The organism is Actinobacillus lignieresii (genome assembly GCF_900444945.1).
Lineage (GTDB): Bacteria > Pseudomonadota > Gammaproteobacteria > Enterobacterales > Pasteurellaceae > Actinobacillus > Actinobacillus lignieresii.
Window position 1 is genome coordinate 1,885,172 of the sequence record NZ_UFRM01000001.1, and the last position, 57,671, is coordinate 1,942,842.

47 protein-coding genes, 4 tRNA genes and 3 pseudogenes (2 of these 54 running past the window's edge) are annotated in these 57,671 nt (G+C 41.0%); 35 read left to right on the plus strand and 19 right to left on the minus strand.

Features of this window, described 5'->3' with window-relative positions; genetic code table 11:
* The 4 genes from ulaG to araD all read left to right on the plus strand — a co-directional run.
* Positions 1-552 carry the 3' portion of an L-ascorbate 6-phosphate lactonase gene (gene ulaG / locus DY200_RS08835; protein WP_115587727.1) on the plus strand. 540 nt of this gene lie to the left of the window's left edge, so only the last 552 of its 1,092 coding nucleotides appear in the window; the start codon falls outside the window, past its left edge; the stop codon is at positions 550-552.
* Positions 553-653: 101 nt separating this feature from the next.
* Positions 654-1,400 carry an HTH-type transcriptional regulator UlaR gene (gene ulaR / locus DY200_RS08840; protein ID WP_115587728.1) on the plus strand — a complete coding sequence of 249 codons (747 nt, stop codon included), beginning with the start codon at positions 654-656 and terminating at the stop codon, positions 1,398-1,400.
* An 85-nt stretch (positions 1,401-1,485) separates the two neighbouring features.
* Positions 1,486-2,346 carry an L-ribulose-5-phosphate 3-epimerase gene (locus DY200_RS08845; RefSeq protein WP_115587729.1) on the plus strand — a complete coding sequence of 287 codons (861 nt, stop codon included), beginning with the start codon at positions 1,486-1,488 and terminating at the stop codon, positions 2,344-2,346.
* Entirely contained in the window at positions 2,340-3,053 is a 714-nt protein-coding gene (araD, locus tag DY200_RS08850) for an L-ribulose-5-phosphate 4-epimerase (RefSeq protein WP_115587730.1), read from the plus strand. Before DY200_RS08845 ends, araD begins: the two co-directional genes overlap by 7 nt.
* A 151-nt stretch (positions 3,054-3,204) precedes the next feature.
* Here araD and bamJ read toward each other — a convergent pair whose 3' ends face one another.
* A complete protein-coding gene (gene bamJ, locus DY200_RS08855) occupies positions 3,205-3,834 on the minus strand; it encodes a BamJ family beta-barrel-assembly machinery protein (RefSeq protein ID WP_115587731.1) in 630 nt (209 codons plus the stop codon).
* A gap of 329 nt (positions 3,835-4,163) precedes the next feature.
* Between bamJ and DY200_RS08860 the strand changes: the two genes are divergently transcribed.
* Positions 4,164-4,901, plus strand: coding sequence for an STM1630 family protein (locus DY200_RS08860; RefSeq protein WP_172539918.1), 738 nt, complete (start codon positions 4,164-4,166; stop codon positions 4,899-4,901).
* 118 nt (positions 4,902-5,019) lie between these two features.
* On the opposite strand, the pseudogene DY200_RS08865 reads toward DY200_RS08860, so the two are convergent.
* A pseudogene (locus DY200_RS08865) lies at positions 5,020-6,353 on the minus strand (IS3 family transposase).
* Positions 6,354-6,465: 112 nt separating this feature from the next.
* Positions 6,466-6,879, minus strand: a complete 414-nt coding sequence (locus DY200_RS08870; protein ID WP_115587732.1) for a helix-turn-helix domain-containing protein — start codon at positions 6,877-6,879, stop codon at positions 6,466-6,468.
* Positions 6,880-8,595: 1,716 nt separating this feature from the next.
* Between DY200_RS08870 and DY200_RS10865 the strand changes: the two genes are divergently transcribed.
* On the plus strand, positions 8,596-9,126 hold the full coding sequence (locus tag DY200_RS10865; protein ID WP_338418680.1) for a factor H binding protein domain-containing protein: 531 nt from the start codon (positions 8,596-8,598) through the stop codon (positions 9,124-9,126).
* 146 nt (positions 9,127-9,272) lie between these two features.
* Complete coding sequence (locus DY200_RS08880; protein ID WP_425320815.1) at positions 9,273-10,679, plus strand: surface lipoprotein assembly modifier; 1,407 nt, start codon at positions 9,273-9,275, stop codon at positions 10,677-10,679.
* A gap of 60 nt (positions 10,680-10,739) precedes the next feature.
* Here DY200_RS08880 and rfaD read toward each other — a convergent pair whose 3' ends face one another.
* The 3 genes from rfaD to def form a co-directional block, all read right to left on the minus strand.
* Positions 10,740-11,666, minus strand: coding sequence for an ADP-glyceromanno-heptose 6-epimerase (gene rfaD, locus DY200_RS08885; RefSeq protein ID WP_115587733.1), 927 nt, complete (start codon positions 11,664-11,666; stop codon positions 10,740-10,742).
* Between the two features lie 64 nt (positions 11,667-11,730).
* On the minus strand, positions 11,731-13,176 hold the full coding sequence (locus DY200_RS08890) for an ATP-binding protein (protein ID WP_115587734.1): 1,446 nt from the start codon (positions 13,174-13,176) through the stop codon (positions 11,731-11,733).
* Positions 13,177-13,198: 22 nt separating this feature from the next.
* Positions 13,199-13,711 (minus strand): peptide deformylase, encoded by a 513-nt coding sequence (gene def, locus DY200_RS08895; RefSeq protein WP_039195517.1) that lies wholly within the window; start codon positions 13,709-13,711, stop codon positions 13,199-13,201.
* A gap of 187 nt (positions 13,712-13,898) precedes the next feature.
* Between def and dprA the strand changes: the two genes are divergently transcribed.
* A complete protein-coding gene (gene dprA / locus DY200_RS08900) occupies positions 13,899-15,053 on the plus strand; it encodes a DNA-processing protein DprA (protein ID WP_115587735.1) in 1,155 nt (384 codons plus the stop codon).
* A gap of 43 nt (positions 15,054-15,096) precedes the next feature.
* Here the strand turns inward: dprA and DY200_RS08905 are convergent.
* The 3 genes and pseudogenes from DY200_RS08905 to DY200_RS08915 form a co-directional block, all read right to left on the minus strand.
* Positions 15,097-17,103: pseudogene (locus DY200_RS08905) on the minus strand (OPT family oligopeptide transporter).
* A gap of 220 nt (positions 17,104-17,323) precedes the next feature.
* Positions 17,324-18,679 (minus strand): annotated as a pseudogene (locus tag DY200_RS08910) (PTS ascorbate transporter subunit IIC).
* Positions 18,680-18,687: 8 nt separating this feature from the next.
* Complete coding sequence (locus tag DY200_RS08915) at positions 18,688-18,960, minus strand: PTS sugar transporter subunit IIB (protein WP_115587736.1); 273 nt, start codon at positions 18,958-18,960, stop codon at positions 18,688-18,690.
* Positions 18,961-19,262: 302 nt separating this feature from the next.
* Between DY200_RS08915 and secE the strand changes: the two genes are divergently transcribed.
* The 12 genes from secE (at position 19,263) to DY200_RS08970 (ending at position 34,618) form a co-directional block, all read left to right on the plus strand.
* Positions 19,263-19,676, plus strand: coding sequence for a preprotein translocase subunit SecE (secE, locus tag DY200_RS08920; RefSeq protein ID WP_005602526.1), 414 nt, complete (start codon positions 19,263-19,265; stop codon positions 19,674-19,676).
* A gap of 1 nt (position 19,677) precedes the next feature.
* On the plus strand, positions 19,678-20,241 hold the full coding sequence (gene nusG, locus DY200_RS08925) for a transcription termination/antitermination protein NusG (protein ID WP_005599210.1): 564 nt from the start codon (positions 19,678-19,680) through the stop codon (positions 20,239-20,241).
* A gap of 286 nt (positions 20,242-20,527) precedes the next feature.
* Entirely contained in the window at positions 20,528-20,956 is a 429-nt protein-coding gene (rplK, locus tag DY200_RS08930; RefSeq protein ID WP_005599211.1) for a 50S ribosomal protein L11, read from the plus strand.
* A 4-nt stretch (positions 20,957-20,960) separates the two neighbouring features.
* On the plus strand, positions 20,961-21,650 hold the full coding sequence (rplA, locus tag DY200_RS08935) for a 50S ribosomal protein L1 (RefSeq protein WP_005599212.1): 690 nt from the start codon (positions 20,961-20,963) through the stop codon (positions 21,648-21,650).
* Between the two features lie 289 nt (positions 21,651-21,939).
* On the plus strand, positions 21,940-22,431 hold the full coding sequence (rplJ, locus tag DY200_RS08940; protein ID WP_115587737.1) for a 50S ribosomal protein L10: 492 nt from the start codon (positions 21,940-21,942) through the stop codon (positions 22,429-22,431).
* 60 nt (positions 22,432-22,491) lie between these two features.
* Entirely contained in the window at positions 22,492-22,860 is a 369-nt protein-coding gene (rplL, locus tag DY200_RS08945; RefSeq protein WP_005599214.1) for a 50S ribosomal protein L7/L12, read from the plus strand.
* Positions 22,861-23,023: 163 nt separating this feature from the next.
* Entirely contained in the window at positions 23,024-23,296 is a 273-nt protein-coding gene (locus DY200_RS08950; protein WP_005599215.1) for a helix-turn-helix domain-containing protein, read from the plus strand.
* 4 nt (positions 23,297-23,300) lie between these two features.
* The gene (locus DY200_RS08955) at positions 23,301-24,557 is read left to right on the plus strand and encodes a type II toxin-antitoxin system HipA family toxin (RefSeq protein WP_115587995.1); all 1,257 of its coding nucleotides are present in this window, start codon (positions 23,301-23,303) and stop codon (positions 24,555-24,557) included.
* A 391-nt stretch (positions 24,558-24,948) separates the two neighbouring features.
* A complete protein-coding gene (gene rpoB, locus DY200_RS08960) occupies positions 24,949-28,977 on the plus strand; it encodes a DNA-directed RNA polymerase subunit beta (RefSeq protein ID WP_115587738.1) in 4,029 nt (1,342 codons plus the stop codon).
* A gap of 127 nt (positions 28,978-29,104) precedes the next feature.
* Positions 29,105-33,376 (plus strand): DNA-directed RNA polymerase subunit beta', encoded by a 4,272-nt coding sequence (gene rpoC, locus DY200_RS08965; RefSeq protein ID WP_115587739.1) that lies wholly within the window; start codon positions 29,105-29,107, stop codon positions 33,374-33,376.
* 352 nt (positions 33,377-33,728) lie between these two features.
* Positions 33,729-33,806: an IS1/IS1595 family N-terminal zinc-binding domain-containing protein gene (locus DY200_RS10915; RefSeq protein ID WP_422386348.1), complete on the plus strand. Its 78-nt coding sequence runs from the start codon at positions 33,729-33,731 to the stop codon at positions 33,804-33,806.
* 17 nt (positions 33,807-33,823) lie between these two features.
* Entirely contained in the window at positions 33,824-34,618 is a 795-nt protein-coding gene (locus DY200_RS08970) for an IS256 family transposase, variant Zn-binding type (RefSeq protein WP_115587740.1), read from the plus strand.
* A gap of 135 nt (positions 34,619-34,753) precedes the next feature.
* On the opposite strand, the gene DY200_RS08975 is transcribed toward DY200_RS08970, so the two are convergent.
* The gene (locus DY200_RS08975) at positions 34,754-35,170 is read right to left on the minus strand and encodes a DUF417 family protein (protein WP_115587741.1); all 417 of its coding nucleotides are present in this window, start codon (positions 35,168-35,170) and stop codon (positions 34,754-34,756) included.
* A gap of 246 nt (positions 35,171-35,416) precedes the next feature.
* Here DY200_RS08975 and DY200_RS08980 point away from each other — a divergent pair, with 246 nt between their 5' ends.
* Positions 35,417-36,067: a DUF2202 domain-containing protein gene (locus tag DY200_RS08980; RefSeq protein WP_115587742.1), complete on the plus strand. Its 651-nt coding sequence runs from the start codon at positions 35,417-35,419 to the stop codon at positions 36,065-36,067.
* A 179-nt stretch (positions 36,068-36,246) separates the two neighbouring features.
* Here the strand turns inward: DY200_RS08980 and DY200_RS08985 are convergent, their stop codons facing one another.
* The 5 genes from DY200_RS08985 to gloA2 all read right to left on the minus strand — a co-directional run bounded on the left by DY200_RS08985 (position 36,247) and on the right by gloA2 (position 40,703).
* Positions 36,247-37,026: a hypothetical protein gene (locus tag DY200_RS08985; RefSeq protein WP_115587743.1), complete on the minus strand. Its 780-nt coding sequence runs from the start codon at positions 37,024-37,026 to the stop codon at positions 36,247-36,249.
* 72 nt (positions 37,027-37,098) lie between these two features.
* The gene (gene hslU / locus DY200_RS08990) at positions 37,099-38,421 is read right to left on the minus strand and encodes an ATP-dependent protease ATPase subunit HslU (protein WP_115587744.1); all 1,323 of its coding nucleotides are present in this window, start codon (positions 38,419-38,421) and stop codon (positions 37,099-37,101) included.
* A gap of 270 nt (positions 38,422-38,691) precedes the next feature.
* Positions 38,692-39,213, minus strand: coding sequence for an ATP-dependent protease subunit HslV (hslV, locus tag DY200_RS08995; protein WP_115587745.1), 522 nt, complete (start codon positions 39,211-39,213; stop codon positions 38,692-38,694).
* A gap of 78 nt (positions 39,214-39,291) precedes the next feature.
* Positions 39,292-40,005, minus strand: coding sequence for a DNA/RNA nuclease SfsA (gene sfsA, locus DY200_RS09000; RefSeq protein ID WP_115587746.1), 714 nt, complete (start codon positions 40,003-40,005; stop codon positions 39,292-39,294).
* Positions 40,006-40,310: 305 nt separating this feature from the next.
* A complete protein-coding gene (gene gloA2, locus DY200_RS09005) occupies positions 40,311-40,703 on the minus strand; it encodes an SMU1112c/YaeR family gloxylase I-like metalloprotein (protein WP_115587747.1) in 393 nt (130 codons plus the stop codon).
* Positions 40,704-40,802: 99 nt separating this feature from the next.
* Between gloA2 and mutY the strand changes: the two genes are divergently transcribed.
* The 8 genes from mutY (at position 40,803) to ffh (ending at position 45,726) form a co-directional block, all read left to right on the plus strand.
* Positions 40,803-41,948, plus strand: coding sequence for an A/G-specific adenine glycosylase (gene mutY, locus DY200_RS09010; protein ID WP_115587748.1), 1,146 nt, complete (start codon positions 40,803-40,805; stop codon positions 41,946-41,948).
* Positions 41,949-41,951: 3 nt separating this feature from the next.
* Positions 41,952-42,227: an oxidative damage protection protein gene (locus DY200_RS09015; protein WP_005599252.1), complete on the plus strand. Its 276-nt coding sequence runs from the start codon at positions 41,952-41,954 to the stop codon at positions 42,225-42,227.
* Positions 42,228-42,244: 17 nt separating this feature from the next.
* Positions 42,245-43,342: a membrane-bound lytic murein transglycosylase MltC gene (gene mltC / locus DY200_RS09020; protein ID WP_115587749.1), complete on the plus strand. Its 1,098-nt coding sequence runs from the start codon at positions 42,245-42,247 to the stop codon at positions 43,340-43,342.
* Between the two features lie 124 nt (positions 43,343-43,466).
* Positions 43,467-43,542: transfer RNA gene (locus tag DY200_RS09025), tRNA-Phe, on the plus strand.
* A gap of 5 nt (positions 43,543-43,547) precedes the next feature.
* Positions 43,548-43,623 (plus strand) — tRNA-Asn (locus DY200_RS09030).
* Between the two features lie 132 nt (positions 43,624-43,755).
* Positions 43,756-43,831: transfer RNA gene (locus tag DY200_RS09035), tRNA-Phe, on the plus strand.
* Between the two features lie 5 nt (positions 43,832-43,836).
* Positions 43,837-43,912, plus strand: a tRNA-Asn gene (locus tag DY200_RS09040).
* A 422-nt stretch (positions 43,913-44,334) separates the two neighbouring features.
* Positions 44,335-45,726 carry a signal recognition particle protein gene (gene ffh, locus DY200_RS09045; RefSeq protein WP_115587750.1) on the plus strand — a complete coding sequence of 464 codons (1,392 nt, stop codon included), beginning with the start codon at positions 44,335-44,337 and terminating at the stop codon, positions 45,724-45,726.
* A gap of 154 nt (positions 45,727-45,880) precedes the next feature.
* On the opposite strand, the gene DY200_RS09050 is transcribed toward ffh, so the two are convergent.
* Positions 45,881-47,545: a bifunctional metallophosphatase/5'-nucleotidase gene (locus DY200_RS09050; RefSeq protein WP_115587751.1), complete on the minus strand. Its 1,665-nt coding sequence runs from the start codon at positions 47,543-47,545 to the stop codon at positions 45,881-45,883.
* A gap of 190 nt (positions 47,546-47,735) precedes the next feature.
* Entirely contained in the window at positions 47,736-48,902 is a 1,167-nt protein-coding gene (locus DY200_RS09055; protein WP_115587752.1) for an FAD-dependent oxidoreductase, read from the minus strand.
* 208 nt (positions 48,903-49,110) lie between these two features.
* Here DY200_RS09055 and DY200_RS09060 point away from each other — a divergent pair, with 208 nt between their 5' ends.
* Together DY200_RS09060 and DY200_RS09065 are read left to right on the plus strand one after the other, a co-directional pair.
* A complete protein-coding gene (locus tag DY200_RS09060; protein ID WP_115587753.1) occupies positions 49,111-50,637 on the plus strand; it encodes a YifB family Mg chelatase-like AAA ATPase in 1,527 nt (508 codons plus the stop codon).
* A gap of 124 nt (positions 50,638-50,761) precedes the next feature.
* Positions 50,762-52,033 (plus strand): transferrin-binding protein-like solute binding protein, encoded by a 1,272-nt coding sequence (locus tag DY200_RS09065; protein ID WP_115587754.1) that lies wholly within the window; start codon positions 50,762-50,764, stop codon positions 52,031-52,033.
* Between the two features lie 49 nt (positions 52,034-52,082).
* Here DY200_RS09065 and menH read toward each other — a convergent pair whose 3' ends face one another.
* Together menH and menD are read right to left on the minus strand one after the other, a co-directional pair.
* Positions 52,083-52,847, minus strand: coding sequence for a 2-succinyl-6-hydroxy-2,4-cyclohexadiene-1-carboxylate synthase (menH, locus tag DY200_RS09070; RefSeq protein ID WP_115587755.1), 765 nt, complete (start codon positions 52,845-52,847; stop codon positions 52,083-52,085).
* Positions 52,847-54,553 (minus strand): 2-succinyl-5-enolpyruvyl-6-hydroxy-3-cyclohexene-1-carboxylic-acid synthase, encoded by a 1,707-nt coding sequence (menD, locus tag DY200_RS09075; protein ID WP_115587756.1) that lies wholly within the window; start codon positions 54,551-54,553, stop codon positions 52,847-52,849. The genes menH and menD overlap by 1 nt, the downstream gene beginning before the upstream one ends.
* Positions 54,554-54,806: 253 nt before the next feature.
* Between menD and DY200_RS09080 the strand changes: the two genes are divergently transcribed.
* The 4 genes in view from DY200_RS09080 to nanA are tightly spaced (at most 37 nt apart) and all read left to right on the plus strand, a layout consistent with a single transcriptional unit that may run on beyond the window.
* Positions 54,807-55,400 carry an SGNH/GDSL hydrolase family protein gene (locus DY200_RS09080; protein ID WP_115587757.1) on the plus strand — a complete coding sequence of 198 codons (594 nt, stop codon included), beginning with the start codon at positions 54,807-54,809 and terminating at the stop codon, positions 55,398-55,400.
* 37 nt (positions 55,401-55,437) lie between these two features.
* The gene (locus DY200_RS09085) at positions 55,438-56,127 is read left to right on the plus strand and encodes an N-acetylmannosamine-6-phosphate 2-epimerase (RefSeq protein ID WP_115587758.1); all 690 of its coding nucleotides are present in this window, start codon (positions 55,438-55,440) and stop codon (positions 56,125-56,127) included.
* 9 nt (positions 56,128-56,136) lie between these two features.
* Complete coding sequence (locus DY200_RS09090; RefSeq protein ID WP_115587759.1) at positions 56,137-57,009, plus strand: N-acetylmannosamine kinase; 873 nt, start codon at positions 56,137-56,139, stop codon at positions 57,007-57,009.
* Positions 57,010-57,031: 22 nt separating this feature from the next.
* On the plus strand, positions 57,032-57,671 hold the 5' portion of the coding sequence (gene nanA / locus DY200_RS09095) for an N-acetylneuraminate lyase (RefSeq protein ID WP_115587760.1). 239 nt of this gene lie beyond the right edge of the window; 640 of the gene's 879 nt are visible here — the first part of the coding sequence; its start codon is at positions 57,032-57,034; its stop codon lies beyond the right edge, outside the window.

Below are 57,671 nucleotides of genomic sequence, written 5' to 3' on the forward strand. Positions count from 1 at the left end.
TTAGATTCGTTCGACCGTACGTGCTTAGTTACCTTACCGGTGGAAGGTGCGGAAGAACAAAGCGGCGAATTAAAAGGTTTATGTCCGTCTGACGAAGAAATGGGTCGTAAAGCGGTAAACTACGTGTTTAAAACACCGGGCGGTAATATTTATCACGGTGCGGACTCTCACTACTCCATCCAATTTGCGAAACACGGTAAAGAATTCGATATTGATGTGGCGTTAAATAACTACGGCGAAAACCCGGTCGGTATCGCGGACAAAATGACCTCTATCGATTTACTCCGTATGGCGGAATGTTTACGTACCAATGTGATTATTCCGGTACACCACGATATTTGGACGAACTTTATGGCAAGTACGCAAGAAATTATTGATCTATGGCGTATGCGTAAAGATCGCTTACAATATAAATTCCATCCGTTTATTTGGGAAGTCGGTGGCAAATACGTTTATCCGCGCGATAAAGACTTAATTGAATATCACCACCCGCGCGGCTTTGACGATTGCTTCGAGCAAGAGCCGAATATTCAATTTAAATCAATGCTTTAATTGAATACGAGCCACTCTTAAGAATATTTTAAGAGTGGCTTATTTTTCAGTTCATTGTTCATGGTTTAAAATGGATGACTTATATAAGCAAGGACATGGTAATGAACGAAAGTTTTAGACATAAAAAGCTATTAGCTGCGTTGGAAGCGAAGCAAATGCTCTCAACGTTAGAAATTATGCATTTACTTAACGTGTCACCGGCAACGGCAAGACGCGATATTAATAAGTTAAGCGAACAGAAAAAATTACGCAAAGTGCGTAACGGTGCGGAAGCGATTCACGTACAAAAATCGCTCGAGCAAGACAAGCCGATTAATAATTTCGAGGAAAAACGCCGTATTGCCGAAGCGGCGAGCAAACTATGTCGAGAAGGGGATAGCGTTATCCTGACTTGCGGTTCGACCATGCAATTATTAGGGCAATCGCTATGCGGTCAAAAATTGCAAATTATTACCAATTTTCTACCGCTTGCCAATTATCTGATTGATCAACAACACGACGACGTAGTGATTATGGGCGGACAATATAATAAAAACAAAAAAGTTACGCTTTCGCTCAACCAACAGAATGAATTTATGTATGCGGCAAACATTATGTTTACCAGCGGTAAAGGTTTTACTCGAGAAGGTTTATTTAAAACCGATATGATCATTGCCAATTCCGAAGCGCAGATGTCATCTAAGGCGAGCAAATACGTTGTCTTACTGGACAGCACCAAACTCGGAAAGGAAATCGGTATGTTATTTAGAGATATCAACAATGTTGATCTTTTGATTACCGGTAAAGAGGCCGATCCGAAAATAGTGCAATCCATTCGAGATAAAGGTGTGGAAATCATTCTTGCCTAGCTTAGCGATATATCGGAATATATAAACAAGCGGTTAAAAAAGCGTTGTTTTTTACTAAAAGTATTATTCAAACGAGGGAATGAATATGAGAAAGCACAAGTTGGGGATTTACGAAAAAGCATTACCTAAAAATATTTCTTGGCAAGACAGACTTTCGATTGCTAAAGCGTGCGGTTTTGATTTCGTCGAAATTTCCGTGGACGAAACGGACGAGCGTTTAGCTCGTTTAGATTGGACTAAAGAACAACGAATCGAATTAGTCAAAGCGATCATCAATACCGGCGTGACTATTCCGTCAATGTGTTTATCCGGTCATCGCCGCTTCCCGTTCGGATCTCGTGATGAAGCCACTCGCCAAAAAGCCTATGAAATTATGGAAAAAGCGATTCAACTTGCGGTGGATTTAGGTATTCGTACCATCCAATTAGCCGGCTATGACGTGTATTACGAAGAGCAAGACGAAGGCACGATTGAACGTTTCCGACAAGGCTTAGAATGGGCGACCGAACTGGCGGCAAGTAATCAAGTGACCCTTGCGGTCGAAATTATGGATACCAAGTTTATGAGCTCGATTAAACGTTGGAAAAAATGGGACGAAATTATTAAATCGCCATGGTTTACCGTTTATCCGGATATTGGCAACGTTTCGGCTTGGAACGATGACATTGAAGCGGAATTTGCCCTAGGTATCGATAAAATTTCGGCTATTCACTTAAAAGATACTTACAAAGTGACCGAAACTTGTAAAGGTCAATTCCGTGACGTACCGTTCGGTGACGGTTGTGTGGACTTCAAAGGTTTCTTCGAAATCTTGGCAAAATTAAATTATCGCGGTGCATTCTTAATTGAAATGTGGACCGAAAAAGCGGAAGAACCGATTGCGGAAATTATTAATGCCCGCCGTTGGATTGAACAAAAAATGAAAGAGGGTGGTTTCCAATGCTAACAGAATTATCTCCAAAATTATTGGCGATGCGTGATCGCGTATTTAAAGCGAATCTTGAATTACCAAAATACAAATTAGTTACTTTCACTTGGGGCAACGTAAGTGAAATCGACCGTGAAACCGGTTATGTAGCGATCAAACCTTCCGGTGTGGAATATGCAACGATGAAGCCGGAAGACATTGTCTTTGTCGATTTACAAGGTAATCGCGTATTCGGCGATAAAAAACCGTCGTCCGATACCCCGACCCACTTAGAATTTTACCGCCAATTCCCGAATATCGGCGGTGTGGTGCATACTCACTCACGTCACGCGACCGCATGGGCGCAAGCCGGTGAAGATATTCTTGCGTTAGGCACAACACAAGGCGACTACTTCTACGGTTCGGTACCTTGTACACGCCGAATGACACCGGAAGAAATTGCCGGCGAATACGAATTGGAAACCGGTAAAGTAGTGGTGGAAACCTTCCGTAAACGCGGTATTGATCCGGATATGGTGCCGGGCGTATTAGTCCATTCGCACGGGCCTTTCACTTGGGGTAAAGATGCGCATGATGCGGTACATAATTCCGTAGTGCTGGAAGAAGTGGCGTATATGAACTTCGTTAGCCACCAAATTCGTCCTAATATCGGCTCAATGCAACAAGAATTACTCGATAAACACTATTTACGTAAACACGGTGCAAACGCCTATTACGGACAATAAATCTTTTTAATGTTGTGTGTGCAAGCGGTCAAAATTGCAGAATTTTTTGCAAATTCGACCGCTTTTTTATCGAACTTATTAAGCGGTATATTGTTTCCGGCGATAAAAAAGCCTCCGAATACGGAGGCTAGATAGATGGTTTGAATCAGAATTAAAGAATATCTAATAATTCCACTTCAAAAATTAAGGTGGCAAACGGAGGAATTGATGCGCCTGCACCACGTTCACCGTAAGCTAACTCTTGCGGAATGGTTAAACGCCATTTTGAACCGACGGTCATTAATTGTAACGCTTCCGTCCAACCTTTGATTACGCCGCCGATCGGGAATTCCGCCGGTGTACCACGTTTTACCGAGCTGTCGAACACCGTACCGTCAATTAAAGAACCGGTGTAATGTACGCGAACCGTGCTGTCCGCCGTCGGTTTTGCACCCGTACCTTCGGTTAATACTTCATATTGCAAACCGGATTCTGTCACCACAACGCCTTTTGCTTTCTTGTTTTCTTCTAAGAACGCTTTGTTATCCGCTTCAATCGCTTTAAACGCTTCCGCTTGCGCCGCTTCCGCGCGTGCGCCTAACTCTTGTAACGCTTTGGTCACATCGTTAAGATCAATTGCCGGCGGGTTTTGATTTAATACGTCGTTAATACCGCGAGCAACCGCTTCGGCATCCACTTCCATACCGCTACTTAATAATTGCTGACCGATTTGTAAACCGATTCCGTAACCGCCTTTTGCTTCCGTTGTTTCTAAAGCGACCGCATTGAAATCTAATGCCATGTTTTGTTTCCTTTTATGATAGTGTAAAGACGCACTCTTTTATGGGGATGAATTTAAAGAATACAACCCTTAATAACAAGAAAATAACTTCATTATGATACGGCTTGCGACACTTGTTATTTTGTGTATAAAAAACAATCAATCAGAAGCGGTTTAAATATGTATGGTTTATGTTAATTGACTAAAAACTTACATTAAAACAAAGAGATAGCATTAAGTTAAAGGCTTTTATCACAAAAATCTAATATGTGATTTACAATTGAGCTGTTTAGAAAGTTAAAATATAATCCGCAATCTCTTTTTTTGATAGATTTGAGGTTCTAAATTAGATGCTTGGGGTTATCAATAAAATTGTATCATCTTCTCTTTCTATGGCTTTCTTGGGCGTACTGAGTTGGTCTTCCGCCTATTCTTACGGATGGGGTCAGTCTTGCTTTTACGGTTTTCCTTTATGGTATGTGGATGTCGGAGCAGGCAATGTCGCTCGCAGCCTCGGTTATGTGTTTTACGTCACCGCCGTTCTTTGTATCACTTACTTAATCGGCTTATTTTTATTAACCAAAGCCAAACCGTTTCTGAGCGAATCCTGTATTAAACTTGTTCGCGCCAGTATCTTGTGTGCGCTTGCCACCTTACCTATTTTGATTATCAGTACGTTACTTAACGGTAAAATTTATCAACAAGCGGTCATCTCTTATTTATGTGCGGTGATTTTATTCGTTATCGCACTGCGTAACGTGATTAACCGCCATATCCGTAATATCAATATTTATTCGGCGATCCAGTTTTTCCAAAGTCATAAAAGTAACGTACTCATCTTTACTTATGCGTATTTTATGATCTTCGCCTTTATGGTCGGCTATTTACGCCCGCACTTCAAAACACGTTTCGATATGATCGAAATTAATGCTCAAATGTATTACGTTCTCGCTAAATACAACAAAACTTTTATCTTATCGAAAGAGTTAAAAATAGATAACGATGAGTTTTATCTGTACGAGCTAAATCCGAATCAGCTAGGACATATCCAAATCGTCGATGCGCATCATCCGTTTGGGTTACAGTGATCTTACGATGTGAATATAAAATAAACGGCAAATAAGCTCGGAAGAGAAGAAGAAAACAATCCTTATATAATTATAAAAAAGCCCTTACTTTGATCTGACCCCAAAAAGTTAGACTGTTTTAATTTAAGGACTGAATTCTGTATTGTACAGGGCTCAGTCCTTTTAATTTCACTTGAATACGCTCATTGTTGTAATAATGAATGTACTCGTGAATCACTTTCTCAAGTTGTTCGAAAGTGTCAAATCGCTTACCAAAGTAACATTCCGTTTTCAATCGCCCAAAAAAACTTTCCATTGCCCCATTATCCAAACAATTCCCTTTTCTCGACATACTTTGTTTAATATGATGTTTTCTCAGCATTTCTTGATAGTCTGCCATCTGGTATTGCCAGCCTTGGTCGGAATGTAAAATCGGTTTAGCGTCCTTAGGCAGTTTTGCGACCGCTTGCTTTAGCATCCGCATCACTTGCTCAAAGTTAGGGCTTCTTGCTAAATCATAAGCAAGAATTTCACTATTAAATAAGTCTTTAATGGGGGATAAATAGAGCTTGCCTTCCGCACATTTAAACTCAGTGATATCCGTTACGAGCTTTTCATTTGGCGCCGTTGCGTGAAAATCCTGTTGCAATACATTCTCGGCAATTTTACCCACTTCACCTTGATAAGAACGATATTTCCTCTGCTTACATTTCCCTTTTAAATCAAGCTGTTGCATTATCCTTTGAATACGCTTATGGTTAATCGCACCAAAAAAATCACGTAACTTTAACGTAATACGACGATAGCCATAATTGCCATCATTATCCTAATAAATCTCAATCACTTTCTGCCTCATCACTGCATTTTTATCGATTTTAGGCGGTAAGTGATAAAAGAACGTACTACGTTTTAAACCCGTCAAAGGGAGGAGGATTTCTAAGGGAAAATCCACTCGCAACGTTTTTACGATGGCTGCTTTTGCCGCATTTTTTGTTGGTTGAACTCCCGCAGCTTTTTTAGGTAAGCTACCTCCGCTTCCAGCTCTAAAATACGATAACGTAAGCGTTCTTCTTCAGTTTTAGGTGGAGGAGGCATTTTCGGGTATTTCGGTTTCATTGTCGGACGACCTTTTGGTTTGGGTAATAAGCCGTTTATACCTTGTTCTTCAAAGATGTGCAACCATTGGCTAATCGAACCTGAATTAGCAATACCAAAATGAAGGGAGGCGCTTTCCGCAGAAAATTGCCCTTTTTTGACCGCTTGTATGACGGTTAATTTGAATTCGGGGGAATATTTTTGCTTCTTACCCATCACCGCTAGTCCATTGATTCCGTTGTGATTAAATTGAGCAATCCACCGAGTTAAGGTTTTCTTGGATAATTGAAAATGTCGTTGAGTGAATAAACGGTTTTTGTCATTTTGAAGATAAAACTCGATGACTTGTTGTTTGAATAGCGAGTTATATTTAGTCATAAAAAATCTGCACCTTAATCCGTTGGAGGTTTAGTCCAACTTTTGGGGGGCAGATCACTTATATAACTAAGTAGAGGCTTTTATATGGCGGTAATAATTTGCAAAAAATTTGCTAATTTTGACCGCTTGTCAGCTTTCTTAATAGTGCCAGTTCACGTTCAAGGCTTTCGATTAGCTTATCTTTTTGCGCCATTAATTCTTCTTTGTGAACTAATAGCTGTTGTAAACGTTCAATTTCTTGGTTATTACCATTATTATGTCCAACTGTGAGAAAGTTATTCGAATGACTAAAACCATTTTCTGCATTGTTAAAGTATATTTGTCCTTCCTCTCCATAAGATAATAATTCACAAATATCCATATCAAACACTTCGGAAATCTGCTCTAAGCGGGGTAAATTCGAACGTACTTCGCCTCTCTCGATTTTGGCGTAGCCGGTTACCGACATACCTAATTTATCTGCCATCACCTCTTGAGAAAGCTGATGTGTTTCTCGTAAATGGCGAATTTTCTCGTTAATTTTCATAGTTGCCCTTGTAAGGTAGGTTACCTTGCTTAACAAGGTAATAGATTGTAATTAATAATTTATGGTTTATTTTTCAAGTTTAGTATAAATTAAAACGGGTTTAATTTTAACCGTTATATTATTTTATGAGGTCTATCTATGTCTATTAAACGTATTTCTATTGCAACCGCAATTTTACTGAGTTTAACCGCTTGTGGGAGTAGTGGCGGCGGTTCTAATCATGCTAAACCAAAAACGGATATGCAAATACATACGCAACCACAAATACAACAAACAGAAATTGAACAATTAAAACAACAGTTAGCTAATGCACAGCAAGCTACGCAACAAGCAGAAGAAAAATTAAAAAATTTATCATTGTTGTCCAGTAAAGAGAAAGCAGACTTACAGAAAGAATTAACAACAACAAAAAATAATCTTGAAACTGTTACTGCCCAATTAAAGCAAGCTAATTCGGCTTCCGCTAAAACGGTTGATGAGATCAAGAAAACGCTTGTTACGACACAAAATAATTTGACTAAATTTACCCAAGAATTAGCAAAAGCAAATGAAAGTTTAGTGCAAAAAGAAAAAGTAATACAAGCGGAGCAGGAAGCAAAATTAAAGGCTGAAGCCGCTTTATTAGCGGTAAATACACCACTTACTAAAGAGCAAATTCATAAACTGGCGATCAGTGCCGGTTTAAGTAATGGCTGGGCTGATGAGTTGGCAATGGATCTTGTGGGCAAAACTAAGCAAGAAGTAACAGATGAAATAATGCTTGCATCAAGAAAATCGAAAGTCAGAATTTTGGCAAGAAATTTCGGTTATTCGGATCAAGATGCAAGAGCATTTGAAAAAGCGAATAGAGATAAAAGTTATGATGATCTTGCCGATTTATTACGAAAAGAAGCAGAAGATAAACAAAATGCTCGTGAAACTTTAATTACCGAATTAAAACAATTGGCTCAAAGCAAAGGTTTACAAGAGTGGGAAGCAAATAATTTTGCTTATAACAATGTTGATCAAGGAAAAGAGGTTGCCTTAGCTGAGTTGGATAAGTTAGTTGAGCGTAATAATTTTATTAAAGAATTAACTCAATTAGCAAAAGATAAAGGGTTAGAAGATTGGGAAGCGGGTAATTTTGCTAATAATTATGCAAATGGTAGCAAAGAAAGTGCATTGGCTGAGTTAGATAAACTGGCTACTGAAAAGGAAGCCCGCCAAAAGCCGGAAAAAATGTATCAGTTAGCAAACACATATTCTCAGCAACATTTTAATTATAATCTTAATACGACAGATTTTGTTGAACAAAATAAAGGTTTAACTTTAGATGAGTTTAAGAGCAAATTAGATCAATTAGTGACTCATAAACAAAATTTAGAACAGCTTTCTAAAACTTATTTAAACGATCAGTATTATGTAGCAAATTTTGTTCGCGATAACTTATATAACACGCTAGATGAAGCGGAAAGGAATCTTAGTAATAGTATGAAAGGGCTCCCTAACGAAACGCCAACAGGCTTTAATCGTAATCAAAATTCAAGTTTAGTAAAAGAGCCTATTGTTGAAAATGATAAAGAAACAGGCAGATTTACAACAACCAATCAGCATAATGATATTTATAACCAAAAATATTCTGTAGTAACAGGGAAATATTATTCTCAAGAAAGAGAAGAGATGGAGCTTAGATATCGTGATAGTAGTGACTCAGGTTCAGGGTATTATGCACCTGTTATAAATAAAACAGAAACTTATACTGTTGGAGATGATAAAGGTTTAGCGACCAAAGAACTTCACTTTCCGACAGAAGGGAAGGCAACATATACTGGTGTTGCATTTGATTCTCACAGTCAAGGAACACTTACTTATAATGTAGATTTTGCTAAGAAAACAGGGCAAGGAAGCATTGAGGGGTTAGAGCATATAGGTCGTTTAACGCTTGATCAAGGTGAAATTTACAAATCGGCTTCAACAGGTAATATGAGAGCAAGAGGTAATATTAGTGCGGATGAATGGAAAAATGTTAGAGATATTCGTGGAGATTATCAGTTAGGATTCTATGGAAAAAATGCTGAAGAAATTGCAGGTCGTGCAACATTAAGACAATCACAATATGGTGCCTGGGATAGTGAAAATAACACTTATTTGGCACCAGTTAAATCTATTAGTGATAAAGTGCTTTCTCCAGATAGACACGATATGAATTCAGGTAAAGATTCATTTGATGTCGGCTTTGGCGGTACACGTGGTGAAATCAAAAAATAGTTTTTAACTATTTCATATAATGGTAGGGACACACGGCGTGTGTCCGTATTTGACGGTTGAATTTGCAAAATTTTTTACAAATTAGACCGCTTGCGGACGCACGAGGTGCGTCCCTACGCTAATAAAAACCTTTCCGATAAAATCTAATGAAATCAATACCTTTTATTCTGTCTGTGCTTCCCACAACGCTTTTAGCGGAAACTATTTCTACACCAAAACCAGTCTTTTTTGAGGATAAATCCGATCATCTAAAACCGGCGGAATTTGCAAAAAGTTCACCGAATTTAACCGCTGATACCCCGATATTTACACCAACCGAACAAGCGAATTTGGATCAAACCATTACCGCTTTATTGATCAATAAACAGTGGCAAGCCTTAAAAATCGCATTAGAACGTTATGTAAAACAGACGAATTTTGATCCGATTTTATATCGTTATGCAAAAGGGGCGATGTTGCGTGCGGAACAAGATTATGACGGAGCGATCGAGCTTTACCAACAAATTTTACAGACCCAACCGCAATTAGCTTATCCACGTTTCGATTTGGGCGTGATGTTGTTTGAAAATAAACAATATCGTGAAGCGAAACAGCAATTAAACCAAGCAAGAAAATCTCTTGATCCGCAAATGCAGCCGTTAGTTGAACGTTATTTGCAAGCAATGAAGGAACGCCAAAGCTGGCAACCGGATGCAGAATTGCAATATACACAAACCGATAATGTAAATAACGCATCAAGAGAACGAGAAGTCGAAATTGGTGGTTTACGATTCTTAAAAAATGAGGATTCTTTACCGCAAAAAGCCCACGGTTTTCGTTACGGTTTGGGGGCAAGTAGAGAAATAAATTTAAGCGGTAATCATTTTGTAGCGTTTGAAGGGCGATTTAGCGGTGTACATTATTGGGATAATCAAGATTACAGTGAAAAATCGTTATACGGCTCATTCGGTTATCGTAAACATTCTGCATTACAATCTTGGGGCATTTTGCCTTTCTTTGAACAAAACTGGCTTGCTTCGCCACGTTACAGCCAAAATTACGGAGCAAATATTGAGTTCCGTCGTCAGCTTAATCTTCAATGGTCATTTTCCGCTAATTTCAACCATACACAGAAACGCTATGCCGATGAAAATATTGCCCAACGTTATAACGGTTATATCAATGGAGTATCCGCTTCATTAAGCTATACTGCCAATCCGAATTGGGTGATGTTTGGTGGTGTAGAACTTAGCAAAGATCGCACTAAAGATAAGGCGGAAACCTCAATTCGTAAGGGAATTAATCTTGGTACGCTATTGCGTTATGGCGATGTTGTGAGCCGAGTCAGTTTGCATTATGTAAAACGTAATTTTTTGGCGGATAACTTTTATTTCCCGAAAAAACGCATTGATGACGAATACAGCGTAAATGCCAGCCTGTGGCATAACCAAATTCAATGGCAAGGTTTTGTGCCAAAATTAAATTATCGTTATCGTAAAATTGACAGCAATATTTCCGCTTTTTATAGCCGTTCAAGCAGTGAATGGTTTATGACGGTAGAAAAGAATTGGTAGTTTACAAGCGGTTGTTTTTGGTAAGAAAACCGCAAAAAACAACCGCTTGTTAGGAATGGATTAACGATTTAACCACGCCATATATTCTTTCGTACCTTCGGCTACGGTTTTGAATGTGCCTGTGTAGCCTGCCGCACGGAGTTTGGTTAGATCCGCTTGGGTGAAGGTTTGGTAGCGAGATTTTAAGTGATCCGGGAATGGGATTTTTTCGATTTCGCCCTTGCCGTGGAAGTCGATCACCGCTTGTGCTATCGCTTGAAATGATTCCGCTTTGCCGGTACCGAGGTTGTAAATGCCGGAAATACCGTTTTGCCACGCCCAAATATTCACTTTCGCTACGTCTTCCACATACACGAAATCACGTAAGAAGGTTTCTGAGCCTTCGAATAATTTTGGATTTTCGCCTTTCAGCATTTGATTGTTTAAGTGGAACGCCACGCTTGCCATTGAGCCTTTGTGTTGTTCACGCGGGCCGTACACGTTGAAATATTTAAAACCGCATACCGGCGAATCCGCTTCCGGTAAAACTTGACGTACATATTCGTCAAATAGGAATTTTGAATAGCCGTAAGCATTGAGCGGTTGTTCAAATTTACGCTCTTCGATAAAGTTATCCGAACGACCACCGTAAGTTGCCGCACTTGATGCGTAGAAGAACGGAATTTGGCGATCTAAACAGAAATGTAATAACTCTTTTGAATATTCGTAGTTATTGTGCATTAAGTATTTGCCGTCCCATTCGGTAGTTGCCGAGCAAGCACCTTCGTGGAATACCGCATCAATATCGCCGAAATCATCGCTGGCAATGATAGAAGCGATAAAATCTTCTTTATCGCAATAATCCGCAATATCTAAATCTACTAAATTTACGAATTTTTCGCCGTTTTTTAAGTTATCTACAACAAGAATATCTTTTCTGCCGATTTCATTTAATGCTTTGACGATATTGCTACCGATCATACCAAAGCCGCCTGTTACGATAATCATATAAATATTACTCCTGATATATTACTATGAACTACTATGAACTACTATGAACTACTATGAACTACTATGAACTATATTTTTCAGCTAAAGAATAATATTGAGTAGGATCTGTAGGATTAGACCCGTTCCATTTTAGAATACCTAGCTTTTCAAGATGTTTGAATTTATTTCTTACAAAGGTATTGCTTTTATTGAGTATCTCTATGCCATCTTTCACAGTAATTTTTTTGTTGGTATAAATATAGCTTAGGATTTCTTTCTCATATCCGCTTAAATCATTAAATGTATCGGATGTGATTAATGCTTCTAAAGAATCCTTAACTCTTAAAGCTCGATTTAATATATTGTTTTCTAACGTGAGTATGAGTGAATGGTTTTGTTCGAAATATATTGGTTGTTTTAGATAAAAATTCTCCATTTCCGAATATATTCTTTTCACACCTTCATTCATTTCTTTTACCCAACCAAACTCGGATAAGATTCTTGCTATACGAGGATTTCTAGAGAATCTTTGTGTTTTCATATTTTGTAGGGTAACAATATTCGGAAGCAATCCGGGACTATGAATTTCTAAGCGATTATCAAATATTAATACTTTGATATGATCTCCTCTAATCGCATAATTTCTATGGACTAAAGCGTTCACAATTCCTTCAAACCAAGCAAATTCGGGGTATTCCGGCATAATCTTGAAAGTACCGTTATGATCGAGATATTGAAATTCTCTTAATTGATCCGCCACGAAACTTTTAACTTCAGAAATAACTTTAGGAATATTCCCTTCAAAATTTTTTTCTTTAATGATATTTAAACTTTGACCGACTTGAGCATTATTACCGTCATATTTGATTACTCTTAAACGGGCTTGTGGTAAGTATTTAGTTGGGTTTTTACTAAATAATAGCACTCCGGCGTGTGTTAAATGCCCGTTTTTTATAAAGTTCCTTGCTGAGAGTATATCTAATATAGAGAGGTTATCTAAGTGCATTAAAAAACGATATCTTGCTAGAATCTCGTCATCAATATCATCAATAGATGAATCTTCAACGATTTCATCCTCAAAATATCGTTGTCCTCGATCATAAGTTAATTGAGTAATTTGTTCAAAGTTAAGTTCAATACTTTTATCATCTTGTCTTAAATAAACCTTATTGTCATAGTTCTCTATAACACGGTCGCTTGATACATCAACAGTAATCAGTAGAATTTCATCATTCACTCCTGCTGTATTTAAGACGGGAATCCGCTCGGTTTTGACGAGAATGGGCGTTTTTCGTAATTCTATGAGTGCGATAGATGAAAATTCATCTATCGAATGTGAACCATTAACCCCAAAGCCACTGATATCTCCATTATCTTCAATACCGATTACGAGAGTACCGCCGTTAGCATTCGCAAAAGCGACCAAATGTTTTAATATATCTCTCGGTCTTATTCTTGCACTTTTACGATCAAAATATTGTCCTTCTTTTTGAAATCTTAGAACATTTAAATCTAAGAATTTACTCATAACTGTTTCCTACAAAGTGGTTTTACTTCGCTCGCTCAATTTGTTTTTTGAGTTTTTGCATTTTTTCTTTAATGCGTTGGCGTTTAAGCGCAGAGATGTGATCCACGAACAGTACGCCGTTGAGGTGGTCGATTTCGTGTTGGATACAGATGGCGAATAAACCGTCCGCATCGTAAATCACTTCTTCGCCTTTGCGGTTTAACGCTTTTACCTTCACTTTTTCTTTGCGCGGCACTAACGCACGATGACCAGGGATCGATAAACAGCCTTCTTCGATACCGGTTTCGCCGCATGATTCTAAAATCTCCGGGTTAATCAGTACCACTTGGTTGGTTTTATCGCCTTCAATATCAATCGTAATAACACGTTTTAATACGCCCACTTGCGGTGCGGCAAGACCGATTCCTTCGTGTTCGTACATCGTGTCAAACATATCGTCGATGAACTGATTTAATTCATCGTCCACCTGTGCGACAGGCTCACACACTTTTGCTAACCCTTCATCCGGGTAAAGTACAACTTCTAAAACTGACATTTTTTTGTGATCTCAATCGAAAAATAAAAAATTATAAATTGGTTAATTAACTCGTTTTCTTATGATTGGCTATTTTGTGAAAGTGGCATAGCCAAATAAGACAAAACGTCTGACTAAATTACCCGTTTAATTGCGGTTTGTCTATGTTTCCTTTCAATAATCCATAATTAATTTAGGGAACTTATTAATGTCTCAGACTGATTTACTGAAATTATTACAAATTCCGCAACTGGGTGCGCAGCGAATCGCTCGTCTGTTATCCGAAGTGGATTTCGCCCAATTTTGCCAATATGACAAACGTCAATTACAACAAATCGGTTGGAACGAGAAACAGATTCAACGTTGGTTCAATCCGGAAATGCGTTGGATTGAGAGCGCATTGGCGTGGGCGGAGCAACCGAATCAACATTTATTGAGCTTATTTGATGAGGAATATCCGTTTTTATTACGGCAAATCGGCACTGCACCGCCGATATTATTTGTGCGAGGTTCGCTAAGTAGTTTGAGTTTGCCGCAAATTGCAATTGTCGGTAGCCGAGATTTTTCCGCCTACGGTGAATACTGGGCGGGTTATTTTACCGAGCAACTGATTAAACATCATTTGGCGGTAACCAGCGGACTCGCAATCGGCATAGACGGCTTTTGCCATCAGCGAGCGGTAGCGGAACAGGGTATCACCATTGCTGTGTTGGGCAGCGGTTTAGATCAAGTCTATCCGGCAAGGCACAAAAAATTGGCGGAGCAAATTGTCGAAAGCGGCGGGACGTTAGTGTCGGAATTTTTTCCGAATCAACCGCCGCTTGCCGAGAATTTTCCTCGTCGTAATCGGATTATCAGCGGTTTATCACTTGGTACGTTAGTGGTGGAAGCCACATTAAATAGCGGTTCGCTGATTACCGCTCGTTATGCGTTGGAACAAGGGCGAGAAGTGTTTGCGTTACCCAATTCGGTACAAAATCCGTATGCACAAGGCTGTCATAAACTGATCAAAGAAGGGGCGATCTTAACCGAAACGATAGAGGATATTTTGCAAGCGATTCAATATCAACTGCCGAGTCAGCCTCGGCAACAGGTGCTGTTTGAGCCGGAACAAGCGGTCGAAAAAGCCCCATTTTTTGCAAAAGTCGATATGCCGAATAAGCTCAATCATCTTGCAAAAAAATTACCGGAATTGACCGCTTGTCAGCAACAAATTGTAGAGCATATTAGTCTTGAGCCGATTTCGATTGACGATTTGGCGAAAGCGACCGCATTGGAAGTGGAAACGCTATTAGTCGAGTTATTGGGTTTGGAATTATTAAGCGTGATTAAGCAGGTAAGCGGCGGTTATGTCAGACAATAAAAAACGGCATCCGAAAATGCCGTTTGATTCACAATAGGGAAATTTATTTTTTCGCTTGCAGTACGCGACGCGCGAAAATAATACAGCCGATTGCAAACAGTGTTAAGCCGAGTAATTCCGCCATACCGCCCCAGTTCTCGAGATTTAGCGCTAGCGGCGCGTCAGAGCCGCCCGAAGTTACCGAGCCTGCAATCACAAAGGCTAACAGTACGCCGACTAAACTTTCGCCTACGATTAAACCGGCGGCGAAAAGTGTGCCGTAGCGTTCCGCTTTTTTGCTTGTCGCTTCGACATCTTTACCGCTACGTTTAGCATAGCGTTTGATATGACGATTCACTAACCAAGACAACGTTGCGCCGATAATTAACGGAACGTTTACCACCGGCGGTAAGTAGATACCGATACCCACAGCTAAAGTCGGTAAACCTAAACGACCTGCGCTGGCTTTTTTCAGTAGGGTATCAATGATAATTAAGCAGATACCGAAAGCAACCCCGACTAAGATATAAGTCCATTCAAGGCTGTTTGAGAAAATACCGTTAGAAATGGTCATCATAATAGTCGCTTGCGGTGCCGAAAGTGCTTGTGTCGCATCCATTCCCTCACGTGGCATTGCACCGGCAAAACCGTATGCGTGGTACAGAATTTCCAATACCGGTGTGATAACTAACGCACCGACGATACAACCGATAATTAATGCAAATTGCTGACGCCACGGTGTTGCTTTCACTAAATAACCGGTTTTTAAATCTTGTAGATTATCGTTTCAAATCGTGGAAATACAGAATACGATTGATGCGGTGAAAATGGTTAATGCGGTTAAGAATCGTTGCCCGTCCGCATTTTCCATTAAGCCTGCGGCATTACCGACTGTCATCAGGATCACGGAAATAATCACGATAGAGATGATACCGATACCTGAAATCGGGCTTGATGACGAACCGACTAAGCCTGCCATATAACCGGACGCTGCAGCGACTAAAAAGCCGACTACCACCGCAAGAATGGTACAAACCACCACCAATAAGAAAGCTAATTCCATTGATAAACCGACCGGTTGTAAGAAGCTGACTAACGCCACGATAATCAATGCGATACTCGCTAACACCGTATAAATCATCATTTTTGGCGAAAGGTCTTGTGCGGTACGCTCAAGACTTTGCATTGACGGATCTTTTAACGCACGGAACGCTTGCGACATTCCTTGCACCATCGGTTTAAATAACACTAATAGCGTCCAAATCGCAGCAATCGCAATCGTCCCTACCCCGATAAAGCGAACGTTGCTTTTCCATAGACCGGTAGCGAAACTTACCATATCCGCATCGGCAGGCATCGGCGTGGTCGCGGTGAAATAAGGTACGGCGACACCCCAAGTGAAGAGAGTTCCGACTAACATCGCGATACCGCCCATCATACCGACTAAATAGCCGGCGCCGAGTAATGCGAAAGAGAAACCCATCGGTACTTGGAAGATTGCATTGCCGCCTTTAAACCAGTAACTTGCGCCGTCCGCAACCACGCGTAACCCGTTGGTCAAGAAGCTGACCGATGCGGCTAACAGACCGCCGGAAACGATTTCTTTAATACCGCTGTCTTTGTTATCGCTTTCATCGCCGGCTTTTAAAATTTCCGCCGCCGCAACGCCTTCCGGATAAGGTAAGTCGCTTTTTACCACCATTACGTTTCGTAACGGCACGGTAAAGATAACCCCTAAAATCCCGCCGGAAATACAGATTAATAAGGTTTGCCAGAAAGGAAATGATTGCCAGTAGCCCATCATTAATAATGCGGGGATGACAAAAATAACCGAAGAAAGCGTCCCTGCCGATGAGGCTTGGGTTTGTACCATATTGTTCTCAAGAATATTTGAGCCTTGAAACATTTTTAATACCGCCATGGAAATAACGGCTGCCGGAATGGATGAAGCAAAGGTCATCCCGACTTTTAGACCTAAATAAACATTTGAGGCGGTAAATACCACTGTGATCAATGCCCCTAGAATCATTCCCCTTAGGGTAAGCTCCCGTAGAGCGGTAGGATTATTCATAGTTCCTCCAAAAAATAAATAAAGCAACATCTTATAAGAAATCGGCGGGTTTACATAATTATTCGGCTTGTTTTGTGTGTATTTAATCGAATCTTTACATAAAAAGATGATATGAAACAAAAAATAAAGCCGATTTTATTCAAATCGGCTTTAAGTGAGAGTATGTCTAATTGCATTAAAATGCAGGTTTTGCAAATTTTTATGAAAATTTAACCGCTTGTTATTCGCTTTCTACCGCCGGTTTTTTCGCTAAATAGTTGTAAGCGACTAACAGCGCAAATAATCCGACGATAATCGCAGTAATCACGTCTTTATTGAACACTTGAGCCATATAACCCAAGATGATACCTACGCCACCGAAGTCAGCATCAGAGAAAGTGGTGTTGGCAAAGCCTAACGAACCGAGAACAGGCAATAAGAATACCGGTAGGAACGTGATTAATACGCCGTGCGCAAATGCACCGATAATCGCACCGCGACGACCGCCGGTGGCATTACCGAATACGCCTGCGGTTGCACCGCAGAAGAAGTGCGGCACCACGCCCGGTAAAATCAATACCCAATTTAATTGACCTAATACGGCTAAACTGATGACTCCGCCGGCAAAGCTGGCTAAGAAACCGATTAACACTGCATTCGGCGCATAAGGGAAGACAATCGGGCAGTCTAACGCCGGTTTTGCATCCGGTACCAGTTTTTCCGAGAAGCCGGTAAACGCCGGTACGATTTCCGCTAAAATTAAACGCACCCCTTGTAGAATGACATACACGCCGGCAGCGAAGGTAATCGCTTGAATCGTCGCATAAACCAAATAGTGTTGTCCGCCACTGAGGGTTGAAACGTATTCGCTACCGGAGGCAATCGCCAATACATAGTAGATCACCATCATCGTGAGTGAGATTGAAATCGAACTGTCACGCAAGAAACTGAGGTTTTTCGGTAAATCCATTTCTTCGGTAGATTTTGAGCCTTTTCCGACCGCTTGTCCGATTGCGCCGGATAATACGTAACCTAATGTACCGAAGTGACCGAAGCCGACATCATTGCTATCGGTAATTTTACGCATATAACGATGCGCAATCGCCGGGAAAAACGCCATGATTAAACCTAAAGTTAATGAACCGACAAATACCAATTACACCCCTTCAAAACCGGCTACGGTAAGAATTACGCCGATCATACACGCCATATAAAAGGTATGGTGACCAGTTAAAAAGATGAATTTTAAACGGGTAAAGCGAGCAACGATAATATTGGCAACCATACCGAACGCCATAATCAGTGCGGTAGCGGTACCGTATTTCTCGATCGCCATTGAAACGATCGCTTCATTGTTCGGAATAATACCTTGTACGTTAAATGCGTGTTCGAACATACCGCCCAACGGGGTTAAAGAACTGAGCAACACGGTTGCGCCGCCGCTGAGTACCAAGAAGCCGAGAATAGTTTTAATCGTACCCTTGATAATATCGGGGAATGCTTTTTTCTGGGCGACCAATCCGGCGAATGCGATTAAACCGACTAAAACGGACGGTACTTTGAGAATATCCAGAATAAAAAAGAGAATAGAATCCATAACCCACCTCACGCACGATTAAAATAAGCGGTCAATTTTTCTTCAAATTCGCCCACGCTGATAATATTTTTCACGACAATAATTTTGTCCGGATCGATGGTGCAGCTGCCTGCGATATCTTTTGCCATGACAAACACATCCGCATCGCTAGGCGTAACGGAGGCTAAATCGGTATGACCGACTTCCGCATCAACCCCTATTTTGGCTAATGCCTTTTTGATATTCATTTCCATCATAAAGCTACTACCGATACCGTGACCACAAACCGCCATAATTTTCATATACGCCTCCGTTTAAGCAAAATAGATAATGACTTCGGAGAATTTCGAAGTTGGATTGACTATAAAATAGAACGATTATCGACCGCAATGAGCAAAAACGAAAAATGTGAACTGGCTAACATTTCTTATGTAAAGGGGATTTTATCGGCGATGGTTCGGCTTTTATTTTTGAGGATAAATGTCACTTTTAAAGAAAAAACGGATAATTTTTCATAAAAGATCGTGGCAAGTGAAATGAAAAATGTTAGAATCCAACGCTTTTAGAAATAATTGTTCTTTTTTTACAAAATTTTAGGTTTTATATGGCTACTGAGATTAAAAAGAAAACCCCCGAACAAGTCGAAGAAAAGGGCGTGAAAAGTAAGGGCGTAAACAGCGTATTATGGTGTTTGGCTATCTTATTACTTGCTGTGGCGGCAATTGGTAATGCATATTTCGCCTCGAGTTTTTCGCTCGTGGTACGCGTATTATTGCTTGTCGTGTTAGTGGTCGGTGCGGTAGTGCTTGCGGCAATGACTAACCAGGGTCAAACAGCGATAGGCTTTATTAAAGAATCTCGCACGGAGCTTAGAAAAATTATTTGGCCGACTCGCCCTGAAGCGACTCAAACAACATTAATCGTACTCGCAATGTGTGTGGTTGTGTCATTAGTATTATGGGGTATCGACTCTATTATCGTTACATTGGTTACGTTTTTAACAAATTTAAGGTTCTAAAATGAGCGAAGTAGAAAATACAGAAGCAACAAAAATGCGTTGGTATGTATTACAAGCGTTTTCCGGTTTTGAAAACCGTGTTGCGGTAACATTGCGTGAATATATCAAATTACACCAAATGGAAGATCAATTTGGTGAAGTATTAGTACCGACCGAAGAAGTTGTTGAAAGCGTCGGCGGTCGCCGTCGTCGTACCGAGCGTAAATTCTTCCCTGGTTACGTATTGGTACAAATGGAAATGAATGACGACACATGGCATTTAGTGAAAAGCGTGCCGCGTGTAATGGGCTTTATCGGCGGCACAGCGGATAAACCGGCACCGATTTCCAAACGCGAAGCGGATCGTATTTTAAACCGCGTTCAAGAAACGGCGGAAAAACCGCGTCACAGAAAAGAATTCCAACCGGGCGAAAACGTACGTGTTACCGAAGGTCCGTTTGCAGACTTTACCGGTACGGTGGAAGAAGTGGATTACGAAAAAGGTCGCTTAAAAGTATCCGTATCTATCTTTGGACGCGCAACGCCGGTTGAACTGGAGTTCGGTCAAGTGGAAAAACAATCGTAATTGTTTTTTATATAGAACCCGGCTAAAAAGTAAGCGGTTTATTTTCAAAGAATTTTTGCAAAAATAAGTAGAAAAACAACCGCTTTTCTTATTCTGTAAAGTGTCTTTTATACGCATTTTAGTTTTAAGACGATTAAATTGCATTATTCTAAATAGTTTTGCTTGAAAAATGATCGCAAGTTGTTTAGAATAATCGCCCTATACGAGTTGGCTTGCTGACTCGTTTTTTTGTGTAACAGGGGAGCCGATTTTCGGCGTTATTACCCACTTAGAGGAAACTTATAAAATGGCAAAAAAAGTCCAAGCATACGTTAAGTTGCAAGTTGCAGCTGGTATGGCTAACCCTTCACCACCGGTTGGTCCTGCATTAGGTCAACAAGGTGTTAACATCATGGAATTCTGTAAAGCATTCAACGCTCGTACCGAGAGCTTAGAAAAAGGTTTACCAATCCCTGTTGTTATCACAGTTTACGCAGACCGTTCATTCACTTTCGTAACTAAAACTCCACCGGCAGCAGTATTACTTAAAAAAGCTGTAGGTATCAAATCTGGTTCAGGTAAACCGAACAAAGATAAAGTGGGTACGGTAACTCAAGAGCAATTACGTCAAATCGCTGAAACTAAAGCGGCAGATATGACTGGTGCTACTATCGAAACTAAAATGAAATCAATCGCTGGTACAGCTCGCTCAATGGGCTTAATCGTAGAGGAATAATACAATGGCTAAATTGACTAAAAAAATGAAAGCAATTAAAGCTGGCGTAGATTCTACTAAAGCTTACGAAATCAACGAAGCGATCGCAGTGTTAAAACAATTCGCAACAGCTAAATTCGTTGAAAGCGTAGACGTAGCGGTGAACTTAGGTATCGACCCTCGTAAATCAGACCAAAACGTACGTGGTGCAACAGTATTACCACACGGTACGGGTCGTACAGCTCGCGTAGCAGTATTCACACAAGGCGCGAACGCAGAAGCAGCTAAAGCGGCAGGCGCTGATTTAGTCGGTATGGAAGATTTAGCAGAGCAAATCAAGAAAGGCGAAATGAACTTTGACGTTGTTATCGCTTCTCCGGATGCAATGCGTGTTGTAGGTCAATTAGGTCAAGTATTAGGTCCGCGCGGCTTAATGCCAAACCCGAAAGTTGGTACTGTAACGCCAAACGTTGCTGAAGCAGTTAAAAATGCTAAATCAGGTCAGATCCGTTACCGTAACGACAAAAATGGTATTATCCATACAACGATCGGTAAAGCAGACTTCGCACCTGAACAATTAAAAGATAACTTGGTGGCGTTATTAGCGGCGTTAAACAAAGCTAAACCAACAACAGCTAAAGGTATCTTCATCAAGAAAGTAAGCATCTCTACAACGATGGGTGCTGGTGTTGCTGTTGATCAAGCATCACTTTAATTTCTAATCGAAGTTAAAACTTTACAAGGTCGTGGATTATTGTATAATTTGCGACCTTAACTTGCGAGAGCAAGCTGATGGTGCTTAGCCTATCTAAGCCCCGTCCAAGACCGTAGGTGAATAAGTTTTCTTATTCTTAATAAAAAACCTACGTAGATGGTGAACAGACAGAATTTTCTGCTTCTGGACACCTTAGGCTCAGAAGATTGCTACTTGCGATGCAAGCGGTGAGTTTTTTGAGGTTTTTTGTAAATTCCACTTTGGTGGAGTGTATCAGGAGCTAAAACCAATGGCATTAAATCTTCAAGACAAACAAGCGATTGTTGCTGAAGTAAACGAAGCTGCCAAAGGTGCCCTTTCAGCTGTTGTTGCGGATTCTCGCGGCGTAACAGTTGAGAAAATGACTGAGTTACGTAAATCTGCTCGTGAAGCTGGTGTAACAATGCGCGTCGTACGTAATACTTTATTACGTCGTGCGGTTGAAGGCACAGAGTTCGAGTGCTTAACAGATACGTTTATCGGTCCGACTCTTATCGCATTCTCTCACGAACACCCGGGCGCAGCAGCGCGTTTGTTCACTGAATTTGCGAAAGCGAATAAAGAGTTTGAACTTAAAGGTGCAGCCTTTGAAGGTAAAGTACAAGATGTAGAATTCTTAGCTACATTACCAACTTACGAAGAAGCAATTGCACGTTTAATGGGCACAATGAAAGAAGCTGCGGCAGGCAAACTTGTTCGCACTCTTGCGGCATTACGCGACAAATTACAAGAAGCTGCATAATTTTTAGCAGAAAACTTCTTAACTCGTTTAACAACTTATTTACTTTAGGAATTGATTGTCATGTCATTAACTAACGAACAATTAATCGAAGCGATCGCTTCAAAATCAGTATCAGAAATCGTTGAATTAATCGCAGCGATGGAAGAAAAATTCGGTGTTTCAGCAGCGGCAGCAGTAGCGGCAGCTCCAGCAGCAGGCGCAGCGGCAGCAGAAGAGAAAACTGAATTCGACGTAATTCTTGCTGAAGCAGGTGCAAACAAAGTTGCTGTAATCAAAGCAGTACGTGGTGCAACAGGTTTAGGCTTAAAAGAAGCTAAAGACTTAGTTGAATCTGCACCGGCAGCATTAAAAGAAGGTATCTCTAAACCAGAAGCTGAAGCACTTAAAAAAGAATTAGAAGAAGCTGGCGCGAAAGTAGAAATCAAATAATTTTTGATTTAACTTTTCCGGAACTTCAAGTTCAACAAAACCCCGATGGAAACATCGGGGTTTTTGCATTTTAGAGATATGTTTAAGTACTTAAATTGATAAGTAAGTAATAATTTGATATTATTTTATCAATTTTTAATTTAAAAGGTTTGTTTTTGATAAAATGTTATCACTTTATGATGATGTAGATACGCAAAAGTTACTTGCGGAACATCTTAAAAAGAAACGTAAGCAAGCAAAATTATCTCGTAAAAAACTCGCAGAGAGATCAGCTGTACCGGAAGCAACTATTCGCCATTTTGAAACAACTTACCAAATCTCGTTACGCCAATTTTTAGCATTATGGTTAGTATTAGATAAAATGGATCGGTTGGTCGAATTAACTAAAGAGTATCCTCAGTTACCCAGAACAATAGCGGAGGTATTGCGTGGTTAAAATTATGCCAACGAAACAACTTACCGTTTATCGAACATTAATGGATGGTAGGAAAATCCGAGTAGGAGAACTCGCGGAAAATAAACAAGGTATATTTTTTGCTTACGATGAGAATTATTTACCCAACTATCCAAATCTTTCTCCTTTTAAATTAGAAAAAACTACAGCGTTGCAACTTGCCCCCGTTTCACCTCACGATGGTTTGCACGGTGTATTTGCAGATAGTTTACCTGACGGTTGGGGATTACTATTACAAGATCGTTTTTTCGAAGCAAATCAGTTAAATTTGTATCAAATATCACCGCTTGATCGCCTTGCTTTCGTTGGTGACACAGGTATTGGTGCTTTATCCTTTGAGCCGGTCAATCATCAATCTCAATACGAAGAAGAAACAAATTTGTTTGAGCTAGGTAGAAATGCACAGCAAATTTTTGAAGGTCAAACAGATGAGGTATTACAAACACTTTTACAAGCGGGAAGTTCCGGAGGAGCAAGACCAAAGGCACAGATTTTTATATCAGAGGCTAACCCTCAAATTTGTAGAACTCAAGCCTTGCCCGAAGATGATGCTTGGATTGTGAAATTTACAACGAAATCTTTACCTCTCAAACATGAAGAAGGATTACTGGAGGCGGTATACCTTTCAATGGCACAAAAGGCTGGGTTAAAACCGGTTAAATGGCAATTATTGGAACAAGGGCAATTTTATTGGCTTGCGGTAAAACGTTTTGATTACGTTTCCGGATCTTTTGGGAGAGTTCATACGCATACATTATGCGGTTTACTTGATGCGAGTTATCGAATGCCCTCGATTGATTATTTCGGACTGATCAAAGCAACGAAAGTATTATGTCAGTCTCGAGTGGCAAGCCAATTACAATTTTGTCGCGCAATGTTTAATTTATTTAGTTTGAACCAAGATGATCACTCAAAAAACTGGTCATTCGTACAAGATGAAAAGGGAGAATGGCAACCGTCTTTAGCCTATGACATTACCTATAGTCCACTTAGACACGGTCAACATTCAATGGGATTTAGGCAATATGGTAAAGCTCCGCCACTCAAGATTATTCAAGAGCTAGCAGAAGTGGCAGGTTTTAATTATTGGCATGAGGCGAAAAGAGCCATTCAAGAAGTGGTGGAGAATATCGCCGATTTTTCAGAAATCGCTAAAACATTTCCGATCACAAAACAGGCGATAACGAAAATTCAACGACATTTAGATTTAGCTTGGCAAGAAAATAAGCTGCTTTGTAGTTAAGTAAGCCCCGATGGAAACATCAGTTTTAAGATAAGTGAGTAAGATTTAACTACCAATATATTTATAGCCGAGAACGGCAAATAATTTATTATGTTTAGTTGAATGACTGATTAAAAATTGCTAAAATAACTAACCATTTTTGCATTTGCGGCTGACGATGAAAATTCGTCAGCCTTTTCTGCTTGGAAGCGTTAGCTTATTTTGTCATTTTAATAAGCTAAATTTGTAAAAATCCCACCCAATTTGACCGCTTGCAGTAGTGATTTTTGACTCAAGTAAGGCGATTGGAAAATGACACCTCGTACAAATTTAATGCCACTTCCAGCCCGTTCAAATGACGGTCGGATTGTGTAACCTCAACCAAATAAGAAAATCAGAAGGCTATCTAGCAATGGCATATTCATATTCCGAGAAAAAGCGTATTCGTAAGAGCTTTGGTAAACGTCCGCAAGTTCTTAACGTACCTTATCTATTAACAATTCAGCTTGATTCTTACGAAAAATTCATTCAAAGAGATTCAGATGGACAACAAGGTTTAGAAGCGGCATTCCGTTCTGTGTTCCCGATTGTAAGCAATAACGGAAGCACTGAATTACAATACGTTTCTTACGAATTAGGCGAGCCGGTATTTGATGTTCGTGAATGTCAAATTCGCGGTACAACCTATGCAGCACCATTACGTGTAAAATTACGTTTAGTGACTTTTGACCGTGAAGCAGCAGCCGGTACGGTAAAAGATATTAAAGAACAAAACGTGTATATGGGCGAAATCCCATTAATGACCGACAACGGTACTTTCGTGATCAACGGTACTGAGCGTGTAATCGTTTCTCAGTTACACCGTAGTCCGGGCGTATTCTTCGATTCTGACAAAGGTAAAACCCATTCTTCAGGTAAAGTGCTTTATAACGCACGTATTATTCCTTACCGTGGTTCTTGGTTAGATTTCGAGTTTGACCCGAAAGACAATCTTTATGCACGTATCGACCGCCGCCGTAAATTACCGGCAACTATTATTTTACGTGCTTTAGGTTATACGACCGAAGAAATCTTATCGATGTTCTTCGATAAAGTGAACTTTGAAATCCAAGATAATAAATTATTGATGACATTGGTGCCGGAACGCTTACGTGGTGAAACCGCTGCGTTCGATATTGAAGCGAACGGCAAAGTTTACGTTGAGCGTGGTCGTCGTATTACTGCACGTCATATTCGCACATTAGAAAAAGACGGCATTACTCAAATTGAAGTACCGGTAGAGTACATCGTCGGTAAAGTAGCGGCGAAAGATTACGTTGATCTTTCAACCGGCGAATTAGTTTGTCCGGCGAATATGGAAATCTCAATGGAGATGTTGGCGAAATTATCGCAAGCAGGCTACAAAGAGATCGAAGTATTATTTACTAACGATTTAGATCACGGTCCGTATATTTCTGAAACTTTACGTGTTGATCCGACTTACGACCGTTTATCCGCGTTAGTGGAAATCTATCGTATGATGCGTCCGGGCGAGCCACCGACAAAAGAAGCGGCGGAAGCGTTATTCGATAATATGTTCTTCTCGGCAGATCGTTACGATTTATCTGCTGTGGGTCGTATGAAATTTAATCGCTCACTTGATATTCTAGAGGGCGTAGGTTCCGGTATTTTAAGCAATGACGATATTACCGGCGTGATGAAGAAACTAATCGAAATCCGTAACGGTCGTGGCGAAGTGGACGATATCGACCACTTAGGTAACCGTCGTATTCGTTCGGTAGGCGAAATGGCTGAAAACCAATTCCGTATCGGTTTAGTACGTGTAGAGCGTGCTGTGCGTGAGCGTTTATCATTAGGTGATTTAGACGGTATTACTCCGCAAGATTTAATCAATGCGAAACCAATTTCTGCGGCAGTGAAAGAGTTCTTCGGTTCTTCACAACTTTCGCAATTTATGGACCAAAATAACCCGCTTTCAGAGGTTACCCATAAACGTCGTATTTCGGCATTAGGTCCGGGCGGTTTAACCCGCGAACGTGCAGGCTTTGAGGTTCGAGACGTACATACTACTCACTATGGTCGTTTATGTCCGATCGAAACCCCTGAAGGTCCGAACATCGGTTTGATTAACTCACTTTCAGTATATGCACGTACTAATAACTACGGTTTCTTAGAAACGCCGTTCCGTAAAGTGGTAAACGGTCAAGTGACCGAAGATATCGAATATTTATCAGCAATCGAAGAAGGTAACTACGTTATCGCTCAGGCTAACTCAAACTTAGATGAGAATTTCCGTTTTACCGATACTTACGTAACTTGTCGTGGCGAACACGGTGAGTCAGGTTTATACAAACCGGAAGAAATCCACTATATGGATATCTCAACACAACAAGTGGTTTCTGTTGCGGCGGCGTTAATTCCGTTCCTTGAGCACGACGATGCGAACCGTGCGTTAATGGGTGCGAACATGCAACGTCAGGCTGTTCCGACATTACGTGCGGATAAACCGTTAGTCGGTACCGGTATGGAAAAACCAATTGCACTTGACTCGGGTGTAGCGATTGTGGCGAAACGTGGTGGTATCGTTCAACGTGTTGATGCCTCTCGTATCGTAGTGAAAGTAAACGAAGATGAAACGATTCCGGGCGAAGCGGGTATCGACATCTATAACTTAATTAAATATACCCGTTCAAACCAAAATACCTGTATCAACCAAATTCCTTGTGTGAATTTAGGAGAGCCGGTAGCACGTGGCGAGATCTTAGCGGACGGTCCTTCAACAGATTTAGGTGAATTAGCATTAGGTCAAAACATTCGTGTGGCGTTCATGCCATGGAACGGTTATAACTTCGAAGACTCAATGTTAGTCTCTGAGCGTGTGGTACAAGAAGACCGCTTCACGACAATTCACATTCAAGAGTTATCTTGTGTGGCACGTGATACTAAATTAGGTGCGGAAGAAATTACGGCGGATATTCCGAACGTAGGCGAATCGGCATTAAGTAAACTTGATGAATCAGGTATCGTTTACGTGGGTGCGGAAGTTAAAGGTGGTGACATCTTAGTTGGTAAAGTAACGCCTAAAGGTGAAACCCAATTAACACCGGAAGAAAAACTTTTACGTGCGATCTTCGGTGAGAAAGCATCTGACGTTAAAGATTCTTCATTACGTGTACCAAACGGTACTTCAGGTACGGTTATTGACGTTCAAGTATTTACTCGTGACGGCGTTGAAAAAGATAAACGTGCGTTAGAAATCGAGGAAATGCAGCTTAAAGAAGCGAAGAAAGATTTAACTGAAGAGTTAGAGATTTTAGAAGCCGGTTTATTTACCCGTGTACGTAACTTATTAATCGAAGGCGGCGTATCTGAAGCTGAATTGGATAAAGTTTCTCGTGAGAAATGGTTAGAACAAACCTTAGATGACGAAGCGAAACAAAATCAATTAGAACAGCTTGCGGAACAGCACGAAGAGTTACGTAAAGAGTTTGAACGTAAACTTGAAATTAAACGCAACAAGATCATCCAAGGTGACGATTTAGCACCGGGTGTGTTAAAAGTGGTTAAAGTTTACTTAGCGGTTCGTCGCCAAATCCAACCGGGTGATAAAATGGCGGGTCGTCACGGTAACAAAGGTGTTATCTCGAAAATCAACCCAGTTGAAGATATGCCGTACGATGAAAACGGTCAGCCGGTTGAGATCGTATTGAACCCGCTGGGCGTACCTTCACGTATGAACATCGGTCAGATCTTAGAAACGCACTTAGGTTTAGCGGCGAAAGGTATCGGCGACCAAATTAACGCAATGATCAAACAACAACAATCTGTTGCGAAATTGCGTGAATATATCCAAAAAGCATACGATTTAGGTCACGGCTCACAATCAGTAGATTTAAGCACCTTTACCGATGAAGAAGTAATGCGTTTAGCAGAAAACTTACGTAAAGGTTTACCGCTTGCAACACCGGTATTCGACGGTGCACACGAAAGCGAAATCAAAGGCTTATTAGAATTAGGCGGCTTACCGACTTCAGGTCAAATTACCTTATTTGACGGTCGTACCGGTGAGAAATTCGAGCGTCCTGTAACCGTAGGTTATATGTATATGCTCAAATTGAACCACTTGGTTGACGACAAAATGCACGCGCGTTCAACCGGTTCTTATAGTCTTGTTACTCAACAACCGCTTGGTGGTAAAGCACAGTTCGGTGGTCAGCGTTTCGGTGAGATGGAGGTTTGGGCATTAGAAGCATACGGTGCCGCTTATACCTTACAAGAAATGCTAACGGTTAAATCGGATGACGTGAACGGTCGTACGAAGATGTATAAAAACATCGTGGACGGCACACATCAAATGGAACCGGGTATGCCGGAATCATTCAACGTATTGTTGAAAGAGATTCGTGCCTTAGGTATTGATATGGAGCTTGACGAAGAATAATCGTCAGCCCTCAAGCGGTCGAATTTGGTAAAAATTTTGCAAAATTCGACTGCTTGTAAAACTCAGATTTCATCGTTTAGAGCCCTGCGTTCTAAGCAAAACTTTAATTCCTCACTAGGGGCAAAAAGTGAAAGACTTAGTAAAGTTTTTAAAAGCACAATCGAAATCGAATGATGATTTTGATGTAATTAAAATTGGTTTAGCATCACCGGATAAAATCCGTTCTTGGTCTTTCGGTGAAGTAAAAAAACCGGAAACAATTAACTATCGTACCTTTAAACCTGAGCGTGATGGTCTTTTCTGTGCACGTATCTTCGGACCGGTAAAAGATTACGAATGTCTTTGTGGTAAATATAAACGCTTAAAACACCGTGGTGTAATTTGTGAAAAATGTGGCGTTGAAGTAACCCAAACTAAAGTACGTCGTGACCGTATGGGTCATATCGAACTTGCGTGTCCGGTTGCGCACATTTGGTTCTTAAAATCACTTCCGTCCCGTATCGGTTTAATCTTAGATATGCCGTTACGCGATATCGAACGTGTACTTTACTTCGAATCTTATGTAGTTACCGAACCGGGAATGACCGATTTAGAAAAAAATCAGTTATTAACCGAAGAACAGTTCTTAGATGCGGAAGAGCGTTGGGGCGATGAGTTTGAAGCGAAAATGGGTGCGGAAGGTATTCAAGCACTTCTACGCGATATGGACTTAGAGCACCAATGTGAAATGATGCGTGAAGAGTTACAAGAAACGAACTCTGAAACAAAACGTAAGAAAATCACAAAACGCTTAAAATTATTAGAAGCATTCCAACAATCCGGCAACAAACCGGAGTGGATGGTAATGACCGTATTACCGGTACTTCCGCCGGATCTTCGTCCGTTAGTACCACTTGACGGAGGTCGTTTTGCGACTTCGGATCTGAACGATTTATATCGTCGCGTGATCAACCGTAACAACCGTTTAAAACGCTTATTAGATTTAGTAGCGCCGGATATCATCGTACGTAATGAAAAACGTATGTTACAAGAGTCTGTCGATGCGTTATTAGATAACGGTCGTCGTGGTCGTGCAATTACAGGTTCTAACAAACGTCCATTAAAATCTCTTGCAGATATGATCAAGGGTAAACAAGGTCGTTTCCGTCAGAACTTATTAGGTAAACGTGTGGACTATTCAGGCCGTTCGGTAATCACCGTAGGTCCTTACTTACACCTACACCAATGCGGTTTACCGAAAAAAATGGCATTGGAATTATTCCGTCCGTTTATTTATTCTAAATTAGAATCTCGCGGCATTGCTTCAACAATCAAAGCTGCGAAGAAAATGGTTGAACGTGAAGAACCGATCGTATGGGATATCCTTGCAGAAGTTATTCGTGAACACCCAATTTTATTAAACCGTGCACCTACACTTCACCGTTTAGGTATTCAGGCATTTGAACCTATCTTAATCGAAGGTAAAGCAATCCAGTTACACCCGCTTGTTTGTGCGGCGTTCAATGCGGACTTCGATGGTGACCAAATGGCGGTACACGTACCATTAACACTTGAAGCTCAGTTAGAAGCTCGTGCGTTAATGATGTCAACTAACAATGTACTTTCACCGGCAAGTGGTGACCCGATTATCGTACCTTCTCAGGACGTTGTATTAGGTCTTTACTATATGACGCGTGAGAAAGTGAATGCGAAAGGTGAAGGAATGTATTTCCTTGACCCACGTGAAGCGGAAAAAGCATACCGTACCGGTCAAGCTGAATTACACGCTCGCGTAAAAGTTCGTATTACCGAACACGTAAAAAACGAAGCGGGCGAATTAGTTGCGGAAACTAAGTTGTTAGATACTACTATCGGTCGTGCAATCTTATGGATGATCGCACCGAAAGGTATGCCGTTTAAAGTATTCAACCAAACGTTAGGTAAAAAAGCGATTTCAAAATTAATCAACGAATCGTACCGTCGTTTAGGTTTAAAAGAATCGGTAATCCTTGCCGACCAAATTATGTACACTGGTTTCGCGTACGCTGCTCGTTCAGGTGCGTCAGTCGGTATCGATGATATGGTGATTCCGGCGCAAAAACACGAAATTATTCGTGCGGCGGAAGCAGAAGTGGCAGAGATTCAAGAACAATTTAACTCAGGTCTTGTAACTGCGGGCGAACGTTATAACAAAGTAATCGATATTTGGGCGGCTGCAAACGAACGTGTTGCAAAAGCAATGATGGAAAACCTTTCAACGGAAGAAGTCATCAACCGTGAAGGTAACCCGGAAAAACAAGCGTCATTCAACAGTATCTTTATGATGGCTGACTCGGGTGCGCGTGGTTCTGCAGCTCAGATTCGTCAGTTAGCGGGTATGCGTGGTCTTATGGCTCGTCCGGACGGCTCGATCATCGAAACGCCGATTACCGCAAACTTCCGTGAAGGTCTGAACGTTCTTCAGTACTTTATTTCAACCCACGGTGCGCGTAAAGGTCTTGCGGATACCGCATTAAAAACAGCGAACTCAGGTTACTTAACACGTCGTTTAGTAGATGTAGCACAAGACTTAGTAATCACTGAAGATGACTGTGGTACACACGAAGGTATCGTGATGACTCCGTTAATCGAAGGTGGTGACGTTAAAGAAGCATTACGTGATCGTGTATTAGGCCGTGTGGTTGCAGAAGACGTATTAAAACCGGGTACGGAAGAAGTATTAATTCCACGTAACACCTTAATCGATGAGAAATGGTGTGATGTGATTGATGCGGAATCTGTGGACGTAATCAAAGTACGTTCTGTGGTAACTTGTAACACAGACTTCGGTGTGTGTGCGAAATGTTACGGTCGTGACCTTGCTCGTGGTCACCTTATCAACCAAGGTGAAGCAGTGGGTGTTATTGCGGCGCAATCAATCGGTGAACCGGGTACACAGTTAACCATGCGTACGTTCCACATCGGTGGTGCGGCTTCTGCGGCAGCAAAAGAATCTAGCATCCAAGTGAAAAACGCAGGTACGATTAAGTTAACTAACGCTAAATTTGTAACCAACAAAGAAGGCAAAATCGTATTAACTTCACGTAACACAGAATTAACCGTAATCGACACATTCGGTCGTACCAAAGAAAACTATAAAGTACCTTACGGTGCAGTGCTTTCTAAAAACGACGGTGCAGAAGTTGCAGTAGGTGAAGTCGTTGCGAACTGGGATCCGCATACAATGCCGGTCATCTCAGAGGTAAGCGGTCGCATCCAATTCAGCGACATCGTAGATGGCTTAACCGTTACTCGTCAAACTGATGAATTAACCGGTTTATCATCTATCGTGGTGCAAGATGTGGGTGAACGTGCAACAGCAGGTAAAGATTTACGTCCAGCATTACGTTTAGTAGATGCGCAAGGTAACGACATCTTAATCCCTGGCACAGACGTTGCAGCACAATACTTCTTACCAGGTAAAGCAATCGTAACTTTAGATGACGGTGCAGAAATCGAAGTCGGTGAAGCATTAGCACGTATTCCACAAGAATCTGTGGGTACGAAAGATATTACCGGTGGTCTTCCATGCGTAGCAGACTTATTCGAAGCACGTAAACCGAAAGAGCCGGCAATCCTTGCTGAAATTTCAGGTATCGTGTCATTCGGTAAAGAAACTAAAGGTAAACGTCGTTTAGTGATCACGCCGGCAGAAGGCGAAGCATTCGAAGAAATGATTCCGAAATGGCGTCAGCTCAACGTATTTGAAGGCGAGATGGTACAACGTGGTGACGTAATCTCTGATGGTGCGGAAACGCCGCACGATATCTTACGTTTACGTGGCGTTCACGCTGTAACGGATTACATCGTAAACGAAGTACAAGAAGTTTACCGCTTACAAGGGGTAAAAATTAACGATAAACACATCGAAGTTATCGTTCGCCAAATGTTACGTAAAGCGGTTATCACCAACGCATACGACAGCGAATTCCTCGAAGGGGAACAAGTTGAAGTTTCACGAGTGAAAATTGCTAACCGTAAACGTGCGGAAGAAGGTAAACCGCTTGTTGAGTTCGAACGTGAATTACTTGGTATTACCAAAGCGTCGCTTGCAACCGAGTCATTTATCTCAGCGGCGTCGTTCCAAGAAACCACACGTGTGCTTACTGAAGCGGCTGTGGCAGGTAAACGTGACGAATTACGCGGCTTGAAAGAGAACGTAATCGTAGGTCGTTTAATCCCAGCAGGTACAGGTTTCGCATATCATCAAAACCGTGCGAAAAAACGTAGCCAGCCAGAACAAGCGGTCGCTTTTGAAGCTCCGGTTGCAAAAGCTAACGGATTCGCAACCGATGCTGATATCGAAGCGGAATTCGAATTCGTTGCAGACGATGCAACTCAAAGCCTAGCAGCGTTATTAAACGCAGGTGATGAAGAGTAATTCGTAGCGTATAGATAAAAAAGCCCCCAGAACGAAAGTTTTGGGGGCTTTTTATGTTTTTTTATCCATGTATGTTGAAACTTTATCAGTTTTATATAGAATGTAACATCAGTATAAGTGAATTTTTCAAAGCGTAACGGAAATCTACTATATGCAACAATCCATTTCGAAGACTGGATTTTTTAAATATTTAATTACAAGTCAATTCTTGAATGCTTTTTCTACAGTATTATTATCTGGTGTAATGGACAAAATGGTTGCTAAAAAGTGGCTTAAAGCTTTATAGTACAAGGCTTTAAGCCCTATTTTTGAAAATGAACCAAAAAACTGCCCTTTCTGCTTAAATCGGAATATTAAGAAAAATGGCGTAAGAAATAAGATTCAACGTTATAAATGTAACGATTGTAATAAAACTTTACCCTCCAAATAAAATTAAATCCTGCTGATATTTGGTTTGATTATTCTCAAGGAAAACAAACCTATAAAGAACTCGCAATTAAATATCAATGTTCGGTTAAAACGATTCAAAGATACATTGATAAAGCCCCTAAAGCGATATTAAAAGCCCCTGTTTCAAACGTACTTAATATTCTGATGGACACAACTCTCTTCGGTCGTGAATTTGGCGTGCTGGTACTGATGGATAGCCTAAGTAAAAACGTGATTTATCATCAAATCGTGACGACGGAACGAGATGAATATTATCAAGTAGCATTAAACAGGCTAAGAGAAAAAGGCTATGTAATTCAATCAGTTACTTGTGATGGGCGTAAAGGATTACTGAAAGACCTCTTTAATACACCGACTCAAATGTGTCTGTTTCATATGGTGGCGATTGTGATGAGAAAGCTAAGGAAAAAGCATAAATCCGTTGCAGGAAAAGAGTTAAAAACTATCATAAAAACCTTAAAAGACAGCTCAAAGCATGAATTTTATCGTCGTTTACATAATTGGCATCTAAGACATCAAGATTTTTTAAATGAACATTCGGAGAAATGTAATGAGAAAGGCTATTTTCCTTATAAGCATAAGAATATTAGAGGGGCTTTTGCCAGTTTGAAATATTATGAGAAATATTTATTTACCTTTGAAAAATATGCGGACTTAAATATTGAAAGAACAACAAATCGATTAGAGGGTTTATTTAGTGAATTAAAACGGAAATTAAATAATCACAACGGATTAAGTAAAACACGTAAGATTATGTTTATAAAGGATTTTTTAAATAAAAAGAGTTGCTAACAATTTTAAAAAAATAATTATTAGCAACCACTTTGTCCACTTGAGCTTACTTTGGACAAATTAGCAACCATTTTGTCCATTACACCTTTTGCAAAAAATTCGGGAAATTTAACCGCTTATCGTTTTATGGATATGTTACGGAAACGCTCTATTCAGATCATGTTTTAACAACACAATCGCTCCGCCGATAAGTAAGAAATCCTTAAAGATAAAGCTATTAAATCCGATTTGTGCCAGTAGACTAAGCGTGACTAAACCGGTACCGATTAATCCTAACGCGCCGATAATCCCTGCTTTCGGATAAAAAATACCGGCAAATAAACCGATATAAGTAATGCCTTCGATTACCCCCAGTAAATAGCTTGTACCGTGAAAACCAAACCAATCGTAGAGAAAATTAAGCCAAGTAGTAGAAATTAACGGTTTAAGAGCCTCTACCTCGAAATCAAACCATTTAAAAATCCCGAATGTGGCAAAGACGATAAAAATTGATAAACGCAGGATCAGAATATCTACTTCCGATGTTTTAAATTTATTTAGCAAGTTTTGCATAATGTCTCCTTATAAATAATTATGATACTTATAAGGGACGTAACAATAGGTAAGCTCTTACAAGGAAATATGGAAAGGAGAGCTTAAGCGGTAAACAAGCGGTTGAATTTGCAAGATTTTTCGTAATTTCGACCGCTTATGTCCCGATTAGCCGAAAAGATTATTTTTTTCTTCAGTTTTTCTTAAGATTTAGGGTATAGCCTAAGCATAGTAGCAAGTAATGCTATTGAACCAGAGGAGGTTATTATGAAAAACGTAAAACTTATGCCGATGTTAATGGCCGGTATCGTGACTTTTTCTTCTTTCAGTTGGGCGGCGATCGAAGCACCTTTTCCCAATCGTTCAACCAATATAGCCGCTAAAACCACCGCATCCGTACTAAGCCAAGCGGAAATTGATTCTTTACGTTATATGCGAGAAGAGGAAAAATTGGCGCACGATGTATATATCCATTTATACAATCGCTGGAAAACGCCGGTTTTCTTAAATATCGCCCATGCAGAGAAAATCCATACTCAAGCGGTGGCGAATTTATTGCATCATTACCAAGTAACCGATTCGATTCCTAATGAAACGGGTAAATTCAATCATCCCGAGTTACAAAAATTATATGACCAACTGACTCGGCAAGGTGAAAAGAGCCTCATGGAAGCGCTCAAAGTCGGTATGTTAATTGAAGATTTGGATATTGCCGACTTGCAGAAAGCTCAACAAAGCGTAACACAAAACGATATTAAAATGATTTATCAATTCTTAGAAAAAGGTTCGCGTAACCATCTACGTGGTTTTTATCGAAATTTACGTCAAATAGGTGGAGATTATCAGCCGCAATATATTACTTCAGCTTATTTTAATCAGATTGTATCAAGTAGAATGGAACGAGGGAGATCATTTTAATCTATAAATCAGAAAGAAAGGCTGAATTAAAATAAGGTCCAGCCTTTTCTGTTTTAATCGAAAATTCAAGTTGTCATTAATCTTTCTTAGGGAGTAAGGCTAAATCAATTAAGATAGATATAAGTACAAATAAAACTCCTCATCAAGTGAGTTCACCATAGGGGATAAATCCTTTTATACTACATACAACTATCTATCTTAAAAAAATATTGTTGATTATATTTTAGTACATAAGATGCTTTGTCTTCCGAAAATAAAGGATAAACTTTAATCTGATCGTCTTCTCGTGAAGATAAGTTATTCTCTAGATATATACTTCCTTTAACATCTGCAAAGTTTCTACAAATATAAATTCCTTTGCTTGTTTCATTATCAAAGTATTGGTATTCATATAAGTAATGTTTTATTACTTTAACAATATTATCTGGATTCTCATATTTTTTTACTACGAGCAAGGTAGATATAAATATAGAAATAAATGATAAAATTAAACTAACTGTTATAATGGGTTTTCTATATTTTTGACCTTCTTTTTGAATAATACTGGCTTGTAGGAAAAATAGGATAAGTATTGATATTATTATATATAATAAAAAGGAAATGTTTATTAATATTATAGTTGTTAGTAGTATGATTGTATTAGATAAGAACCCATTACTAATGAATAGAGTGTTCTTTATTCCTGTTATTTCGAAGTAATTTATATAAAGCAGGCCTATAAGATAATTATAGTATAAGGTAAATAATGTAACGACAATGGATGATGTTATAATGGAATATAATTTCTTTATGCTTTTTATTTGTTTTTTATCTAAAAATAAATCGTATAAAATATAGCATAGTGCAAATAGGTTTAGTATTAACCATAATGCAGCATCAAAATAAAATTCTTGTTTTTGAGAGTTATTGAATAAAAGTAAAAAAACAAATTGAACTAATAAAATATAAAAGTATTTCATTTTCTCTCGTATATTAAAAGCGGTCAAAGTTCGCAAAAAATTTGCAAATTTTGACCGCTTGTTATCCGTTAATTAAAGAATAAAACGACTTAAATCTTCATTCTCTACTACGTCATTTAACGCATCTTGTACGTATTTCTCATCAACGATGATTTTCTCGCCTGAGCGTTCGCTTGCGTCGAATGAGATGCCGTCCATTAGGCGTTCTAATACGGTGTGTAAACGGCGAGCACCGATGTTTTCGGTTTTTTCGTTTACACGGAATGCCGATTCGGCGATTTTGCTGATACCGTCTTTGGTGAATTCGATTTCCACGCCTTCGGTTTTCATTAACTCACGATATTGTAGCGTTAATGAAGCGTTCGGTTCGGTGAGGATACGTTCGAAATCTTCTTTAGTCAGTGATTTTAATTCGACGCGAATCGGTAAACGGCCTTGTAATTCCGGTAATAAATCTGATGGACGAGCCACTTGGAATGCACCTGAACAGATAAATAAAATATGGTCGGTTTTTACCATACCGTGTTTGGTATTGACCGTAGAACCTTCAATAATCGGCAGTAAATCACGTTGTACACCTTCACGAGAAACATCGCCGCCCGAATGTTCGCCTTTTTTACAGATTTTGTCGATCTCATCAATAAACACGATACCGTGTTGTTCAACCGCTTCAATCGCTTGTTGTTTTAGCTCTTCCGGATTCACCAGTTTTGCCGCTTCTTCGTCCACCATTACTTTTAACGCATCCTTGATTTTCATTTTGCGTTTTTTGGTTTTGTTCGGCGACATACCTTCAAATAACGATTGAAGTTGCGAAGTCATTTCTTCCATACCCGGCGGCGTCATAATTTCTACGCTCACTTGTGCCGCAACATCGATTTCGATTTCTTTGTCATCAAGCTGACCTTCACGCAATTTTTTGCGGAACACTTGGCGGGTTGAGCTGTTATCGCTTTCTTGTACGTTACCCCATTGATCTTTTGCCGGCGGTAATAACACATCTAAAATACGATCTTCCGCCGCATCCTGCGCACGCATACGGTTTTTTTCGACCGCTTGCGATTTAACTAATTTTACTGCGACATCAGTCAGATCTTTGATAATCGAATCGACTTCTTTACCGACATAACCGACCTCGGTGAATTTAGTCGCTTCCACTTTAATAAAAGGTGCGTTGGCTAATTTTGCTAAACGGCGTGCAATTTCGGTTTTACCCACACCGGTCGGGCCGATCATCAGAATGTTTTTCGGGGTAACTTCTTGGCGGAGGTCTTCCGGTAATTGCATTCTTCTCCAACGGTTACGTAGGGCAATCGCCACCGCACGTTTTGCTTCATTTTGTCCGATAATGTGTGCGTCCAATTCCGACACGATTTCACGAGGGGTCATTGACATATTTTTTGTTCCTTCTGAATATTTTCCTTTTTGTAAAACAGCGGTTATTCGATTATTTTGTTACCCTCGCCCCTTGTGGGAGAGGGAAAGATTTTTCTTCGTTCAGAAGAAAAATCAGGGAGAGGGGATGCGGTCGAATTTGTTTGAGTTTTTGCAAATTTCCCTCTCTCTGCTTGTTTCGCTGAACGCTTCAACAAGCTTTCTCTCTCCCGCAAGGGGAGAGAGTGAAGCTTAATAACCTTGCATTTATAAAAAAGAGGAAAATGAGTTTTATACTTCTTCGATTACGTGATTATGATTTGAGTAAATATCAATATCACCGGCGATTTTTAATGCTTCCACTACGATTTCTTTTGCAGATAAATTATTTTGCGTGCGAAGTAGTGCAAGTGCCGCCGCTTTGGCGTAGTTACCGCCGGAGCCGATGGCTAACACGTCTTGTTCCGGTTCAATCACATCACCAGAGCCCGAAACAAGTAAAAATTCGCTTTCGTTCGCCACAATCATCATCGCTTCTAATTTACGAAGCGAACGTTCAGTACGCCATTCTTTTGCCAGTTCCACCGCAGATTTGATTAAGTGACCTTGGTGCAGTTCCAATTTTTTCTCGAATAAATCACGTAAGATAAACGCATCGGCAGTCGAGCCTGCAAAACCGGTGACCACTTTATCTTTATACATACGGCGCACTTTGCGTACCGTACCTTTTTCTACACAATTACCTAGCGTTGCTTGTCCGTCACCACCGATAGCGACTTTGCCGTCTTTGCGAACACATACGATTGTTGTCATATTAAATCCTTGTCCTTTATTTTAGGGAAAACTGCGGTGTTAAATGGGGGAAAATTTGTCTTTTTCAAGGACAAGCGGTCAGATTTCACAAGAAAATTGCAAATTCATCGCCACCGGCTTGTCGTTCACTAATTCGATTCGGGCTTTATACGCCAACACTTTCATCCCGGCATTTTTTGCTTGTTCAAATAATTCGGCATATTGCGGATCAATCTGTTTTGCCACAGCAAAATGTTGGATACCGGTGTGTAAAATCGCAAAAAATATGACCGCTTTTTGCCCCGATTCGGCAATCGCAGCCAATTCTCGTAGGTGTTTTTGCCCGCGTTCCGTTTTGGCATCGGGGAACATCCCTAAACCGTTTTCAGCAAGTAAGGTAGTGGATTTTACTTCCACAAAACAGTCGGGTTGATTGTCCGCTTTTAGTAAAAAATCAATGCGGCTGTTTTCCGTGCCGTATTTTTGTTCGGGCAAGACGGTTTGGTAATCGGTAAGTTCGGCAATCCACTTTTTTTCTAATGCTTCTTGCACGAGCTGATTGGCTCGTTGGGTATTCACACAAATAAAATCGCCAGCTTGAGTTTGAGTTAGTTCCCAAGTATGAGCATATTTACGTTTCGGATTATCGGAGGTGGAAAACCAAACGGTATCGCCGGAGGTAGCACAGCCGGTCATTGCACCGGTGTTCGGACAATGTAGGGTAATTTGTTCGCCGTTGGGCAGCAGAATATCGGCTAAAAAACGTTTATAACGTTTGATTAATATGCCACAAGAAAGAGAAGGAAATTGCATAATAGTCTTTGATTTATAAAGAAAAAAACCGCTTTTTGCAAAGCGGTTTTTGTGTCAATCTGATTAACGGTTGGTCAGGTTGTTATTACCTGACTGGCGGGTCAGGTAATAACTTAATCTCGATCAGCTTTGTTTAACAATCTGATATAAGGAGAACGAGAAATGAAAGCATTTTGGCTTATCATTATCTTTTTAGTGTTATTACTTGTTTGCTCACCAGCGCAGTAATAACCTAAACCAACTACACGGCAGGCATTTGCTTGCCGTGTTCTTACTATAAGTCGAGTTGATTAAATTTTCAACCCTTAAATTTCATAAAACTCTAATGGTAAATCGTCCGGATCTTTAAAGAAAGTGAAGCGTTTACCGGTCAAGTCATCAATTCGAATCGGTTCACATTCCACAGTATTTTTTGCTAAAAATTCGACCGCTTGTTGTACGTCTTTCACACGAAACGCTAAATGGCGCAAGCCGCAGGCTTCCGGGCTATTTGGGCGTTGCGGCGGATTCGGAAAACTAAATAATTCAATTTGCGAACCGTCGGCAAAACGCAGATCGAGCTTATAGCTTTCACGTGCCGCACGGTAGGTTTCGTCAATAATTTCCGCACCGAGAATTTGCGTATAAAAGTGTTTAGATTTGGTGTAATCAGCGGCAATAATTGCCACGTGATGGAAGCCGAGAATCGGGGTTGGCATAATTTTTCCTTATAAAAGTTTTGCAAAAAAACTGTCAAATATGACCGCTTAGGTTATGATGCACGGTCTGATTATGCTTTCTATTTTAAAAGGTTTCGAGTGAAAACAAAATCGCAGTTTCCGCCGGCTCAATCCGATCCGGCTCAGCCGTTCGCTAAAGCGGTATTAGCTTGGTTCGCACAGTATGGGCGGAAACATTTACCTTGGCAACAAAATAAAACTTTATATGGGGTTTGGTTGTCGGAAGTGATGTTGCAGCAAACGCAGGTTGCGACCGTTATTCCGTATTTCGAGCGTTTTATCGAACGTTTCCCGACGGTAACGGATTTAGCCGATGCGCACATTGATGAAGTGTTGCATTTGTGGACGGGCTTAGGTTATTACGCACGCGCCAGAAATTTGCATAAGGCGGCACAGCAAATTCGTGATCAATTTAATGGTGAGTTCCCAACCGATTTTGATGATGTTTTGGCACTTTCCGGCGTAGGGCGCAGTACGGCAGGGGCGATTTTATCGTCCGTGTTAAATGCACCGCATCCGATTTTAGACGGCAATGTAAAACGGGTGCTTTCCCGTGCGTTTGCGGTGGAAGGCTGGAGCGGTGAAAAGAGTGTAGAAAATAAATTGTGGCAATTAACCGCAAGCGTTACGCCGAATAGCCAAGTTGCCGATTTTAATCAGGCGATGATGGATCTCGGTGCAATGGTCTGTACCCGCAGCAAACCGAAATGCTCGTTATGTCCGTTAGCGAATTTATGCGAAGCGAATCGGCTTGAAGCATGGGATAAATTTCCGGTAAAAAAACCGAAGAAAATTTTGCCCGAACGTCAGGCGTATTTTTTGATTATCAAAGCGGGTAACAAGATTTTATTGGAACAGCGTGAAGCCAAAGGGCTTTGGGGCGGGCTATACGTATTTCCGCAGTTTGAAGATTTGGATACGCTTAAGCGGTCGCTTGCTGAACAGAATTTGCAAATATCTCAGCAATTAATCGCATTTCGCCACACATTCAGCCACTTTCATTTGGATATTACCCCGATTTTGGTAGAGCTGGATTTGCAAAAAAATGCACAAAATCAACCGCTTGTCGTACAAGAAAATTGCGGAAATTATCGCCTTTCGGTATCTTCAACCGCTAATTATTGGTATGATTTACAATTACCGAGCGAAATAGGTTTGGCAACGCCCGTAAAACGTATTTTGGACGAACTCAGTTTAACGCTAACTAGCACTAATAAGGAATAAAAAATGGCTCGTACTGTATTTTGTGAATATTTAAAGCAAGAAGCCGAAGGCTTAGATTTTCAATTATATCCCGGCGAATTGGGTAAGCGTATTTTTGATTCTATTAGTAAACAAGCGTGGTCGGAATGGATCAAAAAACAAACGATGCTCGTGAACGAGAAAAAATTAAGTATGATGAATGCTGAACACCGTAAATTGCTTGAAACGGAAATGGTGAATTTTTTGTTTGAAGGTAAAGAGGTTCAGATTGAAGGTTATGTTCCTGTCGAACAGAAGTAACAAGGTATTAATTTCTAATGAAAAAATATACTAAATATTTACCGCTACTGTTGATTATTCCGTTTTTAGCCGCTTGCGGCAGTAGTTCTCCTAAAAAGAGTAAAAGAACCAAAACTCGTGTGGACTACAACACTAAAGATACTAACGGTTTAGATATTTTAACGGGGCAGTTTTCGCATAATATTGACGATATTTGGGGAAGCAACGAGCTTTTAGTCGCAAGTAAAAAAGATTACGTAAAATATACGGATAAGTTTTATACGCGTAGCCATATTTCTTTTGAAGACGGTCAAATCACGATTGAAACTTTAGGTGACCAAAATCATCTACGTAACAGTATTATTCACACCTTATTGATGGGATCGGACCCGAAAGGGATCGACTTATTCGCTTCCGGTGATGCGCCGATTAGCAGTAATCCGTTCCTTGCCGGTCAGGTGAACGATCAATTCGGGCGCGATATCAATAATATTGCGATCGCCAACGATTTTGCGACCTATTTAATCCAAAATAAATTGCAAACTCGTCGCTTGCAAAACGGCAGAACGGTAACTTATGTAGCGATTAAAATGGTGGCGGGGCATATCGAAGTGCGCGCGCGCCAATATCTGCCGCTGGTACGTAAGATGGCGAAACGTTACGGCATTGAGCCTAGTTTAATTTTGGGTATTATGGAAGTCGAATCGGCATTCAACCCGTATGCGGTCAGTTATGCGAACGCTATCGGCTTAATGCAGGTTGTACCGCGTACCGCCGGACGCGATATTTTTGCCCGTAAAGGTTTTGACGGACAGCCGGATCGCGCTTATTTATATAACCCGTCGCAAAATATCGATTCGGGTACGTTATATTTAGCGATTTTACGTGATGAATATTTGGAAGGAATCACTAATCCGACCGCAAAACGTTATGCGATGATTTCCGCTTATAACAGTGGCGCCGGTGCGGTGCTTAAAGTCTTCGATTACGATAAGTATGATGCGATCGATCGTATTAACGAACTTTCGCCGGATGCGGTTTATCGCATTTTAACGACCGCACATCCGTCAAGCCAAGCTCGAAATTATTTGAAGAAAGTGACGAAAGCGCGCGAGAAATATTTACATATTCGATAATTTGTTGTTTTTTAAAGCAAAAAGTACAAAAAAAGCACGTTTGGACAGGCTTTTTTAAATTTTTTAAAAAAATGTTTGACGAAGTGGGGCTAAATCAGCATAATGCACCCCGCAACAAGACGTTGCCTCGATAGCTCAGTCGGTAGAGCAGGGGATTGAAAATCCCCGTGTCGGTGGTTCGATTCCGCCTCGAGGCACCATCTATTCCTCCTTAGTTCAGTCGGTAGAACGGTGGACTGTTAATCCATATGTCGCAGGTTCGAGTCCCGCAGGAGGAGCCATATTCAGAAGCCCTGATGTTTCTCATCAGGGTTTTACTTTATCAGTAGATTGGATATTTCCGGATAAAATTATCTTGGACACTTGACGGCAAATCAAAATAATTGCATAATATCCACTCTTAACGATAAGTTGCCTCGATAGCTCAGTCGGTAGAGCAGGGGATTGAAAATCCCCGTGTCGGTGGTTCGATTCCGCCTCGAGGCACCATCTATTCCTCCTTAGTTCAGTCGGTAGAACGGTGGACTGTTAATCCATATGTCGCAGGTTCGAGTCCCGCAGGAGGAGCCATATTCGGAAGCCCTGATGAGAAATCATCGGGGTTTTGTTTTTTTTATTTTCCGAAAAACAAATTGTATATTAAATAATAAAGCCTATCGAAATTTTGTGATCTCTCTCCAATTTTTAGAAAAAATCTGAAATTTTCCTTCGCAAATTCTTACCAGTCAGAGTATCATTATAGAAAATAATAAATAAAATGATTCCTCGAATATCGTCTGTTTTGCGGCATTACTTCTTAAAAGTAGTGCCGCATTTTTTATATGCTTACCCGATTCTTTCCGCCTTAACATCCTGACATTTTAGAAAAGCAAAGCGAATCAACGTTTTTAACGGATTCTTTCCTACAAGAAATGCAAATTTTTTGTATAATAAAGCCATTTTTCCGCATATAAGCGGTCGAATTTCATAAAAATTTTGCAAAAGAGAACACTATGTTTGAAAACTTATCCGACAGACTGTCGAAAACTCTACGTAATATCACGGGAAAAGGACGTTTAACCGAAGATAATATTAAAGATACGTTACGTGAAGTGCGTATGGCATTATTGGAAGCCGACGTAGCATTACCCGTAGTACGTGAATTTATTAATAAAGTAAAAGAACGCGCATTAGGTACGGAAGTCAATAAAAGCCTAACGCCCGGTCAGGAATTTCTTAAAATCGTACAAAGCGAGCTTGAAATCGCAATGGGCGAAGCGAATGAGGAATTAAATCTCGCAACGCAACCGCCGGCGGTCATTTTAATGGCGGGTTTACAAGGTGCGGGTAAAACCACCTCGGTCGGTAAATTAGCGAAATTCCTGAAAGAACGTCATAAGAAGAAAGTGTTGGTCGTATCCGCCGACGTTTATCGTCCGGCGGCGATTAAACAGCTTCAAACCTTAGCGGATGCGTTAAAAGTCGATTTTTTCCCGACGGAAACCACGCAAAAGCCGGTTGAAATTGCCGAGCTTGCCCTAAAACACGCAAAACTGAATTTCTTTGACGTCTTGATTGTGGATACCGCTGGTCGTTTACACGTGGACGGCGAGATGATGGAAGAAATCCAACAAATCCATCGCGTATTAAATCCGATTGAAACGCTTTTCACAGTGGATGCGATGACCGGTCAAGATGCGGCGAATACGGCGAAAGCTTTCAACGAAGCCTTACCGCTTACCGGTGTGATTTTAACCAAAGTGGACGGTGATGCGCGCGGCGGTGCTGCGTTATCTATTCGCCAAATTACCGGCAAACCGATTAAATTCCTCGGTGTGGGCGAGAAAACCGATGCGTTAGAACCGTTCCATCCGGATCGAGTCGCTTCTCGTATTCTCGGTATGGGTGACGTATTATCGTTAATTGAAGATTTACAACGCTCGGTCGATCAAGAAAAAGCCGAGAAAATGGCACAGAAATTCAAGAAAGGTGATGACTTTACCCTTGAAGATTTCCGTGAACAGCTGATCGAGATGAAGAAAATGGGCGGTATGATGTCGATGTTGGATAAACTGCCGGGCGCGAAGAATTTACCTGATCACGTAAAAAATCAGGTGGATGATAAAATGTTCGTGAAAATGGAAGCGATCATCAACTCAATGACGCTGAAAGAGCGTGCGAATCCGGATATTATTAAAGGTTCTCGCCGTCGTCGTATTGCGTTAGGTTCCGGTACACAGGTTCAAGACGTAAACAAATTGCTCAAGCAATTCGATGAAATGCAACGTATGATGAAAAAAATGCGTAAAGGCGGTATGGCGAAAATGATGCGTGGTATGAAAGGTATGATGGGCGGCGGCATGGGCGCACTCGGCGGCTTAGGCAATATGTTCGGTAAACGCTAGATCATTATGTACTTTTTATCAAATCCCCGTTTGGTTAAACGGGGATTTTTTTATATCCCTTTGTTTTTAGATAGGTGGATTCTTATTGTAAGCGGTCATATTTCCTGATGATTTTTGTAAAAGTTGGAGAATTTAACCGCTTGTTTTGTATTAATTATTCTAAACCGACAATTTTCCAGCGGTTGTGAGACACGCCTTCCACTTTTCCTTTTTTTACGTTAGAGATGTAATCGATCATCATATTTTGAATAGTGCCGGCATTTCTTCCCATTGCAACTTTAGATTCCCAAACAACAGGAATTTGTTGTCCTTCCCATACGCCGCCTTTTTTGATGAGCTGTTCATAACGATATGAGTTCATACCGAGTTTGATTTTGCTGTCATCAGTGATTGCAGTGCCGTCTGCAAGACTAAGATCAACAATTTTCTCGCCGCTTGGTTTGCGTAAATCAATGTTGAATTTTACGCCGCCGAAAATATCAAGTGTGACATATTTCGATTTGCCGCGTTTTTCATTGATACGGTAGTCTTTATCTTGCGGCTGAATCGTATCGAAGTAATCTGCCGACCAATTCATATAGGCTTTAAGCTGTTTGCCGGTCACTTCGTACACGCTCACATCACCGCCTGCATAGCGATAGTTATAGATAATATCTTTTTTCTTAATATCGCCTTTGTCTAAACGTACGGTTTGGTGATCGAAGGCAAAAGACACGACGTCCGCTTTGCTGTAATGTTGTTGCACGTCATTAATCAATGAAGATAAGCCGGTATCTTGCGTAAAGGCAATCGCTACACCGTGATTTTTACCCTGCGGAATCATAGTTTGTGCAGTTTCGCCGATTTTCACATTATTTAAACGGCGTAATTCGTCATGATATGGTTGGTAAATTTTTTCGATTGCCGGATCTGAAGCCAATTTCTTAACCGGTACGGTTTTGGCGGTTTTTGACAATAATTTCACCTTGCCGTTATCCGCCACATCAAAGGCTAAATCCACTTCCGAAACCACGGTGCCGTAGCGGTGCGGTTCGGTAACGAGCGTATTTTTAATTGTTTCCGCCGGAATGTTTTTGTGCATATGGCCGGCGATAATCACATCAATGCCTTCTACATTATTGATTACATCCGCCACACCGGTATCAGGGATATTATTTTCGTTTTCAATCCCCATATGCGCTAACACGATAATCGCATCAACCCCTTTTTCTTTTAACTTGGCAATTTGTGCTTTCGCTTCTTCGCTCGGCGAGCTGAATTTCATTTCATCAAGATTGTGGGTATCTTTTTCAAAGGTTGCTGACATTGGGGTAGTTAAGCCGATTAAACCGAGTTTTACGCCGTCTTTTTCAATAATATCGGTCGCAGTAACGTAACGTTTACCATCTTTTTTGTAGTAGAAGTTGGCGGTGAGCACTTTAGCGTTAATGTCTTTAATGATTTCATCTAAAGCGGTCATACCGAAGTTAAATTCGTGGTTACCTAAAACGAAATAGTCGTATTTCATTTCGTTTAATACTTTAGGCACCGGATTATCTTTGTAGTATTTTTCGGTTTTCGCAAATACTTCCACTTGGTTGTCTTGAATCGCATCACCGATATCGACTAACACTACATTTTTATTATTTTGGCGTACCTCTTTTACATAGGTGGAAATTTGCGCGTAAGAACCGGATTTGTCCTCAATATCCGCACCATAGTTCCAAGGTACGATACGACCGTGAACATCCGACGTACCTAAAAATTTAATATTCACTTCTTTAGCGACGGCCATGCTTGCTGCCGAAAGAACAAATAAAGTACCGAGTACTTTTTTCATAATGATCTCCTTATGAGATAAATAGGGATAGATTGCAAACTATTTTAACTTAGGTTGATTATATATTATACTTAATTGAAAGCGTTTTTTCGGAAAGAATGATTTGATGAATATGAATTGAGTATTTACGAAAAAACAAGCAGTCGAATTTCGCAAAAATTTGTAAAATTTGACCGCTTGTAATGAAAAGCTATAAACCTATCGCATAGCGTAGTGCTTTTTTCTTGAGCGGGGTAATTTTTTCCGCCAGTACTAAGCCTAAATTTCGGGCGACTTTTACCGGCAATAACTCGGTTTTGAATGCCTTATAAAAAACGTCCATACCGGTTTGCATCAATAAATTATCGGGTTTACGTTTATGTTCGTAACGTTTAAGTACCCCCTCGTCTGCAAAGTTTTCGCCTTTTTTGACCGCTTGTTCAATCACTTCCAATAGCACTTGCACATCTTTAAAACCGAGATTGACGCCTTGTCCGGCAAGCGGATTAATCGTGTGTGCCGCATCGCCAATCAGCACCACACCGTTTTTGACGTAATGTTGAGCATGTTGGCGAGTCAGCGGAAAACCGGCGGCATTGACTACTTCCACTTTGCCTAAACGAGCAGGGAAATGCTGCTGAATTTCGGCGGTGAGTTTTTCTGAAGACAGCTGTTTTAGCTGAGCAATGCGTTGCGGAGCGTCATACCACACGACACAACCGTTATGTTCTAATAATGGTAGAAATGCACGAGGACCGCTCGGGAAGAATTGTTGCCATGTGACCGATTGTTGCGGTAATTCGGTTTTCACCGTGGCAAGTAAACAATGTTGGCGATACTGCCAGCCGGTTAGCCCGATACCCGCCCAGTTACGCACTTGTGAGTTTGCGCCGTCCGCCGCAATCAGCAATGGGGCGGTAAATGTTTGCTCATCAACGGTTATCGTCCATAATTGTTCGTGATAATTTGCAGAAATTTGCGAAAATCCGACCGCTTGTCGGCAATTTGGATATTGGTTTAAGGCTTGCCATAAACCGAGCTGAATCGCATTATTTTCTACCATAAAACCGAGCTTATCCAAGCCGATTTCCGCCGCATGAAAAGCGGTATTAAACCCTTCGATTTCCCAGGTTTCCAAACCGTCATACGGGCAAACTCGCATTTGGCTGATCGCCTGCCATGCGCCTAGTTCTTCCAGCAGTTTGACCGAGGTAATACTGATAGCGGAAATACGCAAATCATAAGCGGCATTCGCATCAAATGAGGGAAGCGGATTTTTTTCGATTAACGCGATATTTAACCCTTGCTTCGCCAAGCCGAGTGCTACCGCAGCTCCGACCATACCGCCACCGATAATGATAATATCCTGTGTTTTCATTTTGCCCCTCATTTGCTGAATATTATTGATGCCATATTATAACGTTTTAATCACCGGAACTAACTCAATATTTAGTGCTTTTAGGATTTTTAGTTTGGATTTAATAGAGAGGAAACCTATTTTTGCGATCCTGATCGAGAAAAGTGATTTTGTTGCTGTAACGAGGAGTATTTATCTTTTACCCTTCTAACAATTTTTAGGAGGGAAGATGTCTTTAGCCATTGTTTATAGCCGTGCATCAATTGGTGTGGAGGCACCGTTGGTAACGATTGAAGTGCATTTGAGTAACGGAAAACCGGGGCTAACGATTGTAGGCTTACCGGAAACCACGGTAAAAGAGGCGGGCGATCGGGTACGTAGTGCGTTAATGAATGCCAACTTCATGTATCCTCCGCAACGGATCACGATTAACCTCGCACCGGCGGATCTACCTAAAGAGGGAGGGCGTTTTGATCTGCCGATTGCGATCGGGATCTTAGCTGCGTCAGGGCAGATGGATTCGGATCGCTTAAAACAGTTTGAGTTTTTGGGGGAACTGGCTTTAACCGGATCGTTACGAGGCGTTCACGGCGTGATTCCGGCGGTAATTTCCGCCGAAAAAGCCAAACGACAGATGATTATTGCCCGCCCGAATGTGAATGAAGCGTCGTTAGTGTCGAATACAGAAACCTATTTTGCCGGTTCCTTATTGCAAGTGGTCAATTTTATGAACAAGCGGGACAGCCTGCCGATTGCTCAGCAGATTCCGCAAAAAACACAAGAAATTCAACCGCTTGTAAAACGTGATTTAACCGATATTATCGGGCAACAGCATGCTAAACGAGCGTTGATGATTGCGGCTGCCGGACAACATAATTTACTTTTCCTTGGTCCTCCCGGTACCGGTAAAACAATGCTCGCCAGCCGTTTAGCGGATTTGTTACCGGCAATGAGTGATGATGAAGCGATTGAAACCGCTTCGGTCACCAGTTTGGTACAAAATGAATTGAATTTTCATAACTGGAAAGAACGTCCGTTTCGAGCACCACATCATAGTGCATCTATGGTGGCGTTAGTGGGTGGCGGTTCTATTCCTAAACCTGGTGAAATCAGTTTGGCGCACAATGGCGTGCTTTTCTTAGATGAATTGCCTGAGTTTGAACGTAAAGTGTTAGACGCATTACGTCAGCCGTTAGAAGCCGGTGAGATTATTATTTCTAGAGCGAATGCCAAGGTGCAGTTCCCTGCCAGTTTTCAATTAATTGCGGCAATGAATCCTAGCCCGACAGGGCATTATCAAGGCACGCACAACCGTACTTCCCCACAGCAAGTGATGCGTTATCTAAATCGTTTATCCGGCCCGTTTTTAGACCGTTTCGATCTCTCGATTGAAGTCCCTTTATTACCGAAAGGTGCATTACAAAGTAGCGATAATCGGGGCGAAACCACCGAGCAAGTACGCAAGCGGGTATTTTTGGCAAGAGAATTACAAATGGCGAGAGCCGGAAAAATTAATGCCAAGTTAACCACCAAAGAAATCGAACGTGATTGTCGCCTTGCAGAAAAAGACGCGCTATTTCTAGAAAATGCACTGACCAAATTAGGACTTTCGGTGCGTGCTTATCATCGGATTTTAAAAGTTTCCCGCACAATTGCCGATTTGGCGAACGAACCGAATATTCAACAAATCCATCTTGCCGAAGCGTTAGGTTATCGAGCGATGGATCGGCTTTTGCAGAGGTTGCAGAACGATTAAATTGTAAACTTTAGAGCTTTATATTTTGTTTGATGGTATTATATTTACTCATATTTATGATTTTTAGTTTTTATTGTAAATTAAAGTGTTTATTTATTGTATTTTAAGTATAAGGAATTTTTTAATGAATATTGCAACAAAATTAATAGCTGGTTTAGTCGCTAGTGTAGTGCTTACCGCATGTAGCGGCGGTTCATCAAGTTCATCTGCTCAACCACATACGGAGCCTACGCCTAAAACAAATATGCCTGCACCAGAAGCGGAGCAACCCAAAAAAGAGGAAGCTCCGCAAGCGGATAGCCCGAAAGCAGAAAAACCAAAAAGTATTGCTCCACTGATGATGGAAAACCCAAAAGTAGAGAAACAGAAAGAAAATAACCTACAAGAGAAAAGTCCAAAGGCAGACGAACCGCAAGTAATGGATCCAAAATTAGGTGCTCCACAAAAAGATGATCAGAATATGCCTGCACCAGAAGCGGAGCAACCCAAAAAAGAGGAAGCTCCGCAAGCGGATAGCCCAAAAGTAGAGAAACAGAAAGAAAATAACCTACAAGAGAAAAGTCCAAAGGCAGACGAACCGCAAGTAATGGATCCAAAATTAGGTGCTCCACAAAAAGATGATCAGAAGTTAGAAGAACCTAAGAATAAAAGTAATGCGGAAATTCTTAAGGAATTAGGGATTAAGGATATTAAAACAGGGATTATTACTCGCTCAGATGTAGTACTAAATTTAACATTGGATGAACAAGAAAATATTCAGATTAGATTAAGTGAAAGTGATATAGTCCGTAATGATTTAAAAATTACAAATACAATTCCAAATCAAGACATCAGAACCTTAAAAGATTCTACAGGTAGATTATTAGGTTACTATGGATATATGCAGCTAAATCAGGTAATAGAAGATGAACGTTATGGTATTAATAATGTAGATCTTGTAGGACATTATTTGTTATCTATGGACGAATCAACAAAAACAGCTCCAAATAAATCTATAGAATATAGAGGTAAGATGCTATATGGCTATAAAAATGTAGACAATAGGAACTTAGTGGCAGACGTACAAGCATCATATAATCATTCAGATAAAAAATTATCCATGGAGATATTTGGTGATCAGGGTGATTATTGGAAGTTAGGTGCAATTGGTAATAATCGATTACCTAAAGATATGGTTACAGGCGTCGTAGTTGATAAGGATGGAACTATCTCAAATGCTGGTTTGTATTCAAAAATAGATGATACTCCAGGAAAACTAACCCCGGACGCAAATTTCTCAGGCGGTCTTTTCGGCAAAAATGGCGAAGTATTGGCTGGGAAAGCCGAAGGTATTAATAATAACTATAACTGGCAAGGTGTAATCGGAGCTACTGCTACTGAAGCAAATAAGAAATAATCTATTTATATTGTTCTAAAAATTAAAGCTATCCTTTGGGATAGCTTTTTTACTTTTTAATCAGTGCCAATAGTGCATCGGTAAAAGATTCCGGGTTTTCATAATGTGCGTTATGTCCGGCATTAGGAATAAGCTGATGATGAAGTTTATTATCGGAGACGATTTTTCTAAATTTCCGATCATATTCGCCGATCAAAAAAGTGATAGTCTGCCGAGCTTCGGAGAGCTGCGGTAAAAAATAAGGTTGCGTTGCTAGGCTGGTTGCTTCGAGCATAACAGCAACGCCCAATCCGCTATTGTTTTGTCGTTTTTCGATTAAATTTGACCGCTTGTGTTGGTCTAAATTGGCAAAAACGGCTTGTTGATACCAATCATTGAGTACTTCCGCCATCGGCTCATGGCGGAAACGTTCCGCCCATTGATGATCGTTTTGCCAACGTGCTTGGCGTTCCGCATCCGTCGCTAAGCCGATATTCGCTCCTTCAAGAATCGTCTGTTTTAGCTGAGGATTATTGGCATTAAGCGCATAGTCCAAAGCTAAACGCCCGCCCAACGAATAGCCGACCAAATAAAAAGGCTGATTGCCGATATAATGCAGAACGGTTTGATGAATCAATTCTCTCGCGTGGGAAAAGCCGTAGCAGGGGATATGTTCGCTTGCGCCATGCAGAGGAAGGTCAATGGTAAGCGGTCGAATTTGCGGAAAATTTTGCAAGCGGTCTAGCACCGCTTGCCAATCTTGTTGCGAACCGAGTAAACCGTGTAGAAAAACTACCGGCATACCCGTTTCACGATGCCATGTTGCGTGGAGCATTAGGCAATTTCCGCTTGTGAGATTTGTTTGATTAACGATTTATAAAGGTTGCTACCGTCTTGATCATTTACTTTGATTTCAACGATGGTCACCCCTTTACGTCCGTAAGCGAGTTTAAGTTTGGCTTTAAGATCCGCCCAAGTAAACGGACGGATATATTCGATGCCGAACATGGTCGCAATCGGAGCAAATTCGTAGTTGTGTGGTAAACGGTAGAATTGTTCTTTCGCTTGCGCTTCCACTGGTAACATATCGAAAATCGCACCGCCGCTGTTATTAATTACAAATAAAATACACGGATGGCTAATTTTATTCAGTAATGAAACCGAATTAAGATCATGTAAGGCGGAAATATCACCGATAACGCCAACCGTTGGCTGACCGCTACCTTTTGCCACGCCCGCCATCGTTGCGATTAAACCGTCAATGCCGCTGGCACCGCGGTTGGTATAAACCGGATAACCTTCCGGTAATTTACATAGGGCATCAACTAAACGTACGAATAAGCTGTTACCGATAAATAAATTACCGTTAGTTGCCAAGACTTCTTCGATATGATGTGCTAATGAAGCTTCGTTTAGGCTGCCACCGACTTGTTGCTCAATAAAACCGGCACAGAATTGTGAAAGTGCCAGCGGCTCTAATAACCACGGTTTTTGGCGAAGCGGCGGATGTACGCGTAAGAAGTGGTGCGCTTTTGCCACAAAGCGGGTTTGATGATGAGCAAACGGATTGAGGTAATTGCTGTATTCATCCACTTGCCAAAACTCGCCTTTAAATTCTTCAAGGAATTTATTCACCCTTTTACTCACGATTTGGCTACCGAATTGAATCACGATATCCGCTTGTAACAAGCGTTGGTGAACCGTATTGTTCGACAACCAAATATCTGCATACGGTAAGCTTGCATCTACGCAAGATTGTACATCGGTAAGTAAGCACCAGCCGAGGGTTTCCGCCCAAGCTTTAATGCCAATACCTTGCTCAACCGGTAATTTACCCACCACGATTACACCGCGTTTGGTACGCCAATAATCCCAATTCTCGTGCATCGACACTTCGCTTTGAATCGTTTGGCTGTTAATCCATTTGGTTTGTGAATTGATTAACCAGCTTTGAATCGGCTTTAACCACGGATGTGTGCCGATTGCGTTTTCATCCGCTTCATAAAGCGGCTCGGCAAACGGCGCATTGATATGTACCACACCGCCTTGTTGGCTTTGTGTGACACAAGCCTGTTCAATCGTTGCAACTAACCAGCCGGCGTTATAGTGCTCCGCCGGTTTCGGCAAATTAACGCCGGCTATCGGATAATCGGCGAAAATACCTTGCTGCGGAATCGCTTGATTTGCGCCGCAACCGATTAATTCCGGCGGACGATCGGCGGAAAGTACGATCAATTTATGATGAGTCAAGCTCGCTTCGATAACCGCCGGATAAAGATTAGCGACCGCCGTTCCGGAAGTCACAATAATTGCGACCGGATCATTGGTCACTTTAGCGATACCCAAAGCAAAAAAGCCCAATCCGCGTTCATCAAAATGACTGTGGCATTGTGCTTGTTGATTTTGTTGTAATTGTAGGGCTTCGAGAGTTAAAGGTGTTGAACGTGAACCCGGCGCAATACAGAAATGTTTTACGCCGTAACGTAATAAGGCGTTCACTATCACTTTTGCCCACGTACGGTTAAAGGTGCTGACTGTCATATCTCTTCCCTGTTTTTCTATAACTGGTTGAATTTTCACTAAATGATAAGATTGTAGCAAAATCTGGTAAAAATAGGTGGAAAAATTACCGCTTGCTATTCATTTTATTTCGTTTTTTCTCGAGCTATTTTTCATTCGTTGGAAAAATTAATGAGAAGTACTTCACAGATTTTAAACTTTATGAATGAAAATTGCTCCATTGAAGCTATAATAAATGGTGTATTTATTCATAAAATTTATAGGGTTTGGAGAAATGTTATCAGATTCAGATATTTTCCAACGTTATCAAACCAAGTCCGGAGAATTCGAGCGAGAAGCCGCAATCAGTTTAGTCGGTCATTCTTTATTTGATATGTGGAATGATTGGCAAGCGGAGATTGTGTTAAAAGGACAATCGGTCGCTAATTTGGGCATTTCCGGCGTGAGTACTCGTCAATACTTAGATGTGATTGCGAAACCGCAACATATTAAAAAGCTGGGACAGTCCGTTTTCTTTTTTCTCGGCGTGAACGATATTGTTAAAGAAGCCGATTATTCTCCGGCGCAAGTGATGGAATGGTTATTGCAAATTATCGAGCAAATTAGACCGCTTGCTACGCCGCATACCCGTTATTTTTTACTTGAAGCCACGCCTGTTTGTCGTATTAATACGGTAACGAATGCTCAAATTCAGCAACTTAATACTTATTTAGCCGAACATTGTCCGCCCCATATTACATTTATTAAGACGTTTGATGCGTTTGCCGATCATAAAGGTGATTTGAATGCCGATTTAACCACGGACGGGTTACATTTTAATTTACAAGGTTATGCAGTTTTGCGTCAGTTATTAGAAAGCTATGTATAAGCTGTATTTGAAAGCATAACGAACTCAAGGAGTTTATATGTCAAAGTTATCTCATACGGAAGTATTGAATACGATTCGAAACGGTTTAATCGCTTCGTGTCAGCCGGTTGATGACGGCCCGATGGACAAACCGGAGATCGTGGCGGCGATGGCGCAAGCCTCGCTTATCGGCGGTGCGGCAGGATTACGCATTGAAGGGGTCGATAATTTAAAAGCGACTCGTCCGACGGTGAAAGCGCCGATTATTGCGATTGTAAAACGTGATTTACCGGATAGTCCGGTACGTATTACACCGTTTTTACAAGATATTGATGATCTAGCTACAGCCGGTGCCGATATTATTGCGGTGGACGGTACGGATCGTGTTCGACCGGTTACGATTGAAGCGGCGTTAAAACGTATTCACGAGCAAGGCTGTTTGGCCATGGCGGACTGCTCGACTTTGGCAGAGGGGTTATATTGTCAGCAACTCGGTTTTGATATTGTCGGTAGTACGATGTCGGGTTATACCGGCGGAGAAGTACCGAATGAACCGGATTATCAGCTGGTAAAAGACTTAAAAGCGGCCGGCTGCTTCGTGATGGCGGAAGGGCGTTATAACTCGCCGCAACTGGCAAAAACCGCGATTGAAATCGGTGCGGATTGCGTTACGGTCGGTTCGGCATTAACACGTTTGGAACATATCGTGAGTTGGTTTGCCGACGAGATAAAAACCGCAAAAGTTTAGGAGGCGTTTATGCGTTGTTTGGCATTAGATATCGGCGGGACTAAAATTGCCTCGGCATTAGTCGAAAACGGCATAATTTCTCAACGCCGACAAATCGGCACACCGCAACAAGATGCGGCGGAAGCAATGCATCAAACGTTGGCGGACATTTTGCAACAGTACCAAGGGCAGTTTGATGCGGTATCGGTAGCTTCGACCGGTATTATCAATAACGGCGTTTTAACCGCATTAAATCCGAAGAATTTAGGCGGGTTGGCTTTTTTCCCGTTGCAAGAAAGTATTGCACGTCATACCGATAAACCGATTTTCTTGTTAAATGACGTACAGGCGGCGGCTTGCGCCGAATATCAACATCAAGATAAACAAGCGGTCGAAAATTTCGTCTTTATTACCGTTTCAACCGGGGTTGGCGGCGGCATTATCCAAAACGGCAAATTGCTAACCCAACCGAATGGCGTAGCAGGACATATCGGGCATACTTTAGCGGATCCGAACGGACCTGTTTGCGGCTGTGGTCGCCGAGGCTGTGTGGAAGCGGTTGCTTCCGGGCGAGCGATTGAAGCGGTTTCAAGCCGATGGACGGAACCTTGTACGCCGAAACAAGTGTTTGAGCAATTCCAAGCGGGCAGAGTGCAAGCGGTCGAATTAGTCGAAAAATCTGCAAAAGCCATTGCTAATTTAGTGGCGGATTTAACCATCGGTTTAGATACGCAAAAAGTGGTGATCGGCGGCAGTGTCGGCTTGGCGGAAGGTTATTTACCGCTCGTGCAAAAATATTTATCCGAAATGCCGCATTTCTATCATTGTGAATTGGAAGCAGCAAAATATGGCGGCGATGCCGGTTTAATCGGTGCGGCGGCATGGGCGGAACAACATTTTTAATTGAATTGATAAGGAACATAATATGAAAAACTTAACCGGTATTTTTAGTGCGTTACTCGTGGCATTCAACGAGGACGGCTCAATTAATGAAAAAGGCTTACGCCAAATCATTCGTCATAATATCGACAAAATGAAAGTGGACGGTTTATATGTCGGCGGTTCGACCGGCGAAAACTTTATGCTTTCTACTGCGGAGAAAAAGGAAATCTTCCGTATCGCAAAAGACGAAGCGAAAGATCAAATTGCCCTGATTGCCCAAGTAGGTAGCGTGAATTTACAAGAAGCGGTCGAATTAGGGAAATACGCAACCGAATTAGGCTATGACTGTTTATCGGCGGTGACACCGTTCTATTACAAATTCAGCTTTGCCGAAATCAAACATTATTACGACACCATTATTGCGGAAACCGGCAACAATATGATCGTCTATTCGATTCCGTTCTTAACCGGTGTGAATATCGGTGTCGAGCAGTTCGGCGAATTGTATAAAAACCCGAAAATTTTAGGCGTAAAATTTACCGCAGGCGATTTCTATTTATTGGAACGTTTGAAAAAAGCCTATCCGAATCATTTAATTTGGGCGGGTTTTGATGAAATGATGTTACCGGCAGTGGCACTAGGTGTGGACGGTGCAATCGGTTCGACCTTCAACGTGAACGCAC

What these genes read in the sequence shown, in the direction of transcription:
- DY200_RS08860 (WP_172539918.1), top strand. Translation starts at nt 4,164, where the DNA reads ATGCTTGGGGTTATCAATAAAATTGTATCATCTTCTCTTTCTATGGCT.
- DY200_RS09015 (WP_005599252.1), top strand. Translation starts at nt 41,952, where the DNA reads ATGGCTCGTACTGTATTTTGTGAATATTTAAAGCAAGAAGCCGAAGGC.
- DY200_RS08980 (WP_115587742.1), top strand. Translation starts at nt 35,417, where the DNA reads ATGAAAAACGTAAAACTTATGCCGATGTTAATGGCCGGTATCGTGACT.
- DY200_RS09065 (WP_115587754.1), top strand. Translation starts at nt 50,762, where the DNA reads ATGAATATTGCAACAAAATTAATAGCTGGTTTAGTCGCTAGTGTAGTG.
- araD (WP_115587730.1), top strand. Translation starts at nt 2,340, where the DNA reads ATGCTAACAGAATTATCTCCAAAATTATTGGCGATGCGTGATCGCGTA.
- DY200_RS08870 (WP_115587732.1), bottom strand. Translation starts at nt 6,879, where the DNA reads ATGAAAATTAACGAGAAAATTCGCCATTTACGAGAAACACATCAGCTT.
- menH (WP_115587755.1), bottom strand. Translation starts at nt 52,847, where the DNA reads ATGCTCCACGCAACATGGCATCGTGAAACGGGTATGCCGGTAGTTTTT.
- DY200_RS08890 (WP_115587734.1), bottom strand. Translation starts at nt 13,176, where the DNA reads ATGAGTAAATTCTTAGATTTAAATGTTCTAAGATTTCAAAAAGAAGGA.
- mltC (WP_115587749.1), top strand. Translation starts at nt 42,245, where the DNA reads ATGAAAAAATATACTAAATATTTACCGCTACTGTTGATTATTCCGTTT.
- nusG (WP_005599210.1), top strand. Translation starts at nt 19,678, where the DNA reads ATGAGCGAAGTAGAAAATACAGAAGCAACAAAAATGCGTTGGTATGTA.
- menD (WP_115587756.1), bottom strand. Translation starts at nt 54,553, where the DNA reads ATGACAGTCAGCACCTTTAACCGTACGTGGGCAAAAGTGATAGTGAAC.
- DY200_RS08950 (WP_005599215.1), top strand. Translation starts at nt 23,024, where the DNA reads ATGTTATCACTTTATGATGATGTAGATACGCAAAAGTTACTTGCGGAA.
- rfaD (WP_115587733.1), bottom strand. Translation starts at nt 11,666, where the DNA reads ATGATTATCGTAACAGGCGGCTTTGGTATGATCGGTAGCAATATCGTC.
- DY200_RS09085 (WP_115587758.1), top strand. Translation starts at nt 55,438, where the DNA reads ATGTCAAAGTTATCTCATACGGAAGTATTGAATACGATTCGAAACGGT.
- DY200_RS08955 (WP_115587995.1), top strand. Translation starts at nt 23,301, where the DNA reads ATGCCAACGAAACAACTTACCGTTTATCGAACATTAATGGATGGTAGG.
- hslV (WP_115587745.1), bottom strand. Translation starts at nt 39,213, where the DNA reads ATGACAACAATCGTATGTGTTCGCAAAGACGGCAAAGTCGCTATCGGT.
- secE (WP_005602526.1), top strand. Translation starts at nt 19,263, where the DNA reads ATGGCTACTGAGATTAAAAAGAAAACCCCCGAACAAGTCGAAGAAAAG.
- DY200_RS08985 (WP_115587743.1), bottom strand. Translation starts at nt 37,026, where the DNA reads ATGAAATACTTTTATATTTTATTAGTTCAATTTGTTTTTTTACTTTTA.
- DY200_RS08880 (WP_425320815.1), top strand. Translation starts at nt 9,273, where the DNA reads ATGAAATCAATACCTTTTATTCTGTCTGTGCTTCCCACAACGCTTTTA.
- gloA2 (WP_115587747.1), bottom strand. Translation starts at nt 40,703, where the DNA reads ATGCCAACCCCGATTCTCGGCTTCCATCACGTGGCAATTATTGCCGCT.
- DY200_RS08975 (WP_115587741.1), bottom strand. Translation starts at nt 35,170, where the DNA reads ATGCAAAACTTGCTAAATAAATTTAAAACATCGGAAGTAGATATTCTG.
- rplJ (WP_115587737.1), top strand. Translation starts at nt 21,940, where the DNA reads ATGGCATTAAATCTTCAAGACAAACAAGCGATTGTTGCTGAAGTAAAC.
- DY200_RS09055 (WP_115587752.1), bottom strand. Translation starts at nt 48,902, where the DNA reads ATGAAAACACAGGATATTATCATTATCGGTGGCGGTATGGTCGGAGCT.
- DY200_RS09080 (WP_115587757.1), top strand. Translation starts at nt 54,807, where the DNA reads ATGTTATCAGATTCAGATATTTTCCAACGTTATCAAACCAAGTCCGGA.
- rplA (WP_005599212.1), top strand. Translation starts at nt 20,961, where the DNA reads ATGGCTAAATTGACTAAAAAAATGAAAGCAATTAAAGCTGGCGTAGAT.
- DY200_RS09090 (WP_115587759.1), top strand. Translation starts at nt 56,137, where the DNA reads ATGCGTTGTTTGGCATTAGATATCGGCGGGACTAAAATTGCCTCGGCA.
- ulaR (WP_115587728.1), top strand. Translation starts at nt 654, where the DNA reads ATGAACGAAAGTTTTAGACATAAAAAGCTATTAGCTGCGTTGGAAGCG.
- dprA (WP_115587735.1), top strand. Translation starts at nt 13,899, where the DNA reads ATGTCTCAGACTGATTTACTGAAATTATTACAAATTCCGCAACTGGGT.
- DY200_RS09050 (WP_115587751.1), bottom strand. Translation starts at nt 47,545, where the DNA reads ATGAAAAAAGTACTCGGTACTTTATTTGTTCTTTCGGCAGCAAGCATG.
- rpoB (WP_115587738.1), top strand. Translation starts at nt 24,949, where the DNA reads ATGGCATATTCATATTCCGAGAAAAAGCGTATTCGTAAGAGCTTTGGT.
- sfsA (WP_115587746.1), bottom strand. Translation starts at nt 40,005, where the DNA reads ATGCAATTTCCTTCTCTTTCTTGTGGCATATTAATCAAACGTTATAAA.
- DY200_RS09060 (WP_115587753.1), top strand. Translation starts at nt 49,111, where the DNA reads ATGTCTTTAGCCATTGTTTATAGCCGTGCATCAATTGGTGTGGAGGCA.
- DY200_RS08845 (WP_115587729.1), top strand. Translation starts at nt 1,486, where the DNA reads ATGAGAAAGCACAAGTTGGGGATTTACGAAAAAGCATTACCTAAAAAT.
- DY200_RS08915 (WP_115587736.1), bottom strand. Translation starts at nt 18,960, where the DNA reads ATGAAAATTATGGCGGTTTGTGGTCACGGTATCGGTAGTAGCTTTATG.
- bamJ (WP_115587731.1), bottom strand. Translation starts at nt 3,834, where the DNA reads ATGGCATTAGATTTCAATGCGGTCGCTTTAGAAACAACGGAAGCAAAA.
- rplK (WP_005599211.1), top strand. Translation starts at nt 20,528, where the DNA reads ATGGCAAAAAAAGTCCAAGCATACGTTAAGTTGCAAGTTGCAGCTGGT.
- rplL (WP_005599214.1), top strand. Translation starts at nt 22,492, where the DNA reads ATGTCATTAACTAACGAACAATTAATCGAAGCGATCGCTTCAAAATCA.
- hslU (WP_115587744.1), bottom strand. Translation starts at nt 38,421, where the DNA reads ATGTCAATGACCCCTCGTGAAATCGTGTCGGAATTGGACGCACACATT.
- def (WP_039195517.1), bottom strand. Translation starts at nt 13,711, where the DNA reads ATGTCAGTTTTAGAAGTTGTACTTTACCCGGATGAAGGGTTAGCAAAA.
- ffh (WP_115587750.1), top strand. Translation starts at nt 44,335, where the DNA reads ATGTTTGAAAACTTATCCGACAGACTGTCGAAAACTCTACGTAATATC.